Genomic DNA, 55,339 nt, shown 5'->3' with positions numbered 1-55,339 from the left:
CCGCGACAGCAGTTCCTCCCGCCCGCTGACCGACACCGGCGCCCTGCTGGCCAGCCTCCCGTACGCCGCGCCCGAGCAGTTGCTCGACCGCCCGATCACCGGCGCGGTCGACGTCTACGCCCTCGGTTGTGTCGCCTACGAGCTCCTCACCGGGCGGCGGCTGTTCGACCAGCAGTCCTCGCTGGCCGTCATGGGCGCGGTCCTCGCCGGGCCGCGGCCGGAGGCGTGGGACGCCCTCCCGCCCGGCCGGCCGGCGCTGCGGGACGTGCTGCGGCGGGCCCTGGCGCCCGACCCGGACGACCGCCCCGCGTCCTGCGCCGCCCTCGCCGCCGCCGTCCGGGACGTGTTCGCCCCGGCGCCCACGACCGTGTCCCCGGGCCGCGCACCGGTCGCGGCGTACCCGGGACCGCCACCGCCCGGGCTGGGGCCGGTCCCGCCGCGCCCGGGGCAGGCCGGGGTCCCGGCGTGGACGGCGCCCACCGTCGCCGGGGTCCCGGGCCCGCGGAGCGCGCCGGCCGGGCCGTACGACACCGGCCCCCCGAGCGGGCCGTACGGCGCCGGCCCGCCGACCGGCCCGCAGGGCCCCCCGCCGACCGGTCCCCAGGGCCCCCCACCGACCGGCCCGCAGGGCCCGCCTCCCCTCCCGCCGCCCGCCGGCGGGTCCCGCTCCCGGCCGCGCCGCCGATGGCTGTGGCCGGTGGCGGCCGCCGTCGTGCTGCTGCTCGCCGCGGCGGCGGTCGGCGTCGTGCTCTGGCGCCCGTGGGCGCTGGACCGCCCGGCCTCCGTGACGGCCGACGTCCGGGCCGGCGGCGTCGAGCTCCGCTGGCAGCAGGTCGAGGGTGCCGCCGGCTACGAGGTGCACCGCGACGGCGTCCCGCTCGGCCGGTCCGACGGGACGTCGTACCTCGACACCGACGTGGGCAGCGGCGTCCGCGCCGAGTACTCGGTGGCCGCCGTCGCCGACGACGGCGAACGCTCCGACCTGACGACGGCGGCACCGGTGGTCAGCGCGCTGCACCCCGTCGGCGACCTGTCCGCCGAGGTGCTGATCTCGGGCGTGGAGCTGTCGTGGACGCCGGTCGACAACGCCGGTCACTACGAGGTCCGCCGCGACGACGAGGTGCTCGACGCGCAGGCCGCGGGCACGACCTTCCTGGACGAGGACCCGCCGCCGGGGCGGCACGACTACACGGTCGTGGCCGTCGACGACTCCGGCGACGCCCCGTCGTCCAGCGCCACCGTCCCCCTCGAGGTCAGCCCGTGGCTGGCGGCCGCGGACCTGGCGGCCGCGTTCAACGCCCTGGTGCCACCCGCGCCCGGTCCCGGGGGCTGGGGGGACGCCACGTGCGACCTCTCGGAGCCGCGCAGCACGGTGCAAGCGGTCGCGGTGATCGTCTGCACGCTCCCCTCGGGCATCTACGCCACGTTCGTCCAGTACCCCGACCAGGCGGCGCTGGACGCGCGGATCGCCGAGCTCGACGGGCTCGCCGACCCGGCGCTCACCACCACGGCGGAGGGCGGGTGGTACCGGCAGAGCCCCCCCGGCGTCGACCCGGCCTGGGAGGCGTGGGGCCCCGTCGAGCCCGAGCGCCGGCTGATGGAGATCCACATCGAGTGGGCCGGCCACACGGTCGCCGACCTGGACGCCGCCTGGTACTACGCGGCGCCCTGGGGGTGAGCGGCGCCTCGGACACCGGGCGGCACCCACGTCCCCGGGGACGCGCGCCCGTCGCGCCGGCCCTCAGGCCGTACGCGTACCGCTGACCGGGACGGCCGCCGGGGGGACCGGGCGGCCGTCCCGGGCGGAGGTCAGCCGCCGCGCTCCACCTCGGCCTGGACGATGCCGCCGAGCGCGGTGCGCAGCGCCTGGTTGGAGGTGTCGCCCTCGGCGAGCGCCGCGCGGGCGTCCTCGGGCAGCAGGGCCGGGTCGACGTCGTCGAGCCAGCTCACGTCGCCGCCGTTGCGGCGGCCCACCTGCAGCCCCTCGGCGCCCTGCCGCACCACGTACGTCTCACCGTCGATCTCGAGTGTCAGGTCGTCGCTCATGGGCGGCCCCTACCCGGCGCGGGGCGGCGCACGCACCCGGAGGATGGCCGCCGTGGACGTCGTCGAGGTGGTGGTCACCGGACCGGACGCCGACTGGCTGGCCGGCTACACGCGGACCCTGGTGGAGGAGCGGCTGGCCGCCTGCGGGCACCGGCTCGCCGCGATCCGGTCGGTGTACCGGTGGGCGGGGGAGGTGCACGACGACCCGGAGGCCCGCGTCGCGCTGCACACCCGCGCCGCGCTGGTGCCGGCGATCGTCGCCCGCACCGCCGAGCTGCACCCCTACGACGTCCCGTGCGTCATCGCGCTGCCGCTGGTCGGCGGCGGCCCCGACTACCTGCGCTGGGTGGTGGCCGAGACGCGCGAGCCCTAGGCGGGGGCCCGGTCGGGGCCCCGGTCAGGGCACGAGCACGAGCTTGCCGCGGACGTGGCCCTCGCGGCTGCGCCGGTACGCCTCGGCCGCCCGCTCGAACGGGTAGCTGCCGGCGACCGGCAGCCGCAGCCGGCCCTGCCGCGCCAGCCCGGCGACCTCGGCCAGCCGGGGCGCGGCGCCGGCGCTGGACGTCGTCACGTGTACGCCGAGCCCGCCGGCGCCGAAGTCGGCGATGGTGACCACCTTCCCCGGGTCGCCGGTGAGCGCGACCAGGTCGCGCACCGACCCCCGCCCGGCGGTGTCGACCGCGCCGTCCACGCCGTCGGGGGCGAGCTCGCGCACGCGGCCGGCCAGGCCCTCGCCGTAGGCGGTCGGCAGCGCGCCGAGCGAGCGGACGAAGTCGGCGTTGGCCGGCGACGACGTCCCGATCACGCCGAGCCCGCGGCTGACGGCGACCTGCACGGTCGTCGCACCGACCCCGCCGCTCGCGCCGTCGACGACGACCGTGCGGCCGGCGTCCAGCCCGAGCAGGTCGAGCACCCGGACGGCGGTCTCCCCGGCCACGCCCAACCCGGCGGCGACCTCGAACGACACCTCCGGCGGCCGCGGCGCCCACGCGGTGAGGACGGCGTGCTCGGCGGCGGTCCGCCGGCCCAGGCCGAACACCGCGTCGCCGACCTGCACCCCGGTCACGCCCTCGCCGACCTCGTCCACCACCCCGGCGGCGTCCGCGCCGGGCACGGTCGGCCCGGCCGGCCGGTCGCCGCGGGCCACCAGGCCGGTGACCTGCTTCCAGTCGAACGGGTTCACGCTGGCCGCGCGGACGGCGACCCGGACCTGCCCCGGCCCGGCGTGCGGCTCCTCCACCTCGGCGACGTGCAGGACCTCGGGCTCCCCGTACTCCTCGTACACGACGGCGCGCATGCCGCGCTCCTCCCGCTCGGCGGTCGACGTCGCGCTGCAACCGCCGTCACCCCGCGCGCGTTCCCGCCGTCAGCCCGGCTCGCCGCGGAGCTTGCGCCGGGCGACGACCACCAGGTCGACCAGCGCGACCGCGGCGAGGACGAACAGCACCACCGCGGGCCACGTCGGCAGGTCGGTCCGCCACCACAGGACGCCGAACACCGTGCAGACGACCAGCCCGAAGGCGGCCAGCACCAGCCGGAGGGTGAGCGCCGACTGCGCCGGCGCCGCGCCGCCGATGCCCGCCGTCGGGTCGTGGTGGTCGGGGAGGCCCCGCGCGTACTCCTCGCGGGTGCGCCGGCGCCGCGGCTCGCTCATGGGGGAGGGGTACCCGGTGCCGGCCCGGTCACCCGGGCGGCCGCTGCGAGGATGGCGGGCGTGACCCCGCCCGGCCGCGACACCACCGCCGTCCTCCGCGACCTCGGCGCCGCCCTGCTCGCCGCCGTCCCGGCCGACGCGGCCCGCGTCCGCTACCGCGCCACGGTGGTCGGCGGCGTCCGGCGCGACCTGCTCACCGCCGGGCCCGCCGACGGCGAGCCGGTGCCGGTGCCGGCGACCGCCGCCGTCCGGACCGCCGTCGAGGAGCTCAAGCGGGTCATGTGGACGCCGGAGCGCGGCACCTGGCTGCAGACCGACATGACCCTCGACCGGGCGACGAGCCGGCTGCTGCCGATCTTCAACGCCGACGCCGAGCCCGACGGCCCGCCGCTGCCGCGGGAGGCGCTGGTCGCCGAGCTGCGCGACCACCCGCGGCCGCCGGACGCCGTCCCCCGGTGGATGGCCGAGCGGATCGGCTGACCGCGCGCCCGGCGCTCCCGGGCGGGCGGCGCACTACCCTGGATCGACGTGGCCGCAGACTTCTCCGTCGTCCTCGACGAACTCGACACGACCCTCTCGAGCATCGAGTCCGTCCTCGACGTCGACCGGCTCCGCCGCGAGGTGGCCGAGCTCGAGGAGCAGGCCGCCGCGCCGGACCTCTGGAACGACGTCGAGGCCGCCCAGGCGCTGACCTCCCGGCTGTCCTACCTGCAGGGCGACCTGCGCCGGGTCGAGGAGCTGCGCCGCCGGCTCGACGACGTCGGCGTGCTGCACGAGATGGCCGAGGAGGAGTCCGACGAGGCCACCGCGGCCGAGGCCGAGCGCGAGCTGGCCGCGCTGCGCAAGGAGATCGACGAGCTGGAGGTCCGCACGCTGCTCAACGGGGAGTACGACGCCCGCGAGGCGCTGGTGACCATCCGCTCGGAGGCCGGCGGCGTCGACGCCGCGGACTTCGCCGAGATGCTCATGCGGATGTACCTGCGCTGGGCGGAGCGGCACCGCTACCCGGTCGAGGTCTACGACACCTCCTACGCCGAGGAGGCCGGGATCAAGTCGGCCACCTTCGCGGTCAAGCAGCCCTACGCCTACGGCACGCTCTCGGTGGAGCAGGGCACCCACCGGCTGGTGCGGATCTCGCCGTTCGACAACCAGGGCCGCCGCCAGACGTCGTTCGCCGGCGTCGAGGTGCTGCCGGTCGTCGAGCAGACCGACCACGTCGAGATCCCGGAGAACGAGATCCGCATCGACGTCTTCCGGTCCTCGGGCCCCGGCGGGCAGAGCGTGAACACCACCGACTCCGCCGTCCGGATCACCCACCTGCCCACCGGCATCGTGGTGTCCTGCCAGAACGAGAAGTCGCAGATCCAGAACCGGGCCGCGGCGATGCGCGTGCTCCAGGCGCGGCTGCTGGCCAAGCGGCAGGAGGAGCAGCGCGCCGCCATGGACGCGCTCAAGGGCGAGGGCTCCAGCTGGGGCAACCAGATGCGCTCCTACGTGCTGCACCCGTACCAGATGGTCAAGGACCTGCGGACCGAGCAGGAGACCGGCAACACCTCGGCGGTCCTCGACGGCGACATCGACTCGTTCATCGAGGCCGGCATCCGGTGGCGCCGTCAGCAGGAGGCCGTCGCCGCGAACTGAGACGTCGGGTCGGTCACACCGCGGCGGGGTTCGCCGGGCGATCCCGCTGGGTGGGCTCGCGGGCCGGGAAAGTGCTCCCGGTGCGTCTCCGCGCGAACCGACCATGGTGGGTCGCCGGGCAGGTACCGTGGCGCCTCGTGATCGAATTGCAACACGTCACCAAGCTCTACCCGGCCAGCTCCCGGCCGGCCCTCGATGACGTGTCGACGGAGATCGACAAGGGCGAGTTCGTCTTCCTCATCGGCTCGTCCGGCTCCGGCAAGTCGACGTTCCTCCGGCTGCTGCTCAAGGAGGACGACCCCACCCGCGGCACGGTCACCGTCAACGGCAAGACCCTCAACGGCATGAGCAAGTGGCAGGTGCCCAAGCTCCGCCGCACCATGGGCTGCGTCTTCCAGGACTTCCGGCTGCTGCGCAACCGCACCGTGGCCGAGAACGTGGCCTTCGCCCTCGAGGTCATCAACAAGCCGCACCGCACGATCAAGCGGGTCGTGCCCGAGGTGCTGGAGATGGTCGGCCTCGACGGCAAGGCCAACCGGCTGCCGCACGAGCTCTCCGGTGGTGAGCAGCAGCGGGTCGCGATCGCCCGCGCGTTCGTCAACCGGCCGCTGGTGCTGCTCGCCGACGAGCCCACCGGCAACCTCGACCCGGAGACCAGCGAGGGGATCATGCTGCTGCTGGAGCGGATCAACCGCACCGGCACCACCGTGATCATGGCGACGCACGACTACCACATCGTGGACTCCATGCGCCGCCGCGTCATCGAGCTCAACGGGGGCGTGATCACCCGCGACCAGTCGCGCGGCGTCTACGGCGTCGGCCGCTGACGGTCCTCCGCCCCGCTACGACCTGCACCTCACGACAGGGAACCCATGCGCGTCAACTTCGTCCTCTCCGAGGTGGCCACCGGGCTGCGTCGCAACCTGACCATGACGGTCGCGATGATCCTGACCACGGCCATCTCGCTCGGTCTCATGGGCACCGGCCTGCTCATCGCCGGGATGATCTCCGACATGAAGGAGATCTACTACGACAAGGTGCAGGTCTCCATCTTCCTGGCCGACGGCGTCACCGACGAGCAGCGCAGCGCGATCGAGCAGCAGCTGTCGGGCTCGTCGGAGGTGCAGAGCTTCATCTACGAGTCCAAGGAGGAGGCCTACGAGCGCTTCCGGCAGCAGTTCTCCCAGCAGCCCGAGCTGGTCGAGAACACCCCGCCGGACGCGCTGCCGGAGAGCTTCCGGGTGGAGCTGGTCAACCCCGAGCGCTACGAGGTCATCGCCGCGGAGTTCCCGAACGGGCAGAACGGCGTCGACCAGGTGCGCGACGAGGGCGACTTCCTCGACCGCCTCTTCAGCCTGCTCAACGGCGCCCGCAACGCGACGATCGCCGTCGCGGTGGTGCAGGCCCTCGCGGCGTTGCTGCTGATCTCCAACACGATCCAGCTGGCCGCGTTCAACCGCCGCAACGAGACGAACATCATGCGGCTGGTCGGCGCCTCCCGCTGGTACACCCAGCTGCCGTTCATCCTCGAGGCGGCGCTCGCCGGGCTCATCGGTGCGCTGCTCGCCGTCGGCGGCCTGGTGCTGACCAAGGTGCTGTTCGTCGACAAGACGCTGGCCGGCCCCATCAAGGCCGGGATCATCCCGCCGGTCGACTGGGGCGCGATCGCCACGATCAGCCCGGTCATCGCCGCCGCCGGCGTCGGCCTGGCCGCGGTCGCCGCCTACGTGACGCTGCGCCTGTACGTCCGGCTGTGACGCCGTCGGCCCACCGGCCGACGGCGTGACCACGTGCCCTGCCCGGTCGCGCACAGCCCCACCGCCGGACCCGGCGGGAGCCCTCCGGGCCCCGCACCGGGTCCGACATCCGCGCGCGAAAGGCGGATCCCGGGGTAGGGACGGGGCATGACGACGACGAGCGAGGCGCTGGGGCGGGCCGCCGACGTCGACGCGGGGCGGGCCGACGTGCGGCCGGCGCTGCGGCGGCTGGGCGCGATCGGTGCGTTCGAGCGGGACGACGACGACCCGACCGAGGCGCTGCTGGCCTCGGTGCGGATGGTCCGGGAGCTCGCGTCGGTGTCGCTGGCCACCGCGTTCGCCGCCTGGTCGCAGCGGATGGTGCTCGAGTACCTGCGCTGCTGCCCGCCGCCGCAGCCGCAGCCCGACCTGGTCGCGGGGCTGCGGGCGGGCACCGTCCCGGGCGCCACCGCGCTCGCCCCGGCGGTCGCCGACCTCGCCGGCACCGGGACGCTGCCGGTCACCGCCACCCGCGACGGCGCCGGCTGGCGGCTGTCGGGCACCGTCGGCTGGGCGTCGAACCTCTTCGACGACGCCGCCGTCGTGGCCCCCGCGCGCACCCCGGACGAGGGCCGCGTCGTCGTGCTGTTCCGGCTGACCGACCCCGGCGTGACGCCGACCGGGCACTTCGACCTGCTCGGCCTCAACGGCACCGGCACCGGCGGGCTGCACCTCGACGGCGTCGCCGTCGGGCCGGGGCGGGTGCTCAGCGACGACCTCGCCTCCTTCATGGCGGTGTGCCGGCCGGCGATGCTGCTGCTGCAGACCGCGCTCGCCCTCGGCGTCGCCGACGCCGCGCTGGACGCGGCGGCCGAGCACGTCCCCGGCGTCCTGCGGGCCGACGTCGACGCGCTGTCCGAGCGCCGCGACGACGCCGCCCGGCGGCTGGAGGACCTCGCCGGCGACCGGGTGGGCGTGGGCCCCGGCGACCTCGCGCGGCTGCGGCTGGCCGCCCTCGACGTCGCCGCCGAGGCCGTGCGGCTGGAGACGGCGGTCAGCGGCGGGCCGGGCTACCTCGCCGCCAGCGACACCGCCCGGCGGGTGCGCGAGGTGGCGTTCCTGCCGGTGCAGGCGCCGACGTACGCGCAGCTCCGCCGCGAGATCACCGCGGCCGGGCACCGGCAGTAACCTGGGGACATGCCGCGTGAACAGGGGCGCAAGCTCATCGCCCAGAACAAGAAGGCGCGGCACGACTACTCGATCCTCGACACCTACGAGGTCGGCCTGGTGCTCACCGGCACCGAGGTGAAGAGCCTCCGCGCCGGCCGGGCGTCGCTGGTCGACGGGTTCGCCACCGTCGACGACGGCGAGGTGTGGCTCCAGCACGTGCACATCCCCGAGTACACGCAGGGGACCTGGACGAACCACGCCCCGCGCCGCAAGCGCAAGGTGCTCATGCACCGCGAGGAGATCGACAAGCTGATCGGCAAGACCCGCGAGGGCGGCCTGACGCTCGTGCCGCTGGACCTGTACTTCAAGGACGGGAAGGTCAAGGCCACGCTCGCGCTGGCCAAGGGCAAGAAGTCCTACGACAAGCGCCAGGACCTCGCCGAGCGGGACTCCCGCCGCGAGATCCAGAAGGCGTTCGGCCGCTACGTGAAGGGGCGTCGTTGAGGGGCACGCGGTGAGGGGGATCGCCTACGACCGGTTCGGCGGCCCCGACGTCCTGGAGCTGCGCGACGACCTGCCCGAGCCGCCGGTCGGCCCGGACACCGTGCTCGTCCGCACGCACGCCGCGGGGGTCAACCCGGTCGACGTCGGCATCCGCGAGGGCCACCTGGCCGGGGCCTTCCCGCACCACTTCCCGATCGTGCCGGGCTGGGACCTCGCCGGGACCGTCGAGGCGGTCGGGCCCGCGGTGCACGACCTCGCCCCCGGCGACGAGGTGTTCGGCTACCTGCGCCGCGACGACGTCCAGTGGGGGACGGCCGCCGAGCTGGTGCCCGCGCCGCAGCGCTGCGTGGCGCGCAAGCCGGAGTCGCTGTCGTTCGCCGAGGCCGGGGCGCTGCCGCTGGCCGGGCTGACCGCCTACCAGGCGCTCACCGAGGCGCTCGACGTCGGCGAGGGGGACCGCGTCCTGGTGCACCGCGCGGCGGGCGGGGTCGGCTTCTTCGCCGTGCAGATCGCCGTCGCGCTCGGCGCGCACGTCATCGGCACCGCCAGCCCGCGCAACCACGGCTTCCTCCGCGACGCGGGCGCCGCCGAGGTGCTCGACTACTCGGCCGGGCCGATCAGCGCGCAGCTGTCCGAGCCGGTCGACGCCGTCCTCGACCTCAACGGCGGCGACGCGCTCACCGACGCCCCGAAGCAGGTGCGCGACAGCCCGGGGGGTGTCACCCGGGTCACCAGCGTCGTCGACCCCGCGGTCAACGAGATGGGCGGGCGGTACGTGTTCGTGCGGCCCGAGCGGCACGACCTCGAGGAGCTCGGCCGGATGGCCGACGCCGGCCAGCTCCGGGTCTCCATCGCCCGGGCGTTCCCGCTCGAGCGCGCCGCCGAGGCCCACGACCTGGTGGCCGGCGGGCACGTGCGCGGGAAGGTCGTCGTCACGCTCCGCTGAGCGCACCCGGCGTGGCGGCCGGCGCTCCGGGTCGCGGCCTTCCGGGGCGCGCGGGCGCGGAGCAGCCTGCCCGCATGCCCGGGCCACGGCGTGCGCTGTCCCTGCTGGTCCCGCTGGTCACGGCGGTGGCGCTGGCCGGTGTCCCGGTGACGGCGGTCGCCGACACCGCGCCGGCGCGGGACACCGCGGCGCTGCAGGCCGCGCTGACCGACCTCGTCCAGCAGCCCGGCGGCCCGCCCGGGGCGGTGGTGACGCTGGGGCGCGACGGGGACCTCGACGTCCTCCCCGCCGGCGTGGCGGACCTCGCCACGGGGCGCCCGCCCGCGGCCGGGGACGCCGTGCGGGTCGCCAGCGTGGCCAAGGCGTTCAACGCCGCCACGGTGCTGGCCCTGGTGTCCCGCGGGGTCCTCTCCCTGGACGAGCCCGTCGGCACCTGGCGGCCGGACCTGCCGCCGGCCTGGCAGCCGGTCACCCTGCGCCAGCTGCTCGGGCACACCAGCGGCATCCCCGACTTCAGCCGGAGCGAGGCCTTCGCGGACGCGCTGCTGTCGTCGCTGCAGGACCCGCCGCCGCCGCGGGAGCTGCTGTCCTACGCCGAGGACGAGCCCCTGCTGTTCGCGCCGGGCTCGGAGTACCGGTACTCCAACTCCGACAACGTGGTGGCCGGCCTCGTGGTCGAGGCGGTCACCGGCCGTCCCTACGCCGAGGTGCTGGCCGCGCTGGTGCTGCGGCCCGCCGGCCTGACCGCCACGGGCCTCCCGGCCGGGCCGGACCTCCCGACCCCGTACCTGCACGGCTACGACGTCTCCGAGCAGCCGCCCGAGGACGTGAGCACGGCGATCGCCGCCGGCTGGTCGTGGGCCTCGGGCGGGGTCGTGTCCACCCCGGCCGACCTCGCCCGGTTCGTCGGCGTCCACGTCCGCGGCGACCTCACCGACCCGGCGACCCGGGCCGAGCAGTCCACCTTCCGGCCGGGGTCGTCGGAGCCGCCGGGCCCGGGGGAGAACTCCGCCGGCCTCGGGGTGTTCCGGTACGACACCCGCTGCGGCACCGTCTTCGGGCACACCGGCAACACCGCGGGCTACACCCAGTTCGCCGCCGCGACCGCCGACGGCGCGAGGACGGTCACCGTCTCGGTCACCGGGCAGCTCACGCCGGGCAGTGCGCCGGAGCTGTTCCCGCGGCTGCGCGCCGTGTTCGAGCTGGCCACCTGCGCGGCCGTCGCCGGACACCGGTGAGCCCGGTCCCCGGGCCGGCGCTACGTTCGCTCGGGTGAGCTGCGATCCACCGGTCGACGACGACGACGTCCCGCGGTTCTGGCGCGAGCTGGGCCTGCCCGGCCTGGTCGACGTGCACGTGCACTTCCTGCCGCCGCGGGTGCAGGCGAAGGTGTGGTCCTACTTCGAGGCGGCGGAGACGCACTACGGCACCGGGTGGCCGGTGCACTACGCGCTGCCCGAGGACGAGCGGCTCGCCGTCCTCGACCGGCTCGGCGTCCGTGCCTTCCCGACCCTGCCCTACCCGCACAAGCCGGGGATGGCCGGCTGGCTCAACGACTGGTCGTCGGGGTTCGCCGACGCGCACCCGCAGGTGCTGCGGTCGGCCACGTTCTTCCCGGAGCCGGAGGCGCCGCACTACGTCGCCGAGGCGCTCGACCGCGGGGTGCGGGTGTTCAAGGTGCACGTGCAGGTGGGCGCCTTCGACCCGCGCGACCCGCTGCTGGACCCGGTGTGGGCGCGGCTGGAGGAGACCGGCACCCCGGTCGTCGTCCACTGCGGCTCCGGCCCGCTGCGCGGCGCGCACACCGGCCCCGGGCCCGCCGCCGGCCTGCTCGAGCGGCACCCGCGGCTGCAGCTGGTGATCGCGCACCTGGGCATGCCCGAGTACCGGGACTTCCTCGACCTCGCCGAGCGGTACGAGCGGGTGCACCTGGACACCACGATGTTCGCCACCGACTTCACCGAGCGGCTCATGCCCTTCGACCGCGCCGACCTGCCGCGGCTGGCGGCGCTGCGGGACAAGGTGCTGCTCGGCAGCGACTTCCCGTCCATCCCGTACCCCTACGCCGAGCAGCTGGCCGCGCTGTCCCGCCTCGACCTCGGCGACGACTGGCTGCGCGCGGTGCTGCACGACAACGGCGCCCGGCTGTTCGGGATCGGTGCCCGGTGATCCGGTTGACCGCCCCCGTCCTCGGCACGCCGGACCCGCGCGGGCTGGCCCGCTTCTACCGGCGGCTGCTCGGCTGGCCGATCCGCGACGACGGCCCCGAGTGGGCCACGCTGCGCCCCGACGACGGCGGCACCGGCCTGTCCTTCCAGCTCGAGCGCGACCACGTGCCGCCGGTGTGGCCGCCGGAGCCGGGCACCCAGCAGATGCAGGTCCACCTCGACCTGGAGGTCGACGACCTCGACGCGGCCTGCGCGCTCGCCGAGGAGGCCGGCGCCCGGCGGATCGGCGGCTACGACGACCCCGGTGAGCTCGTGCGGATCTACGCCGACCCCGCCGGCCACCCGTTCTGCCTGTTCGTGCGGGTCTGAAACCCGGTCGCCCGCGCCCGCGGAGCCCACCTAACCTGACCGCCCGTGACCGACGTGCTCCCCGCCGACGTGACCGGCCTGCCCGCCGGGCTGACCGCCCGCCCGCTCACCCTCGACGACGCCCCTGCCGCGGCCGACCTGCTCGCGGCCGCCGAGGCCGTCGACGACACCGGCGAGCACGAGGACGCCGGCGACCTGGCCGAGTGGTGGGGCCGCGAGCTCGTCGACCTGCCCTCCGACGGCCGGGCCGTGGTCACCGGGGACGGCCGGCTGGTGGCCTGGGCGACGTCGATCTCCCAGCGCGGCGGCCGCGAGGCGCTGCGCGTCTGGGCCGAGGGCCGGGTGCACCCGGACTGGCGCGGGCGCGGCATCGGCCGGGCGCTGGTCGACTGGCAGGTGCGCCGCGGCACCGCGCAGCACGCGGCGTTCGCCCCGCCCGGGCTGCCCGGCCGGCTCGTCGCCAGCGCCTGGCCCGCGATGACCTCGCTGGAGCGGCTGCTGGAGCGCCGGGGCTTCGCGGTCGAGCGGCTGTTCGCCACCATGGAGCGCCCGCTCGACGAGCTGCCCGCCGTCGACGTGCCTACCGGGATCGAGCCGGCGCCCTTCACCTGGGACCGCGACGACGAGGTGCGCCGCGCGCACAACGCCGCGTTCACCGAGCACCACGGCTCCACCGAGCGCGACGAGACCGCCTGGCGCACCTGGTTCACCGGCGTGCGGGCGTTCCGGCCCGACCTGTCGGTGCTGGCGCTGGACGGCGACGGCGCCGTCGCCGGGTACGTCCTCGCCTACGTCTACGAGGCCGACACCCGCGCCACCGGGATCCCCACCGTCCACTTCGGCCAGATCGGCGTGCTGCCCGGCTCCCGCGGGCGCGGCGTGGCGGGCACGGCCATCGCCGCCGCGCTGGCCCGCGCCGCGGCCGACGGGTGCCGCGCGGCCCGCCTCGACGTCGACACCGAGAACACCACCGGCGCGTTCGCCCTCTACGAGCGCGTCGGCTTCCGGGTCGCCCGCACCCACCACGCCTGGGCGTTCCCGGTCCCGCCGGTCGCCGGCTGATGCGCCCGGCGCGGGAGGCGGACCTGCCGCTGGTCGAGGCGGCCGAGCGGGCCTACGTCCGGGACGTCGAGCCCGCGCAGGAGGCGGCCTGGACCGCGGCGCTGGACCGCAACCGGGCGCTGTGGCGGGACAACCTGGCCCGCACCACCGTGCTCGAGGTGGACGGGGACCCCGCCGGGTTCGTGATGTGGACGCCCGACGACGGGGCCGCGCTGGTGGTGACCGTGCAGGTGCTGCCGCCGTACCGCCGGCGGGGCCACGGGCGGCGGCTGCTCGAGGCGTGCGCCGCCGACGCCGCGGCCGCCGGCCACGCCGAGGTCCGGCTCGGCGTGCACCGGGACAACCCGGCCCGCGCCCTCTACGAGACCGCGGGTTTCGTGCCGGCGGGGGAGGACGGCGAGTACCTGCTGTACCGCCGGGCGGCCCGGGCCGCTCGCTAGGGTCGCCGGCATGGTCACCGCCGATCAGCCCGTCCTCGACCCCGCCCTCGTCGGCCGCGCGCACCGCGCCGTCGAGCCGCTGCACAACCACGTGTACTTCGTGCCGGAGACCGATCAGCACCTGACGGCGGTCGGCCTGCGGCCCGGGCGGATGGTCTACTTCGCCGGCCGCGCGGCCCCGATGGGCGCGGTCGGCCCGGGCGTGGTGACGGCGACCTTCTCCAACTTCTCCCCGGCGCTCGTGGCGCGGCACGTCCCGCGGGCCTGGACGCTGGCCTCGCCCGCGCAGGTCGTGGAGGCGCGCTCCGCCGCCGCCCGCGCCTCGCTGACCCGGCTGCTCGGCGGCGAGGAGGCCGCCGCCGCACCGGAGGTCGCCGAGCTCGGCGACCTGCTCGCCGACGCGTGCTCGGTGCTCCCCGCCGAGGGACGTCCGCTGTACGCCGGCCACGCCGACCTGCCCTGGCCGGAGGACCCGGTCACCCGGCTCTGGCACGCCGCGACGCTGCTGCGCGAGTGGCGCGGCGACGGGCACGTCGCCGTCCTGGTCCACCACGGCCTGTCGGGCCTGGAGGCACTGGTCACCCACACCGCCACCGGCCGCGGGTTCCTGCCCGCGTCGGCGAAGGCCACCCGCGGCTGGAGCGACGAGGACTGGGCCGCCGCCGCCGCGCGCCTGGCCGACCGCGGCCTGCTCGACGGCGACCGGCTCACCGAGGCCGGTCAGCGGCTGCGCGCCGACCTCGAGGCCGAGACCGACGCGCTGGGGACCACGCCGTGGGCGCACCTGGGCCCGGAGCGCACCGCCCGGGTGGTCGAGCTGGGCAAGCGGATGTCGGCCACGCTCGTCGCCAACGGCGCCTACCCCTCCGGCGTCTTCGCCGGCCGGTGACTCCGCGGCTGCCCGAGGCGCCCGGCGAGGGGCCGACGGCGGACCTGCTGCGCGCCCGGCGCGGCGGCGTCCTCTCCGCCCTCGACCGGCTGCTGCTGCACAGCCCGCCGGTGGCCGAGGGCTGGAACGCGCTGCTCGGCGCGCTGCGCGGCGGCACCACGCTCCCCGCCGACCTGCGGGAGCTGGTCGTCCTGCGGGTCGCCGTCCTCGCCGGCGCGGAGTTCGAGTGGGCCGCGCACGAGCCGATCGCCCGCCGCGCCGGGCTCACCGACCTGCACCTGCGCGTCCTGCGCGCCGACGACGCCACCGCCGAGCCGGTGTGGACGCCGGCGCAGGCCGCCGTGCTGGCGTTCACCGACGCCTCGGCCGGCGCCGTCACCGTCCCCGACCCGGTGTTCGCCGCGGTGCGCGAGCACCTCGACGACCGCGGGGTCGTCGAGCTCGCCGTGCTCGTGGGCGGCTACGCGATGGTCGCCCGGTTCCTCGTGGCTCTGGAGGTGCCCCCGCCGGAGGGAGAGGTTCCGGGCTGACCCGGTTCTCCCTATCGTGTGCTGCAGGTCACACCCGGGGAGCTGCCATGACCACGACCGACCGTCCTCCGCAGCGCACCGACGTCGACGCCGCCTTCCGCGGCTCGGCCACCTACCGCAGCCTGGGGGAGCAGCAGCTCAGCCCCGCCGAGGAGCGCTTCGAGAAGGGCCGCCGGACCGTCGGGCTGTTCCTCGCCCCGGTCGTGACGATCGTCTTCGCGCTGCTCCCGCTGGACCTGCCCCGTGACCAGCACCTGCTCGCCGCGGTCCTGCTGGGCGTCATCGTCCTGTGGATCACCGAGCCGGTGCCGATCCCGGTGGGCGGCCTCATCGGCGTGGGCGCGATCGTCGTCCTCGGGGTGGTGCCGGCGGACGACGCGGTGGGGCCGCTCGGCTCGACGACGGTGTTCACCTTCATCGGCGCGTTCATCCTGGCCGCGGCCATGCTCAAGCACGGTGTCGCGCGGCGGTTCGCGATGGCGATCCTGTCGATGCAGTGGGTCGGCGCCTCGACGGCTCGGGTCGTCATCGCGTTCGGGCTGATCACGGCGGTGCTGTCGGCGTTCGTCTCCAACACCGCCACCGTGGCGATGCTGCTGCCCACGGCGATCGGCATCCTCTCGGTGATCGCCAAGCTGATGCAGGACAAGGAGCTGGTCCGGCCGGACTTCGACCCGCTGCGGCTGCGGGTCGGCGTCGCGCTGATGCTGATGCTGGCCTACGGCGCGAGCGTCGGCGGGCTGATCACCCCGGTCGGCACGCCGCCGAACCTGATCGGCCGCGGGCTGATCGAGGAGGCGACGGGGGAGCGGATCGGGTTCCTCGACTGGATGCTCATGGCGCTGCCGATCTGCGCGCTGATGTTCGTGGCGCTGGCCGCGGTCCTGCTGCTGCTCAACCGGCCGGAGATCAAGCGGATCGAGGGCGTGCACGAGTACGTGCGGCAGGAGCGCGCCCAGCTCGGTCCCGTCTCGCGGGCGGAGAAGAACACGCTGATCGCCTTCGGCATCACCGTCGCGTGCTGGATCTTCCCCGGCGTCATCGCGCTCGTCGCGGGCACCGACTCCGACGTCTACACGACGATCAGCGACCGCATGGACGAGGGCATCATCGCCGTTCTCGGGGCGTCGCTGCTGTTCCTGCTGCCCACCGACTGGAAGCGGCGGGAGTTCACCCTCAACTGGTCCGACGCCGCCAAGATCGACTGGGGCACGATCCTGCTGTTCGGCACCGGGATCATCTTCGGCTCGCTGCTCGCCGACACCGGCCTGGCCGAGACGATCGGCAACAGCTCCGCCGACTGGCTCGGCCTGACCAGCACCTTCGCGATCACGGTCTTCGCGGTGATCCTGGCGATCATCATCAGCGAGACGACGTCGAACACCGCCTCCGCCGCGGTCGTCGTGCCGATCATCATCCCGGTGGCCGTGGCCGCGAGCATCAACCCCTTCGTGCCCGCCCTGGCGGCGACCTTCGCGGCGTCCTTCGGGTTCATGCTGCCGGTGTCGACACCGCAGAACGCGATCGTCTACGGCTCCGGCGTCGTGCCGATCACCAAGATGATCCGCTCGGGGATCTCCTTCGACGTCCTGGGCGCACTGCTGATCGTGGTCCTGCTGCCGGTGATGGTGGACCTGGTGCTCTCGGTCTGACGAGTGAACGGAGGGGGAACTCTCCCTCTCCGGGAAGCCCTCCCGCGCGGGGACGTGTCACGATGGACGACGGCCCGCGGGATGCCGGGCGCCGGTCGACGGGGAGGAGGGCGAGCCATGCGCAGCGAGCCCCCCAGTCCCAGTCCCGAGGCCCTCCCCGCCTAGGTCCCGGTCGCGCCACGCGCGCCGGGGCAGCGCTCGCGTGGAGGGCCTCCGCTGAGTCCCGCCACCCAGCGTCCCCCGGGAGCCCGTCATGGCCGACCGTCGCCTCGCGCCCCTCACCGCCCTGTCCACCCTCGGCCGCCGTCCGCGGCCGCAGGTCCTGCGGCCGGTGCCGCCCCCGCAGCCGGCACCGCCGCAGCCCGAGCGCCAGTCGCGCCTGGTCGACAACGCCGTCTACGCGAGCGGCCGGCGCATCGCCACCCCGCCGTCGGCGGAGGAGAGCCACGACTGGCTGACCGAGGGCTTCGACGACCGGCTGGTGTGGCTGGGCCTCTACCGGCCCGAGCCCGCGGAGCTGGGGGAGCTGGCCGAGCAGTACGACCTGCCCGACCTCGCCGTCGAGGACGCGATCCAGGCCCACCAGCGGCCCAAGTTCGAGCGCTACGGCGACACGCTGTTCGTCGTCCTCAAGGCCGCGCGCTACCTGGACGCGGCCGAGGAGGTCGAGTTCGGCGAGCTGCACCTGTTCCTCGGCCGGCAGTTCGCGATCACCGTCCGGCACGCCGAATCGCCGGACCTGGCCCGCGTGCGGCGGCGGCTGGAGAGCGAGCCGGCGCTGCTGGCCAAGGGCAGCGAGGCGGTGCTGTACGCGATCCTCGACGCCGTCGTCGACGGGTACTCGCCGGTGGTCGCGGGCCTGGCCAACGACATCGACGAGATCGAGACCGAGGTCTTCCGCGGGGACCCCGGCGTCTCGCGGCGCATCTACGAGCTGTCGCAGGAGGTCCTGGAGTTCCAGCGGGCCGCCCAGCCGCTGACCGGGATCCTCGCCGCCATCACCGCCGGGTTCGACAAGTACGGCGTCGACGAGGAGCTGCGCAGCTACCTGCGCGACGTCGCCGACCACGTCACCCAGGTCAACGAGCGCATCGAGGCCTTCCGGCTGCAGCTGCGCGACATCCTCACCGTGAACGCGACCCTGGTGGCGCAGCGGCAGAACGACGAGATCCGCGAGCTGACCGAGGCCTCGATCGCGCAGGGCGAGGAGGTCAAGAAGATCTCCGCGTGGGCGGCCATCCTGTTCGCCCCGACGCTGGTGGGCACGGTCTACGGGATGAACTTCGACGACATGCCCGAGCTGTCGTGGCACCTCGGCTACCCGTTCGCGCTGGTGCTGATGCTGGGCGTGAGCCTGACGCTGTACGCCGTCTTCAAGCGCCGCGACTGGATCTAGCGACGTCCCTGTCCCGAGTTGATCATCGGCCGCGTGCACGACGACACGCCGTCGCCCGGCGTGTCGGGCGGCAGTCACCCGATGATCAACGCGCCGGGACGCCGAGGGAACAACCCGGTGGCCGGCCCGGTTACGATGGGTGGACAACTACACAGGGGGTGAATGGTCTCGACTTCGGTCGTTCGACCAGGGGAAGCGAGCCGAGGAAGGCAACGATGACCTCGTTAACCATGCGTTGCGACTCACAAGTGCCGCTGATAAGCGCACTGACTTCGCTCTCGCTGCCTGACAGCAGCTAGGCGGGTCTGTCAGCCCGGGTTCGTCATCGACCCGGATCCTGGCATCAGCTAGATGACTCACCGTGCGTGCCGGTCACGGGCGCGCACGGGACACCCAACAGTGACTGGGCCCGTCACACCGACCCGTCCGTGGGATCGGTGGGGCCGAGCAGAGACGGAGCGGACTGCGCTCGGAGAAGCCCTGGTTCTGCGTCGAAGGACGCGGGTTCGATTCCCGCCACCTCCACCCTGCACGACGAACCGCCCCGGACCGCGAGGTCCGGGGCGGTTCGTCGTCCGGTCGACTGCTCAGCCCGCGGCGGGACGCCGTGCGGCCGGCGGGTCCTCCCCGACCAGGTCGTCCACCGACTCGCGGATGAGGTCGGCGTGGCCCACGCGCCGTGCGTCCTCCTCGATCAGGTCGACGAGGAGACGGCGCAGGCCGGCGACCTCACCGTCGGCCCAGCCCGAGCCAGGTGTTCGAGCAGCCCGCCCAGGGTGATCGACGACGCGCCGACCGTCGCGCGAGGCCAGCCTCGTCCAGCCCCCGGTCTTCCACGAGCTCCGCCCGGCACGGGCCTCGTGGGGTGGAGCAGCTGTCAGTCGGTTTCGTGCGATGCCCGTGCTGTGCGTTGGTGCCTGGTCTCCGCCCGCTTCCGGATCCCGCGCAGCATGCGCCGCATCATCGGGTAGTCGCCGAACTCCATCAGCACGACCGTGCCCAGGACCAGCGGACGCGACCACTCGTAGACGGTGGCCAGTCGGGTGAGCACCCGCGTCCGTCCCCCGGGGAGCGGCACCAGGCGCCAGGCGAAGGTCCGGTTGGGCGTGCGCCACAGCAGCCACTCCGGTGCGACGAAGCCGTCGACGACGAACGCCGTCCGCGCCGACGGCCGCGGGACCATCGCCAGCCGCTGACCGACGTGGACGTCCTGCAGGTCGGGGACGACCTCCCGGGCGCTGGGCAGCGCGAAGTCGTCGAGCAGGTCGTTGGCGTACCAGCCGCCGCGTCGGTAGCCGACCTGCACGAGCCAGGGCCAGACCTCCTCCGGTGGGGCGTCCACGGTGATCGCCCGGGTGGCGACGTACTGGGCCCGGGGGAGCAGGTCGTCACCGGGCATCGCTGCCGCGACCTCCTCGGGGCGGGCCCCCCACGTCCGGTGCCGGCGCCGGACCAGCGGGGCGAGCAGGCAGAGCGGCAGGTCGACGACGACGTTCGCGATCTGGCGGGGCAGGTCTGCCGCGGTGTCGCGATAGGACGGCGGACGCACCCGGGACGAGGGCGGCGTCCTCGGGGCGACGGCGGTCGTCACGTCGCCGGCTCCGCGGCCCGCACGGCCGGCTCGTGTCGGTTCCGGCCGGTGGCGTGGGTGAGGGACATCTGCACTCCTCGTGGGAGGTCCGTGCCGTGCCGTGGCTCGGCGCGGCGGGGTCACGTCGGGAGCGGGTGGCGGTCGCGCCGGCCGGACCCCCGCGCGGCGAGGAGCCTGCGCGACTCGGTGACGAGCGTGACGATCCCGGCCACGAGCAGCACGGCGGCGAGGACGCCGAGGACCAGCTCGATGCCGCCGGTCGTGGCCCGGCCGTCACCGGTGGCCTCCACGACGGCCGTGGCCGCCACCACGCCGACGCCGCCGACGCTGATGAGGACCGTGAGCAGCACGCTCGTGCCCTCCGCGGAGCGCGCGGGCGGCAGGACGTTCTGGACGGCGACCTGGCCGAGGGAGTACCCCATGCCGGTGGTGACCCCGCAGAGCGCGAGCGCGAGGACGTAGAGGGGCAGGGGGCCGGCCACGGCCAGCAACACCAGCGCCGGCGCGGCCAGCAGGAGCGCCGCCGCCATGACGATCCCGGCCGGGAAGTGCACGGAGAGCGGTCCGGACAGGGGCCCGCACGCGGCCAGCCCGACCGAGGAGGCGAGGAAGACCAGGCCTGCGGCGGCCGCGGACAGCCCCCGGACGTCCTGCAGCTCGAGGGTCGCGAGGACGATGAACACACAGGCCCCGATGTTGGCGATCGTGCCCGCGACGGTGAGCACCACGAAGACCCGGTCGCGCACCAGCGACGGGCGGACCAGGGGCGCCGGGACCCGCGTCTCCACCACCGCGAAGACCGCGAGCAGCGCGAACCCGGCCACCAGCGGCACGATCGTGATCGGGCTCGCCCAGCCCTCGGCGCCGACGTCGTCGATCGCCACGCTCACGAGGGCGAGCCCCGCGACCACCGAGACCACGCCCCACCAGTCCAGCTGCCGGAGCGTGCGGGGCCCGGTCTCGTCGCGAGACCCGGGCAGTCGCAGGACGCCCCAGAACGCCAGCGCGGCGATGGGGACGTTGAGCAGGAACACCCACCGCCAGCTGACCTCCGAGGCCAGCACGCCGCCGACGACCGGACCCAGCGCCGTCCCGACACCCGCGATGCCCAGCAACGTGCCGGTGACCCGCGGCCGCTCGTCCCCGGTCGTCGCGTTGGTGACCAGCGCCAGCGCCGTCGGCATGATCATCGCGGCGCCGAGCCCCTGTGCCACACGGGCGGCGATGAGCACCGGGACCGCCGAGGTGAGCCCGCACACCAGCGACGTCAGCGCGAACACCGTGATGCCCAGCAGCAGCACGCGGCGCCGTCCCAGCACGTCGCCCGATCGCCCGGCCGGGATCAGCAGCGACCCCAGGGCGATCATGTAGCCGCTCAGCAGCCACTGCAGGTCCGTCGTGGTCGACCCGAGGTCGGCCGCGATGGTCGGGAGCGCGAGGGCGAGTGAGAAGAAGTCCAGCTGGATGCAGAACAGCGCCCCCGCCACGGGCAGGAACGGCAGCGTCCGCCGCAGGGTCCCGGGTGTCGTCATGAACGACCGCCCCCTCGTCGCGCCCCGCCAGTCTGGCAGCGCCGGGGCGTGGGGGACAACGACCGCGGCCGCGCCCGGTCAGGACGGCCGGGGCGGCCTCAGGTGCGCAGTCCCTCCGCGGGTGCGGAGAACAGGGCGGCCGCGTTGTCGTCGAGGAGGGCGAAACCGTCGACCATCTGGGCGCTCACCCGCCAGCGTCCGGGGGCCGCGTCCCGGCGGAACCGCCACGTGTGGAAGGCCTGTCCGGTGAACTCCTCGCTCACCGCGGCCTCGGGGAGCCTGCGGCGCAGGGAGAAGCGCAGCCGGGTCCGTGCCGTCAGCTCGTCCTCGGAGGTCCGCCGGGCGTCCATCACCTGCAGGACCTCGTGGGACTCGTCGAAGAACACCGACCGGGAGGCGAGGAAGTCGGCCAGCCCGTCCGGACCGCGCCACGTGCGGCCGCCGACGAACCCCGTCTCGAAGTCCTCCGTCAGGATCTTCTCCAGCATCTCCTCCGCGGGCACGTGCGCCTGGAGGAGGCGGAAGTAGTCCTCGATCGCGGTCAGGACCAGGGGCTCGAGGACCTCGGGATCTGCCATGGGATCTCCCTGCGCAGCAACCGGCACAGCCGGCGCCATGCTCGCACCGCGGGCGGCGCCGGTGGAGGGAGCGACTCCTCACCGCTGGTGGACGGTCGCCACGGGCACCCCCGTGCCGGGCGACGTCGCGGTGGACAGCGGCGGCGACCACGCTGCGGGCAACGGCGACCCGGCCCGGTTCACCCATGTCTCCTGCAACCAGTCACCTCTCCGTGGCCCGGCTGCCGCCGGGACGGCTCCCGAGGGTCCGGGGAGGCAGAGATGGCACAGACGGTCGCGCGGAGCAGGACGGCGCCCGCGACGGGACCCGGGCGCTGCTCACACCCGTCCCGTCCACGGGAGCCGCAGCTACCCACACCGGCGGCGTGGGGGACGGGATCGCGCCGATCCCCCCGGTCGCTCCGGGTGCAGTCCACGCTGCCGGCGCGGGGAGCGGTGGGGGAGTTCGCGGTGACGGACGAGCAGACCGGTGTCCACCCGTGGGCGGACCGGCCGACGGACCCGGCGATGGTCCAGGTCACCCTGCCCTCCCGGATCTCGACCGGCTGGCACACGCACGGCGGGCCGTCCACGACGTCGCCGAGGAGAGCGCGGAGCCCGCCTGGTCCCCCTCACCCCCCACCTGCCGCTGGGCGGGTCCGGCACTGGTCCCCGCTGACTCGCCGCACGGCCACGCACCCGCCGGGGCGGGACGCTCGGCTCTGTCGTGTGCGGCGGGAGGCGGGGACAGTCGGCCGCGCGGCGATGCCGCAGGGGCGTCGTCGCCTGCTCGAGAGAGGAGTGGTGGCATGTACGCCCGAACCACCACCATCCGTGGCAACCCGCAGCACGTCGACGCCGGCATCACCTACATGCGCAACGAGGTGCTGCCCGTCATGCGGCACATGGACGGCTTCGTCGGCCTCTCGATGCTCGTCGACCGGGACGCCGGCCGCTGCATCGTCACCTCCGCCTGGGAGGACGCGAGGGCGATGCGCTCCAGTGCCGAGCACGTGCACCCGATGCGCATGCAACTGGTCGGGATCTTCGGCGGCGAGCCGGAGGTCCAGGCGTGGGAGATCGCGGTCCTGCACCGGGCGCACGAGACCCACGACGGCGCGTGGGCCCGGCTCACCTGGACCCGCGGGGACCCTGCGGACACCGACCGGGCGCTCGACACCTACCGGTCGCTCACGATGCCGCGCATCGAGCAGATGCCGGGCTTCTGCAGCCTCAGCCTCCTGGTCGACCGCGACGGTGGCCTGGCCGTCGGCACCGTCACCTTCGACGACCGCAGCACGCTCGAGGCCTCACGCGAGCGGGCCCGTTCCCTCCGCGAGGAGTCCGTCCGGGCGATGGGCCGGGAGGTGGTCGACATCGCCGAGATGGAACTCGTCCTCGCCCACCTGCGGGTGCCCGAGACCGTGTGACCCGTCGGGAGGAAGGGGCGCCGTGCGCCCCTTCCTCCCGACGACTACACACGGAACAGCGGGGTACGGATGTCGGACGGTCGGCCCGGCCGAGGACCTGCCGCCGGCGTCCTACCTGCGTGGCAGGGGTGGGAGCGGAGTCATGAGAACCGGTGCGGCACGCGACCACGTCGGGAACTTCCACGAGGCCGGGTTCTACTCCTCGGACGCTGAGTTCCTGGCGATGATCGTCCCCTTCGTGACGCAGGGGACCACCGTCGGCGAGCCGGTCGTCATCGGCTACGACACCCGCAAGTGCGACCTGCTCCGGGCGGTGCTGCCCCGGCCCGAGGCGGTCACCTTCCTCGCGGACGCGGGGCTCTACGCCTCGCCCGCGCGCGCCATCGAGGCCTACCGGCAGCAGTTCGAGCGGCACGTGGCCGCCGGCGCGGGGCAGGTCCGGATCGCCGGCGACGTCCCGCACGAGGGCAACGGCGGGCGGTTCGAGGGCTGGGACCGGTACGAGTCGGCGGTCAACGTCGTCTGGCAGGACCACCCGGTGTGGAGCCGCTGCCTCTACGACGCCACGACCGTCCCGGACGCCGTGCGGGACGTCGTCGAGCGCACCCACCCCCGCCTGGTCACCCCGGACGGCGGCGCCGGCGCCAGCCCCCGCTACCAGGACGTCGCCGAGTTCGAGGGGCTGCCGCCGACGGCCGACCCGCTCGAGCGGACGACCCCGGTCGTCGACCTGGCCGACGCCTCGCTGAAGCAGACCCGGCGCCGCGTCCGCGACGCCGCGCGCGAGCTGGTCGGTGCCACGGCGCTCGACGAGCTGCTGTTCGCGCTGTCCGAGGCCGTCGTCAACGCGCAGCTGTACGGCCGCCCACCCACCACCGTCCGGGTCTGGACCGGGGACGGCCGGGTCGTCGTCCACGTGCACGACACCGGCCCAGGGCCCGCCGACCCCCTGACCGGTCTCGTCCCCGCCCCCGAGAGCGCGGCGGGGGCCGGGCTCGGTCTGTGGCTGAGCTCCCGGCTCACCGAGGTCGACGTCGCGCTCGTCACCACCGACGGCTGCACCGTCCGGTTGCGCACCGGCCCGCCGCCGGGCCCCGCGCAGGAGGCCGGGGACGGGCCCGTCCTGCGTCCCGGCACCGCGCGCGGGAGTCCCCGTGGCCCGGGCGCGGTCCACGCCGTCGACGGCGACGGGTCGTCGTTCTGCGGGGACGTCCCCGCGGCCCGGCTCGACCCGGCCCGCGAGCGCTCCTGGTCCGACGTCCCGCCCGGCGAGCGGTGCCGGCGGTGCGAGCTGCTGCTGGACCACCACGGCCTCGGCTAGCGGCGCCCGGAGGACAAGGGCCCTGGTGGGTGACGGGGAGCCGCCCTACGTTCGGGGCGGCCGAGGAGGCGGCCACCGAGCGCGACCACCGGAGGCGTCCCGTGGACAGCCCCTACCGAGGTCAGGACGACGTCCACGTCCTGCCCACCAACCTCTCCCTGCCGGGGGTCGGCGTCCTCCCGATCAACGCCTACCTGATCACGTCCGAGGAGCCGGTCCTCATCGACAGCGGCCTCGCCGTCGACGCGGACCAGTTCCTCGACGCGGTCGGCTCGATGATCGACCTGCGGACCCTGAAGTGGGTGTGGCTCACCCACGACGACGCCGACCACACCGGCAACATCCAGCGGATCATGGAGGCGGCGCCGAACGCCCGGCTGGTCACGCACGGGTTCGCGGCGCTGCGCATGTCGACGTGGTGGCCGGTCCCCATGGAGCGGGTGCACGCCATCCGGGCCGGTGACGAGATCCACGTGGGGGACCGCACGCTCACCGCGGTCGCCCCGCCGCTGTTCGACAACCCGATCTCCCTCGGCGTCCTGGACCGCTCCACCGGGGCGCTGTTCACCGTCGACGCCTTCGGGGCGCTGCTCCCGGAGCCCACGCAGGACACGTCGGACGTGTCCCCGGAGGCCCTCGCCGGCGGCATGATCGGCTGGGCCACCGCGGACTCGCCGTGGGCGCACCTCACGGACGAGGCCGAGTTCGGCCGGGTCCTCGACCGAGTCCGGCAGATCCAGCCCCGGCGGATCTTCTCCTCGCACCTCCCCGTCGCGAGCGGGACGGAGCTGGAGGAGTTCCTCCGGGTGCTGGCGCAGGTCCCCACCGCCGAGCGGTTCGTGCCACCGGACTCCGAGCAGTTCGCCGACATGATCAAGGCCATGGCGGCGATGCAGCGCGCCGGCGAGCAGGTCCCCGCGACCCCGACGGCGGCCGGCCCGCAGGAGCCCGGCGTGTCCCCGCCGACGCCGCGACGGCCGAGCTCGCCGGTGGGCGAGACCGTCCGGAGCCCGTAGCCGTACACGGGGGTCCCGTGGCCGCGGGACCCCCGGTGACACCTCAGGCGGGGACCAGGTCACGCCGCCCGGGCGCCGGCGCCGGGGCCGTGCGGAAGCCGCGGGCGATGAGGTACACCGCCAGGCTCATCTCCCACACGGTGACCGGGACGGCGCAGAGGAAGCCCCACACCGAGACCTGCTCGTAGACGCCGAACAGCACGGCGGTGGACGAGAGGAACACCAGCGGCCCGCCGACCAGGCCGGTCACCGCGATCCACCGGGGCGCCAGGTGGCCCCGGTGCACCAGCGCGGCCAGCAGCAGGGTGTTGACGCCGATGACCAGGCCGGGGCCGACGAGGAACGTCGCGTCGTGCAGGGCCACCAGCCCGCGGGCGACGGCGACGGACGACGCGTCGTCCCCGGCCGACCGGAGCCCGACCACCGCGAGCACGCTGACGATCCCCACGACGATCACCGCCGCCTCGAGCAGCCGCCCGCACGTGTAGCCGAGGGCCAGTGCCCGGCCGTGCCGCTCGACGACCGGGTACGCCGCGACCGCGGTGCCGATGCAGGCCGCGGCCAGCACGACCTCCAGCAGCGCGCCCCAGCGCGCCTGCGTGTCCGCGCCCGCCCCCAGCACGTACCCGGGGTCGCCGAGCAGCGGCTGGTACAGCGCCAGCGCCGCGACCGCGCTGACCGCGGCGACCAGGAAGAACACGCCCGTGACGACGGCGGCTCCGCGGGACTCCCTCATGACCATGCCTCCTCCGAGATGGTGGTGTACGGCGTACACCGGCGGCGCGGACGCTAGGGTGTACGATGTACACCCGTCAAGCAGGGGAGGGTCGGATGGCACGGGAGCCCCTGAACCGGGCGCGGGTCCTCGCGGCCGCGGTGGCGCTCGCCGACGAGGCGGGCCTGGGTGCGGTGAGCATGCGGCGGCTGGCCCAGGAGCTCGGCGTCGTCCCCATGGCGCTGTATAAGCACGTCGCCGACAAGGACGAGCTGCTCGACGGGATGGTCGACGTCGTCATCGGGGAGTTCGAGGAGCCCACCCCGGGGGCGGACTGGCGCACCGCGGTCCGGCAGCGGCTGCTCTCCGCCCGCCGGGCGGTGCTGCGGCACGCCTGGGCGCGGAAGGCGATCGAGTCGCGCACCCACCGGACGCCCGCCGTCCTCGGCCACATGGACGCCGTCGCCGGCACCCTCCGGGCCGGGGGGTTCTCCGTCGACCTCACCCACCACCTCATGCACGCCCTCGGCAACCGCGTCTGGGGCTTCAGTCCCGAGCTGTTCGAGGAGCCGCGCGACGACGGCGCACCCGAGCCCACGCCGGAGGAGCGGCAGGCGGTGGCCGCGGAGTTCGCGCGGCGGTTCCCGCACGTGCTGGAGATCGCCGCGGCCGCCACCGGTGGCGACCTGTCCGCGGTCGGGCAGGGCTGCGACGAGGACTTCGAGTTCGCCTTCGCCCTCGACCTGCTGCTCGACGGCGCCGAGCGGCTGCGCGCGCGGGGCTGGCGCAGCTCGCCGTCCTGACGGGTGCGCGGCGGCTCAGACGGCGAGGAGCTGGTGGACCAGCCGGATCGCGATCGAGCCCTCGCCGACGGCGGAGGCCACGCGCTTGACCGACCCGTGCCGGGCGTCGCCGGCCGCGAGGACGCCCGGGAGGCTGGTCTCCAGCGGCAGCGGGGGACGGCCGAGGGTGCGGACGGCGCCGGCGCTCACGTCCGGCCCGGTCATGACGAAGCCCGCGGGGTCGCGCTCGACGGCCGGGGGCAGCCAGTCGGTGTGCGGCCGGGCGCCGATCATGAGGAACAGCGCCTGGGCGTCCACCGTCTCCTCCGCGCCGCTCGCGCGGTCCCGAAGCACGAGGTGGTCGAGCCGGCCGTCGCCGCCCCCGCCGACGACCTCGGTGCCGGTCCGCACCTCGACGCCGGGCGTCCCCTCGACCTGGCGCGCGAGGTAGTGCGACATCCCGGCGTCGAGCGACGCGGCCCGCACCACGAGGGTGACCCGCTCCGCGAAGCGGGCCAGGTGCAGCGCCGCCTGCCCGGCGGAGTTGGCGCCCCCGACGACGTAGACCTCCTCGCCCGCCACCAGCGGGGCCTCCGACGCCGCTGCGCCGTAGGAGACGCCGGCCCCGCGCAGCGCCTCCAGCGACTCGACCCCGAGCCGCCGGTAGCTGGCGCCGGGCGCGAGGACCACCGCGCGGGCCACCACGACCCCGCCGGTGTCGAGCGAGACGACGATGCCGTCGGGCTCGCGCGCGAGGTCGGTGACCTCCTGCATGAAGGCGAACCGGGCGCCGAACAGCCACGCCTGCTCGTAGGCGCGGCGCGCCAGCTCCCCGCCGGTCACGCCGCGGGGGAAGCCCAGGTAGTTGCGGATCGCCGAGCTGGAGGTGGCCTGGCCGCCGATGCTGCCGGAGTCGACGACGATCGTGCGCAGCCCCTCGGAGGCGCCGTAGACGCCGGCGGACAGCCCGGCCGGTCCGCACCCGACGATGACGAGGTCGTACCGGTCGCCGGACGGGTCGATCGCCGTCCCCGCCGCCCGCGCGATGTCGAGGTCGGTGGGGTCCTCGAGGACCGTCCCGTCGGGCATGACCAGCAGCGGCAGCCTCCGCCGCTCCCGGTCGGCCAGCAGGACGCGGCCCTCCGCGGAGTCGGCCAGGCAGAAGCGGTGCGGCATCGCGCAGCGGCCGAGCACCTCCCGCAGCTCGTACGCCCGGCCGGTCCAGGTCTCGCCGACGACGTCGATCGTGTGCGGCGCGCGGCGCCGCGTCTGCGCCCAGGCGAGCAGGAAGCCCGACACCGCCTGGTGGAACTGCTCGTCCGGCGGCGGCGCGGGGCGCACCAGGTAGTGGTCGATGCGGCCCCGGGCGATCGCCTCGAGGACCGCGTCCCCGGTGCCCGGGTCGCCGACGTGCGCCCAGGGGACGAGCAGGGCGCGCTCGGCGTGCGGGAACCGGCCGCGCACCTCGGCCAGCAGCTCCGTCCCGGGGGCACCGGACACCGTCTCGCCCGCGAGCACCAGGGCGACCTCCTCGCCGGCCCCCGCGAGCTCGTCCAGCAGGGCGAGCGCCTCGTCCGCCGACCCCCGGCACAGCACGCGGTAGTCCCGCTCGTACCGGCTGCGCAGTTCCCGCCCGACGGCGTCCAGCAGGGCCGGGTCGTCGTCGACGGCGATCAGCACCGGACCGCTCATGCGGGCGCAGCGTAGGGAGCCGGTGCCACGCGGCCCAGGGTCGAGGGACCCGGGACCGGCCCGGGTCACCCGTGCGGCGGGGTGAGCCGGCGCGGCAGGCAGGCGTTGGTCAGCTCCGCGCCGTGCAGCTGGGGGTAGGTGGCCGCACACCAGGCCTCGACGTCGGCCCGGCCGGCGAACGCGGCGTCGACCACGGTGATCCAGTACGGGTCGCCGTCGGGTGCGGTGGAGCGCCGGCCGAAGTCGGTGCCCTGCAGCACGTACAGCGCCGCCGGGTCGGTCACCGTCGCGAGCCCCGCCCGGCTCTCGGCGAGGACGTCCACGGCGGAGAAGGTGTGCGAGCCGTCCTGCGCGGTCTGCAGCGGGTCGGTGATGCCGACGTCCTTGGACGCGAGCTGGGCGACCCACCGGCCGTCCAGCGGGACCCGGGCCAGCGACTCCTCGCGCAGCGCCGCGAGCTCGGCCAGCGCGCGGGCCTCGGCGGCGGGCTCCCCGGCGTCCTCCCGCGGCTCGGCGGCCGCGGCGGTGCTCGGCGCGGGCTGCTCCGCGCCGGCCGCGCACGGCGGCAGGTCGCCGGGCGCCGGGTCGGGCGTGCACGGGCCGGTGTCGACGCGGGCGGCGACGCCGGTCCACCACGAGGTGGTGCCCATCGCGCCGGCCCACGACAGCGAGACGTGCACGTGGTCGGTGTGCGGGCTGGGCCCGTCGTACGGCCGCCACCCCCGGGCCGGCGACCAGATCTCGCGGTCCCAGATGACGTACATGACGCCGAGCCGCCGCGCCGCCCAGGCGGGTTCCCCGTCGGGTCCGGGCGCGGTCAGCCACGCCAGGAACTCCTCGGCGACCGCCCGCTGCGCCGGCAGGCCCGCGTCGAGCATCCAGTCGAGCGCGCGGCCCTCCTTGTGCTCGCTGGGCCCACCGACGGCGCACTCGCGGGAGATGCCGACGCTGCCGGTGCCGTAGTGGGCCAGCAGCGCGTCGGCCAGGTCGCGCGCGCCCGGCTTGGGCGCGGGGTCGCAGACCGCCTGGGCGACGTAGGGGGCCGGCGCCTCGACCGCCGGTGGCGCGGCCGCCGGGGGCGTCGGTCCCGTCGCGGCGGCGGAGGCGGGGAACGCGGGCAGCAGCGCCGCCAGGCCGGAGGCGAGGACGGTGCCGACCAGCGTGCGGCGGCGGGGCAGCGGGGTCGGGCGCACGGCGTCCTCCGCGGTCTCGGGAGTCCGGCGCGGCTCATCCCAGGGGGACGACGCGGCGGCGGTCCAGCCCCCGAGCCGCCCCGGTTCCGGCTCCGCGGCGTGGCGGCACGCGCCGCGAGCGCCACGCCCGGCGGGCTCAGGCGTCGACGGTGGGCGACCGGCCGCGCAGCGTGTCCAGCGACCGGTACATGCCGACGGCGACCGCGCCGAGCGCGACGAACCCCTCGTCGTCGGCCGCCGCCGACTCGCGGAGCAGCGCGGTGAGCCGCCGCAGCGCGGCACCGGCCTCGCGGACCGCGTCGTCCCCGCCGTCGGCGGACCCGGCGGCGCGCAGCACCCGGGCGAGGCCGTCGAGCGCGTCGGCGAGCAGCCAGCCGGTGCCGCCGTCGACGCGGTCGATGCCGCGGCGGTCCGGGGGGAGGTGGGCCACGAGCGTGGTCAGGTCGTCGACGAGGACGGCGACCCGGTCGAGCGCCCGCGACTCCTGCCGGACACGCGCGGCGGTGCCGCCCCAGCGCCGCGCCCGCGGGTTGGCCAGCCGGGCACGCTCGACCACGGCCTCGGCCGCGCGCATCCGGTCCAGCGCGGCGTCCAGGTCCCGCCGGGGCCGCACCCACTCGCCCGGCGCCGGGAGCGCGCCGCCCCGCAGCCCGCCGGCGATGCCGTGCAGGTGCCGGGCCAGCAGCGCCCGCGTGGTCGCGATCGCCCGGACGGCCGCGGTGAGCTGCATCGGCGGGAACAGCACGGTAGTGACCATGACGCCGATCGCCGCCCCGAGCAGGGTCAGCCCGGCGTAGGCGGCGGCGTAGCGCGCGGGGTCGGCCGCCGTCCCGACGGTGAGCATGAGGACGGCGGCGAAGCTCACCCAGCTCGCGTGCTCCTGCAGCACCCGCCACTGCTCGACGCCGATCGCCAGCGCGACGATCAGCGCGATGGTGAGCGCACCGGGCAGCGCCTGCTCGGTGAGCCGGTGGACCGTGACGCCGAGGCCGAAGCCCAAGAGGATGGCCAGCACCGTCCGCCAGGCCGCGGCGGCGGAGTCGGCCACCGTCGGGTGCACGGCGATGACCGCGCCGAGCGGCGCGTAGTACGCGTACTGGGTGAACGGCGGCGGCAGCAGGACCGCCACCTGCCAGGCGAGCGCGGCGGCCAGCGCCGCGCGCACCGCACGCTGCACCCAGGGCCGGCGCAGCAGCTCGCGCGTCCGGGCCCCCGTCCCCGGCGTCCGCACCGCGGTGCGGCTACCCGCCCGGCCGCGCCCGGGCGGCGGGCTCGGCGCCGTCGCCCGCGGGCGCGTGCCCGGCCGTGTCGCCCACGGGCGCGTGGGCGGCCGTGTCCTCCACCGTGTTCCCGGTGACCCGCACCGACGGGACCCCCGGCGCCCCCTCCCCGCCGGCCTCCACGACCAGCGCGAAGTCCTCGCCGTGCCGGCTGATGCCGTCGACGACGGCCTGCTCGACCGCCTCCACGGCGTAGGTGCGGCGCAGCACCATGGGGTCGGTGCGCACGTCCTTGGCGAGCGCGACGGCCAACCCGACCATGACCAGCGCGAAGGGCAGCGCCGCGATGATCGTCAGGTTCTGCAGGCCGGTGAGCGCCTCGCCGCCGCCCACCAGCAGCATCACCGCCGCGACGGCGCCCATGACCACGCCCCAGAACACCACCGTCCCGCGGCGGGGCCGGAGCGTGCCGCGCTCGGACAGCGAGCCCATGACGATCGAGGCGGCGTCGGCCCCGGAGACGAAGAAGATCGCCACCAGCACCATGACCAGCACCGTCGTGGCGGTGGCCAGCGGGTACTGCTCCAGCACCCCGAACAACTGCCCCTCCGAGGTGGCCTGCCCGGCGACGTCCGCGCCGGACCGCTGCGCGGCGATGCCGGCCCCGCCGAAGACGGCGAACCACACCAGGCTCACGCCGCTGGGCACCAGCAGGACGCCGGTGACGAACTGGCGGATGGTGCGGCCGCGGCTGATCCGGGCGAGGAACAGCCCGACGAACGGCGTCCACGAGATCCACCACGCCCAGTAGAAGACCGTCCAGCCGCGCAGCCACTCCGCCGTCGCCGGGCCGCCGCTGGCCTCGGTGCGGGCGGCCATCTGCGCGAGGTCGGCGACGTAGCTGCCGACCGCTCCGGGGACCAGGTTGAGGATCAGCACGGTCGGTCCGGCCACGAAGACGAACAGGGCCAGGACGACGGCGAGGACCATGTTGACGTTGGACAGCCACTGGATGCCCCGGGCGACGCCGGAGACCGCGGACGCGACGAACGCCGCGGTCAGCACCGCGATGATCCCGACCAGGACGCCGTTGCCCACGTCGCCGGCCCAGCCCAGGATCTCCACGCCGCTGCCGATCTGCAGCGCGCCCAGGCCGAGGGAGGCCGCCGAGCCGAACAGCGTGGCGAAGATGGCCAGGACGTCGACGACCCGGCCCGCCCAGCCCTCGGTGCGGCGCCGGCCGAACAGCGGCTCGAACGCCGCGCTGACCAGCGTCCGGCGGCCGCGGCGGAACGTGCCGTAGGCGATGGCCAGCCCCACCACGGCGTAGATCGCCCAGGGGTGCAGGGTCCAGTGGAACAGGGTCGTGGCCATGGCGGTCTGCACGGCCTCGGGGGTCTCGGCGGCCACCGTGCGCGGTGGCGGGGTGACGTAGTGCGCGAGCGGCTCGGCGACGCCGTAGAACATCAGCCCGATGCCCATCCCCGCGCTGAACATCATCGCGACCCACGAGACGGTGCGGAACTCCGGCGCCTCGTCGTCGCGGCCGAGCGGGATGCGGCCGTACCGGCTGGCCGCCAGCCACAGCACGAAGACGACGAACGCCGAGGCCAGCGTCACGAACAGCCAGCCGAGGTTGGACTCGATCCAGACCAGCGCGCTGCTGCTGGCCGAGCCCAGGCCGCTCGGGCTCACGAACCCCCAGGCGACGAACGCCAGGGCCAGCACCGCGGCGACGGTGAAGACGACGCGGTCGAGCCGGGCGCGCGCGTCGGCCGCCGGGAGAGGCGGCTCGGCGATGGCGGGGTGCGGGTCGGTGGGGAGCGGGGCGACGGCCGGTGCGGCCGCCTCGCCGTCGGGGTGTCCGGGCGGTGCGGTGGGGCTCACTGGTCTGCGTCCGCGCACGCGCGGACGAACCTCCGTTCGGGCGACTGCTGGGGGACCGCGTCCCCGGCGGGCAGGAGTGCGCGCACGGTCAGCACGCAGGCCCGCGCTCCCAGCCTCGGTGCACCCCGCCGGAGCCGCAATCCGGGACCGGCGCCGCCGGGCGGGATGACACGACCGGGGTGCCGGGTTGTTGAACCCGCAAGCACATCGGCCCCTGCACGAGGAGAGCGCCCGCATGACCACCTACGCCGTCACCGGAGCCACCGGCCACCTCGGCCGCCGCGCCGTCGAGGAGCTGCTCGACCGCGGCGTCCCGGCGTCCGACGTCGTCGCCGTCGTCCGCCGTCCCGAGGCCGCCGCCGAGCTGGCCGGCCGCGGCGTGCGGGTCCGCCACGGCGACTACTCGCGGCCGGACACCCTGCCCGCGGCCCTGGCCGGCGTCGACCGGCTGCTGCTGGTCTCCGGCAGCGAGCCGGGGCAGCGGGTCGCCCAGCACGAGGCCGTCGTCGAGGCGGCGGTGGCCGCCGGGGTGCAGCGGATCGTCTACACGTCGATCGCGCACGCCGACACCTCGGCCAACCCGCTCGCCCCCGAGCACCGCGGGACCGAGGAGGTGCTGCTCAAGGCGGACGTCCCGGCGACCGTCCTGCGCAACAGCTGGTACCTCGAGAACTACACCGCGCAGCTCGACCGGTACCTCGCCACCGGCGAGATCGTCGGCGCCGCGGGGGAGGGCCGGGTGTCGATCGCCTCGCGCGCGGACTACGCCGTCGCCGCCGCGGCCGCGCTGCTGGCCGACGAGGAGGGCACCGTCGTCCTCGAGGTCGGCGGGCCCGGCGTGACCCTCGCCGAGCTCGCCGCCGCCGTCACCGAGGCCACCGGGACGACGGTCCGCTACCGCGACCTCCCGGCCGACGAGCTCGTCGCGACCCTGCAGGGCGCCGGCCTCGACGCCGGCACCGCCGGGTTCGTCGCCGCCATCGACACCTCCATCGCGAACGGGGATCTCGACACCGGCGACGCCGACCTCGCCGCCCTGCTCGGCCGGCCGGTGACCCCGCTCGCCGACGCCGTCCGCGCCGCCCGCGCCTGAGCCGCGCGGCCGCCCGGGTCACTCCCGGGCGGCCGCGGGCGTGTCCGCGTGTCCCGGTCATTCCGCGGGCACCGAGTGGTGCTCGTGGGTGACCAGCCAGCGCCCGTCCACCCGGCGCAGGCCCACGGTCAGCCGCACGTCGAACCCCTCGGTGCCCGCCGCGCCGACCCGGAGCAGGCCGTGCGCGAAGGCGACGCCGTCCCCGGCCACCACGGTCAGCCCGGAGACGTCGAACAGGCCCTCGCCCTGGGCCTCCCAGAACAGCCGCCACTGCCGCAGGTAGCTGTCGATCCCGGTCACCACCATCGGCGGCGGGACGTCGAACAGCACGACATCGCCGGTGTGCACGGCCACGACCGCGTCGACGTCGGCGCGCCGCACGGCCCGCGCCCACGCCTCCAGCACCTGGCGGACCTGCAGCTCGTCGGAGTCCATGCGGGGCAGACCGGCCCGGGTCCCCGATCTCATCCCCCGGGGTGAGGTCCGCCGCCCGGCTGCACACGGCCTGCGCCGGTGCCGTAGACCGGGACGTGAACCCGATCGCGTGCCGCGCCGTGGCGCAGGCCGGCCTGGTCGCGGCCACCGCCTCGGCCGACGACGAGCGCCCCTGGCCGCTGCTGCTGGTGGCGGGCTGGCACACCACCGCCACCGACCTCGTGCTGTCCGACGCCCGGCTGGCCGAGGAACTCGCCGCCCTGCCGGTCTGACCGTGTCCCGGCCCCGCCGGGGTCGTTGAGCATCCCGTGATCCCGGACAGCGCCCGCACGGCCGCCCGCCGCGCCGAGGACGTGCTGGCCTGGGCCCCGAGCGGCCGGATCGCCGTCCCGCTCATCGTCGCGCTGGTCGTCGTCGCCGACCTGGTCGGCGTGGGCACCGTCACCCTGCTGCTGCTCGGCGTCTCCGACGACGGGGACGACGCCGGCCGCGGTCCCACCCTGCTCGCCGCGCTGGCCTACCTGCTCGTCGCGCTGCCCGTGGCCACCCTCGCCGGGCTGCGCCGGCAGCGGGCCACCACCGCCTGGCTGCTCGCCGGCCGCGACCCCACCCCGGCCGAGGCCGCCCGCGCGCTGCGGCTGCCGGTGGACGCCGCGCTCATCGCCGCCGTCGTGTGGCTGGCGGGGGCGGTCCTCGCCGGCGCCGTCGCGGCGGTCACCTTCCCCGACCCGCTGGTCGGCCTGCGGGTCGGCGTCGTCGCGCTGCTCGGCGGTGCCGTCACCGCCGGTGTGGTGTCCCTGCTCGTCGCCCGCGCCGCCCGCGCGCTGACCACCCGCGCGCTGGCCGCGCACCCGCCGGCCGGCCGGCTCGCCCTCGGCGTCCGCCCGCGCCTGCTGCTCACCTGGGGGCTGACCAGCGCGGTCCCGCTGCTCGGCGTGGTGCTGCTGTTCGCCGACCCGAGCAACCCCGGCGGGCCCGGCCGCACCGCCGTCGTCTTCCTCGCCGTCGTCGCCGTGCTGGTCGGCGGGCTGGCCACCCTGCTCACCGCCCGCGCGGTCGGGCAGCCGCTGCGCGACCTGCGGCAGGTGGTGCAGCGGGTCGGCGCCGGGGACTACACCGCGAGCGTCACCGTCGACGACGCCGGCGAGATCGGCCTGCTGCAGGAGGGCGTCAACACGATGGCCGCCGGCCTCGCCGAGCGGGAGCGGCTGCGCGACCTGTTCGGCCGGCACGTCGGGACGACGGTCGCCGCGCGGGCGCTGGCCGAGGGCGCCTCGCTGGGCGGGGAGCTGCGGCCGGTGGCGGCGCTGTTCGTCGACGTCGTCGGGTCGACCGCGCTGGTGCGGCGCACCGGCCCGGAGGGGATGGTCGGCCTGCTCAACCGGTTCTTCGCCGTCGTCGTCGACGCGGTCGAGGCCGAGGGCGGGCTGGTGGACAAGTTCGAGGGCGACGCCGCGCTGTGCGTGTTCGGCGCGCCCACCGGGCACCCCGACGCCTCCGGCGCCGCGCTGCGCGCCGCCCGCCGGATCTGCGACGACGTCGCGCGCGCCGGGGAGGTCGACGTCGGCGTCGGCGTGGCTTGCGGGCCGGCGTGGGCCGGGCAGGTGGGCACCGCCAGCCGGCTGGAGTACACCGTCATCGGCGACCCGGTGAACGAGGCCGCCCGGCTCACCGAGCTGGCCAAGGACCGGCCGGGGCGGGCGGTGGCCAGCGAGGCCGCGGTCCGGGCCGCCGGCGGCGGAGAGGCCGCCCACTGGGTGCCCGACGCGGAGGTGGAGCTGCGCGGCCGCGGCGAGCCGACCCGCACCTACGTCCGCGCGAACACCTGACCGTCGGGGCCGTGCGAGCGGACGACGACGAGCACGTCCTCGCTCTGCAGCGTGCCGATCAGCGGGTCGTCGAAGCGCAGCGTGCGCCCGCCGCGGGTCACCGACAGCACGATGTCGCGCAGGTCGCGCGGGCCCAGGCCGACCTCGCCGGAGGTCACCGTGCGCTGGGAGAGGTCCAGTCCCTGCCCGCCGGTGAGCAGGTCCTCGACGACGGACACGACCCGCGGGCTGTCGGTGGACAGGCCCAGCAGCCGGCCCGACGTCGCCGAGGTGGTGATGACGGTGTCGGCGCCGGACTGGCGCAGCAGCTGCGCGTTCTCCTCCTCGCGCACGGAGGTGGTGATCGGCACGCTCGGGTTGAGCTGCCGGACGGTGAGGGTGATCAGCACCGAGGCGTCGTCCCGGTTGGCCGCCACGATCACCGCACGGGCCCGCTCGACGTGCGCGCGGCGCAGCACGTCGGTGCGCCCGGCGTCGCCGACGATGCCGGTCAGGCCGATCGAGTTGGCCTCGTCGATGGCCCGCTGGTCGCCGTCGACGATGACGATGTTCTCCAGCGGCGTGCCGGTGGCCCGCAGCGAGCGGACGGCGCTGCGGCCCTTGGTGCCGTAGCCGCACACGATGACGTGCTGACGCACGCGGGACCTCCAGCGTCGGATCCGGAACTCCTCGCGCGAGCGCGCGGTGAGCGCCTCGAGCGTGGTGCCGATGAGGACGATCAGGAACATGACGCGCAGCGGCGTGATGAACAGGATGTTCACCAGCCGCGCGCCCTCGGTGATCGGCGTGATGTCGCCGTAGCCCGTGGTCGAGAGCGTGACCGTGGAGTAGTAGACGGCGTCGAGCAGCGAGATGCCGACCTCGTCGCCGTCGCGGTAGGAGTCGCGGTCCAGCCAGACGATGAACACGGTCAGCGCGAGGAAGAACGCCGCCAGGACGACCCGCTGCCACACCTGGCGCACGGGGGACTGCTCGACGTGCGCGATCTGCACCCCGGTGTGCGGGTCGTCGCCCGGCCCGTGTCCGCCCATCACGTCCGGCGACGATAGCGAGCGGGGGCGGTGCGCACCGGGATGCCGGCGCGCACCGCCCCGATCGGGTCAGCCGCCGGCCACCGCCTCGCGCTCGCGGGCGGCCAGCTCCCGCTTGAGCACCTTGCCCGCCGCCGACACGGGGATGGCGTCGATGAAGACGACGTCGCGCAGCCGCTTGTAGTGGGTGACCCGGTCGTTGACCGCGGCCATCACCGACTCGGCGGTCAGCGCCGCCCCGGCGTCGTCGGCCCTGCGGACCACGTAGGCCACCGGCAGCTCCCCGGCCGCCTCGTCGGGCCGGCCGACGACGGCGGCGCCGGCCACGCCCGGCACGCCGAAGAGGATCTCCTCCAGCTCGCGCGGGAACACGTTGTAGCCCTTGTAGAGCAGCATGTCCTTGGTGCGGTCGACGATCGACAGGTAGCCGTCCTCGTCGAGGATCCCGACGTCGCCGGTGTGGAACCAGCCGTCGGCGTCGATCGCCTCCGCGGTGGCCTCGGGGCGGTGCGCGTAGCCGCGCATGACCTGCGGGCCGCGGATGCACACCTCGCCGCGCTCGCCGGTGGGCAGCGGGTCGCCGCCGCCGAGCGGCCGGACGGTGATCTCGGTGTCAAAGATCGGCACGCCGACCGTGCCGGCCTTGCGGGTGCCGGAGCGGAACGTCGGGTTGCCGGTGGCCATCATGGTGACCTCGGTCAGCCCGTAGCCCTCGCCGATGACGGCGTTGGGCAGCAGCGCCTGCAGCCGCTCGATGAGCGACACCGGCAGCGGCGCGGCGCCGCTGGAGACGCCGCGGACGTGCGACCAGTCCTGCTCGGCGAACCCGGGCACCTGCAGCAGCGCCACGAACACCGGTGGGGCGCCGCCGATGCTGGTGACCCGGTGGCGCTTCGCGCCCTCGACGTACCTCACCGGGTCGAAGCGCATGTGGATCACGGTGGTGGTGCCGCCCATGACCATGCCGTTGAGGTAGCCGATCGCGCCCATGGCGTGGAACCACGGCGTGAGGTTGACCAGCGTGGCCTCGCCCAGCCGGGTCGGGCACTCGTCCTCGCCGAGCACCTGGCGGATCGTGACGTCCCCGGCCTCGTCGAGCTCCGGCAGCGAGCCCGAGGTCCAGCACGAGGACTGCAGCACGTTGGTGACCACGTTGCGGTGCGGCAGCTCGACGCCCTTGCTCACCCCCGTGGTGCCGCCGGTGTAGGCCAGGTGCGCCAGGTCGGCGGCGGGGTCGAGCCCGGCGTCGAGGTGCCGGTCGGTGGGGTCGGCGGCCAGCAGGTCGGCCAGGTCGACGTCGGTCGCCTCCAGGCCCTCGAGCCGCGCGGCGAAGTCGAGGGTGTGCGCCTCCCCGGTGACGACGACGGTGTGCACGGGCGTGGCCTCGAGCGCGCTGCGGACGAAGGGCAGCACCTGGTCCCAGGTGACCAGGACCTTGGCGCCGGCGTCGGTGAGCTGGGCGGCGAGGTCGGCGGCGGGCAGCAGCGGGTTGGTGGGGGAGAAGACGGCGCCGGCCATCACCACGCCGTAGTAGACGGCCGGGTACTGGCGGCAGTTCGGGATGTGCACCGCGACGACGTCACCGCGGCCCACGCCGTGGTCGGCCAGCCAGTTGGCGACCGCGGCGGCCCGCGCGCCGAGCTCCTCGAAGGTCAGCTCGACGTCGTGGTCGACGAACGCCGTCCGCGTGCCCCAGCGGCGCACCGCGGCGCGCAGGATCGACCCGACCGGCACCAGCGGGTACTCCAGCGAGCGCGGCAGGCCCGGCGGCCAGCTGGCGGCGGGCTCCTCCGCGGCGTCGGCGGGCGCAGGGTGCGTGGCGGTCATGCGTGTCCTTCCGTCCGGAACAGGGCTTCGTCAGCGTGGTACAGCTCACATCCGCTGTCACGCAGCGCTGTGCACACCTGCGGCTGTGCACGGCGCACAGCTCCAGCGCTAGACAGCGGGGTCGGAGACCAGCGAGCCGGCGCGGTGCTCCTCGCGCAGCGCGGTCTTGAGCACCTTGCCGCTGGGGTTGCGCGGCAGCGCGGACACCACCGAGTACTCGCGCGGGTGCTTGTAGCGGGCCAGTCGCTCGCCGCACCACGCCGACAGCTCGGCGGGTGTGGGCGGGTTCTCCGGGTCCCGCGGCGCGATCACCGCCAGCGGCGCCTCGCCCCAGCGCGGGTCGGGCACCCCGATGAGCGCCACCTCGGCGACGCCGGGGTGCGCGGCGAGCGCGTCCTCCACCTCGGCGCAGTACACGTTCTCGCCGCCGGTGATGATCATGTCCTTCTTGCGGTCGACGACGTAGAAGTAGCCGTCCTCGTCCTCGCGCACCAGGTCGCCGGAGTGGAACCAGCCGCCGGCGAACGCCTCCGCCGTCGCCTCCGGCTTGCCCCAGTACTCCTTCATGACCATCGGGCTGCGGTAGACGATCTCGCCCACCTCGCCGCGCGGCACGTCCTGCATGGCGTCGTCGACGACGCGGACCTCGACGTTGAGCATCGGCGTCCCGACCGAGCCGATCTTGCGGATCGAGTCCTCGCCGCGGAGCAGGCAGGTGACCGGGCTGCACTCGGTCTGGCCGAACGCGGTGACCACCTCGGCCTGCGGGAACGTGTCGATCATCGCCCGCAGCAGGGTGGTCGACGCCGGCGCCGCGCCCCAGGAGATCCGCTTGAGGCAGGACAGGTCGCGCTCGGCGATCCCCGGCACCGCGACCACCGCCGCCCACATCGCGGGCACGAGGAAGAGGTTGGAGATCCGCTCGCGCTCGACGAGGTCGAGCACGGCCACCGGGTCGAAGCCGCCCGAGGCGAGGATGACGTGGGTGCCGCCGAGCAGCAGCGGCGGCAGCCCGCCGGCCAGCCCGGCGATGTGGAACAGCGGCGCTCCCGGCGCGCCGACCCGGTCGTCCGGGCCCACCCCGAGGGTGGCCACCTGGCTGAACACGTGCATCAGCAGGTTGTGGTGGGTGAGGACGGCGCCCTTGGGCCGGCCGGTGGTGCCCGACGTGTACATGATGAACGCCGGCGCCGACTCGTCGACCTCGACGTCGGGCGGCTCGGCCGACGCCGCCGCGAGCGCGTCCTCGTAGTCCTGGCCGACGGTCAGGACGGTGTGCACGCCCGGCGCCTGCTCCCGCGCCTCGGCCGCGACGCCGGCCAGCGCGGCGTCGACCACCAGGGCGGCCGCCCCGCTGTCGGTGAGCACGTAGGCCACCTCGTCGGCGACCAGCCGGAAGTTGACCGGGACGACGATCGCGCCCAGCCGCACGCCGGCGAGGTAGGACTCCCAGACCTCGATCCCGTTGAGCCCCAGCACCGCCACCCGGTCGCCCGCGGTCACGCCCCGGTCGGCCAGCGCGCGCGCCAGGCGGGTGACCCGCTCGTCGAGGTCGGCGTAGGTGCGGCCGGTGCCCGAGAAGCGCACGGCGACCGCGTCGGGGGTGCGCCGGGCCCAGCGGGCGAGCTGGTCGGCCGTCGTCATGCCGCGCCCCTGCAGCCGGGGGGTCGGGTCGTCCACGGGTTCCTCCTGCGCCGCCGCCGGGTGTGACCCGCGTCATGCTGGCGGGGCGGCAGGAGGCGGTCAACCCTGACCGTCAGGGCACCCGGGCGGCCGCGCCGACCAGCATCGGGTCGACCAGGACGGCGTCCGCGGCGGCGGCCTCGGCGCGCAGCCGCCGCTCGAAGTCCTCCGGTCCGACCTCCGCGGCGGTGGCCGTGCCGGTGCGCTCGAAGGCCGGCAGCAGGCTGGTGACGTCGCCTGCGACGACCGCGCACCAGGCCGCGTCGCCGCCCCGCTCCAGCGGCCGGGCGGACGCGAGCACGGGGTCGGGCAGCCCCGCGGCGCGGAAGGCGCCGGTCAGCCGGAGGCCCGCGTCGAGGGGGATGCCGAGCCGGCCGAGCGCGGTGCGCAGCCACCGGTCGTAGGCGGTCAGCAGCGGCAGCGGCGGGTGCGCGGCCCGGCTGGTGAGGACGACGTCCTGGAAGGCGACCACCCCGCCGGGGCGCACCGGCCGGGCCACCGCCAGGTGACGGTCCGAGGCGTCGACGCCGACCACTCGGCCCGTGGGTCCGACCCGCTCCGCGGCGGCCAGCGCGGCCACGCCGGGGCCGCAGCCGAGGTCGACCGCCGACGCGCCCGGCGCCAGGCCCGCGCTGTCCAGCCAGGCGGCGGTCGCCGGGCCGTAGAGGCGGGCGAGCACGTCCAGCCGGGCCGGCCCGGGGTCGGTGTCGCCGAGGACGCACCCGGTGCCGGGACCGTCGCGGGTGCCGCTCGTCGTGCACCCGCAGGGTGGCCCGGCGGCGGCCGTGCCGTCAGCCCTCCGCGGACGGCGTCAGCATCCGTGCGGCGAGCCCCTTCCAGAGCGGGAGGTGCGGGTCGGTGGCGGCGGGCCGCTCCTCGAAGGCGTACACGCAGGCCACCCCGCGCATGCTGGTGAACAGCAGCTCGCACACCTCGGCGTAGCGGGGGGCCGAGGCGATCCGCGGGCCCCATATCCCGTCGGCGACCCGGCGGATCGCCGCGCGCAGCCGGCGCTCCTCGACCCGCAGCGCCGCCCGCAGCTGCGGGTCGGTGCGGGCGGCCACCCACAGCTCCATCGCCGCCCAGAACGGCGGCTCCTGGAACGTCGCCCACATGAGGTCGATCGCCCGGTCGATCCGCTCCGGCCCGGCCGGCTCGTCGGCCATGACCGCCGCCGCGCGCTCCTCCACCCCGGCCAGCAGGGTGCTCGACAGGTGCCCGGCGGCGGCGACCAGCAGCTCGGCGCGGGACGGGAAGTGGTGCAGCAGCCGGCCGCGGGACACCCCGGCCCGGGCCTGCACGGCCAGGGTGGACGCGCCGGCGTACCCGGACTCGACCAGGCAGGCGACGGCGGCGTCGAGGATCAGCGCCCGGCTGTCGGCCGTGCGGGTCGACCGGCTGCGCGGGCCGTCGTCCGGGAGGGGGTCGGCGCTCACCCGCCGCAGGCTAGGGCCCCGGCGGGCCGCTGAACAGTCACCGTTGACCGTCGAGGGTGACCGCTGTCACGCTGCGGCGCGTACTGCTCGACGACGAGGAGGTACCGGGTGGACTTCGACGACACCCCCGAGGAGGCGTCCTACCGGGCGCACGTCCGCACCGTGCTCGACGAGCACGCGTCCGAGCTGCTGCACGTCTCACCGGGGGAGCCGGTCGACGCGCGCTCCCGCGAGGCGGAGCTGCGGGCCACCCAGCGGGTGCTGGCCGAGGCGGGGCTGGTGGGCGTCACGTGGCCGCGGGAGTACGGCGGGCAGGGCGGCACGCTGGTGCAGCAGGCGATCGTGGCCCAGGAGCTCGCCCGCGCCCGGGTGCCCACGCTGATCAACCACATCGGCATCGGCATGTGCGGGCCCACGGTCATCGCGCACGGCAGCGACGACCAGCGCGCCCGCTACCTGGCCCGGCTGCTGCGCGCCGACGACGTCTGGTGCCAGCTGTTCAGCGAGCCCGGCTCCGGCTCGGACCTCGCCGCACTGCGCACCTCGGCCGTCCGCGACGGCGAGGACTGGGTCGTCAACGGCCAGAAGGTCTGGACGACGCTCGCGCACGTCGCCGACCACGGCATCCTGCTCACCCGCACCGACCCGGCCCGGCCCAAGCACGCCGGGCTGACGATGTTCGTCGTCGACATGCACGCGCCGGGCGTGACCGTCCGGCCGCTGCGCCAGATGAGCGGCGGCGCGGACTTCAACGAGGTCTTCTTCGACGACGTCCGCATCCCCGACGCCGAGCGGCTCGGCGAGCCCGGCGAGGGCTGGCGGGTCGCGCTCACCACGCTGATGAACGAGCGGGTCGCGATCGGCGGCGCCGGCAGCGACATCGGCCCGGCGCCGGAGTCGCTGGCCGCGCACGCCCGCGACCGGCTGCCCGCGCTCGACCCGGAGCGGCAGGCGCTGGCCCGGCAGGCGGTCGGGCGGGCGCTGGTCGCCTCGCTGGCCGCCCGCTACACCGGTTACCGGCGGTTCACCACGCTGTCCCAGGGCGGCGTGCCCGGCCCGGAGGCCAGCGCCGGCAAGCTCGGCGGCACCGCCGCGGCCCGGCTGGTCGCCGACGCCGGCGTCCGGCTGCTCGGCGACGACGCCGTGTACGGCGCCACCGCCGACGGCGACGACACCTGGCAGCGCGCGCAGGCCTACGTGCCCGGCATCGCGATCGCCGGCGGCACCGACCAGGTGCTGCGCAACATCCTCGGCGAGCGGGTGCTCGGCCTGCCGCCGGAACCCCGCACCGACAAGACCGCGCCGTTCTCCGGAGGTGCCCGGTGAACTTCGACCTGTCCGACGACCAGCGCGCGGCCGCCGCCGGCGCGCGCGAGTTCTTCACCGGCTCGGTCACCCCGGCCGCCGCCCGCGCGACGCTCGAGGGCGCCGGCGTCCCGGGCCCGGGGCGCAAGGCACTGGCCGACATCGGCTTCCTCGGCATCTCGGTGCCGGAGTCCGCGGGCGGCGCCGGCGGCAGCGTGCTCGACCTCGCCGTCGTCGCCGAGCAGGCCGGCGCCGTGCTGGCCGGGCCCTCCCTGGTCACCGCCGCGCGCGCCGCGGTGCTGCTGGAGTCCGCGCCCGACCTCGCCGCGCAGCTGGCCGACGGGTCGGCCGCGCTCGCCGTCCTCGACGGGCCGGTCACCGGCTCCGCGCCGTCGCTGGACGCCGCCGACGCCACGCTGTTCCTCGGCCTCGACGACGGCGCGCTCGTCGTCGGCGAGGGCGAGGTGACCCCCGGCCGGCCGATGGACGCCACCCGCGGGCTCGCCTCGGTGCGGATGACCTCCCGCCGGGTGCTCGCCGAGGACGCCGGGCAGCTGTGGGCGCGGGCCCGCCAGGTGGGCGCGGCGGTCCTGGCCGCCGAGGACCTCGGCGCCGCCGACCGCGCGGTGCTGATGGCCGTGGAGTACGCCCGTCAGCGCGAGGCGTTCGGCCGGGTCATCGGCTCCTACCAGGCGGTCAAGCACATGCTGGTCGACGCCTGGGTGGGCGTGGACCAGCTGCGCTCGCTGGTGTGGTGGGCGGCGTGGGCGGCCGACTCCTCGCCGGCCGAGCTCCCGCTGGCCGCGGCTGCCGCCAAGGCCTACGCCGCCGAGGTCGCCGAGCGGGCCACCGAGACGGCGATCCAGGTCCACGGCGGCATCGGGTTCACCTGGGAGCACGACGCGCACCTGTACTGGCGCCGCGCCAAGGTGGACCGGCTGCTGCTCGGGGACGCCGCCGAGCACCTGGACACCGTCGCCCGGCTCGCCGAGGCCGGCGCCCTGGGATGACGTTCCAGCAGCTCCGGTACGAGGTCGCCGACCGCGTCGCGACGATCACCCTGTCCCGGCCCGACCGGCTCAACGCCTTCACGCCGGTGATGGCCGCCGAGCTGGCCCGGGCCGCGGCCGTCGCGGACGCCGACGAGGGGGTGCGGGTCGTCGTCGTCACCGGGGAGGGGCGGGCCTTCTGCGCCGGCGCCGACCTGGGCGCGGGCTCGGGGACCTTCGCCGACCGCGACCGGGGCGGGGACCCGCCGGTGCAGGGGACCGTCGACGGCGTCGCGCGGGACTGGGGCGGTGTCGCGTCGCTGCCGTTCGCCGCGCTGCGCAAGCCGGTGATCGCCGCGGTCAACGGCCCGGCGGTCGGCATCGGCGCGACGATGGTGCTGCCGATGGACGTGCGGATCGCGGCGGGGTCGGCCCGCTTCGGCTTCGTCTTCGCCCGCCGCGGCATCACGCCGGAGGCGGCGTCGACGTGGTTCCTGCCGCGGGTGGTCGGCATCAGCCGGGCGGTGGAGTGGGTGGCCACCGGCCGGGTGTTCGGCGCCGAGGAGGCGCTGCGCGGCGGGCTCGTCAGCCGGGTGGTCCCCGACGCCGACCTGGTGCCCGCCGCGCTCGACCTGGCCCGGGAGATCGCCGACAACACCTCCGGGGTGGCGGTCGCCGCGGCCCGGCAGATGCTGTGGTCGATGCTCGGGGCGCCCTCGCCCTGGGACGCCCACCGGATCGAGTCGCGGGCCCTGGCCGAGCTCGGCCGCGGTCCCGACGCCGCCGAGGGCGTGGCCGCCTTCCTCGCCAAGCGCGCGCCGGCGTTCGCCACGCCGCTGGGGGCGGGGCCGGTGGCCGGCGTCCCGCCCTGGCCGCAGCCCCCGGACGACGTCGCCCCCTGAGCTCCACCGTGATCGCGGGCTAGACGGCGGCGATGGCGGCGACGGGGGCGGTGCGGGCCGCGCGGCGGGCCGGCAGCACCGAGGACAGCAGCCCGGCGACGGTCGCGACGACGACGATCGCGCCCACCTGCAGCCAGGGGACGTCGACCACGACCTCGCCGGCCGTGCCGAGCACCGAGGCGGTCCCGGTCACCCCGTAGACCCCGCCGAGGACGACGCCGAGCACCGCGGCCACCCCCGACACCAGCACCGCCTCCCAGGCGAGCAGCCCGCGCAGCTGGCCGCGGGTCAGCCCCATCGCCCGCAGCAGGCCGTTCTCCTGCCGGCGCTCCACCACCGACAGCGCCAGGGTGTTGCCCACGCCGATCAGCGCGATGACCACCGCGACGCCCAGCAGGCCGGTGACCACGAGCAGCAGCACGTCGAGCACCTCGTCCATCTGCTGGCGCAGGCTCACCACCCCCGTCACCTGGGCGTCGGTCGCGGCCGCGCCGACGGTGTCGGTCACCGTGTCGACGACGGCGGACTGCACGTCGGCGTCGGCGTCGTCCAGCCGCAGCCACAGCTGGCCGACCGCGGCGTCCGGGGCGAGGGCGGCGAGGTCGGCGCCGGCGAGCAGCAGCGGGGCGTCCCCGTCCACGACCTCCGCGCGCAGCGTCACCGTCCGCCCGTCGAGGGAGAGCTCCACCGGGTCGCCCGTGCCGACCGACCAGGAGTCGGCCTGCCACTGCGGGACGAGCGCCTCGCCCGGCCGGGGCAGCCGCAGGTCGGCCGTCGACCGCAGCGCCGGGACGGCGGTCGCGGTGTCCACGCCGTAGGCCTCCCACGGCTCGCCGTCGGGACCGGCCGGCCGGGCGAGGGTGAGCGCCGTGCCGGTGGTGACGCCGTCGAGGGCCTCGAGCCGGTCCAGCAGGGACGGCGGCAGGTCCCCGCCGAGCCCCTCGACGACGACGTCGGCGGGATAGGCGGCGGCCAGCCCGGCGGTCGCCGTCGCCCGGGTGGACGCGGTGCCCACCACCATCGCGGTGGTCAGCGTGACGCCGATGAGCAGCGCGGTGGCCGTCGCCGCGGTGCGCCGGGGGTTGCGGGTGGCGTTGCCCGCGGCCAGCCGGGCCGGCACCCCGCCCACGCGGGACACCAGGCGGCCCGCCGCGCGGACCACCGGCGGCACCCCGCGCTGGGCGAGCAGGACGACGCCGAGGAAGCTCGCCACGCCGCCGGGCAGCGCGACGAACACCGTGGACACCACCACGCCCAGCGCGAGCAGCGCCGCCCCGGGCACGAGCAGCGACAGCCCGAGCACCAGGCGCAGCACGCCGGGGCGGGAGCGCAGGGGCGCGGGGTCCAGCGGGCGCAGCGCGGCCAGCGGCGCCACCCGGGTCGCCGCGCGGGCCGGGGCGAGCGCGGCCAGCAGGGTGGTGAGCGTGCCGACGGCGGGCCCCGCGAGGACCGCCGTGAGCGGGACCGCGAGCCCGGACAGCGGCACGGGGGAGTCCACGCCGCCGGCGAGCGCCGAGACGACGGCGGCGAGCCCGACACCGGCCGCGACGCCGACCGCCGAGGCGGCGAGCCCGGTGACCGCGGCCTCGGCCAGCACGCCGCGGCGCACCTGCCGGGCGGTGGCGCCGACGCAGCGCAGCAGGGCCAGCTCGCGGGTCCGCTGGGCGAGCAGGACGGCGAAGGTGTTGGCGATGACCAGCCCCGCCACGACGACCGCCACGGTGCCGAACACCAGGAGCACGGCGGCCAGCGCGGTGGCGTTGCCGAGCATCGACGCGGCGCGGTGCTCGGCCTGCTCGGTGCCGGTGCGCACGGTCAGCGGCTGCCCGGCGAGCGCCTCGCGCACCGCGGCGACCAGGACCTCCTCGTCGGCGCCCGGGACGCCGGCGACCCGCAGCTCGGCCGGGTCGACCGCGCCCCAGGCCCGCACCTGTGCGGGGGTGGCCCAGGCCCGCCCGTACAGGCCGGCCTCCGGGTCGCCGCCGAGGTCGACCACCCCGGTGACCGTCACGGGGGTGGAGGTCTGCGTGCCGTCCGGCGCGGTCCCGGCCACCTGCAGCACGTCGCCGACGTCCGCGCCGGCGCGCTCGCTGACCGCGACCTCGCCCGGCCGGTCGGGGAGCGCGCCGTCGGCCAGCCGCTGCCAGCGCAGCGCGGGGTCGTCGGCGACCGTCCCGACCAGCAGGTACTGCGCCCCGGTGCGGCCGGGGGTGACCGCCTGCACCGAGGTCTCCCACTCCGGCGCCACGGCGAGGACGCCGTCCAGGCCGGTGACGGTGGGCACGTCGTCGAGCAGGGAGCTGCCGTCGTCGGAGGTGACGACGGCGTCGGCGCCGAGGTAGCGGGCGCCGGCGGCGGTGAGCACGGTGCTGCGCGTGGTCTCGTTGAGCACGAGCGTGGCGACGACGAACGCCACCGCGAGCACGACGGCCAGGCAGGAGGCGACCAGCCGCGGCAGGTGGGCGCGCAGGCCGGCGAGCGTGGTGGAGAGCACCGGTCAGCCCCCGAGCCCGCGCAGCGCCTCGAGCACCGACGCGGCGGTGGGCCGCTCGACCTCCCCGGCGAGCCGCCCGTCGGCCAGCAGCACGACCCGGTCGGCGTAGGAGGCCGCGGTCGGGTCGTGGGTGACCATGACGACGGTCTGGCCGGTCTCGCGGACGCTGCTGCGCAGCAGGTCGAGCACCTCCGCGCCGGCGCGGGAGTCGAGGTTGCCGGTCGGCTCGTCGGCGAACACGACGTCGGGGCGGGGGAGCAGCGCCCGGGCGATGGCCACCCGCTGCTGCTGGCCGCCGGACAGCTCCGAGGGCCGGTGCCGCAGCCGCTCGCGCAGGCCGAGGCGGGCGATCACGGCGTCGAACCAGGCCGGGTCGGGACGGCGGCCGGCCAGCTGCATCGGCAGCACGACGTTCTCGCGTGCGTCGAGCACCGGCAGCAGGTTGAACGCCTGGAAGACGAAGCCGATCCGCTCGCGGCGCAGCCGGGTCAGCTCGTCGTCGCGCAGCCGGGTCAGCTCGGTGTCGCCGAGGAAGACCCGTCCCGACGTGGCGGTGTCCAGGCCGGCCAGGCAGTGCATGAGCGTGGACTTGCCCGACCCGGACGGTCCCATGATCGCGGTGAACTCCCCGCGGCCGAAGGCGACGTCGACGCCGGCCAGTGCGCGCACGGCCGTCTCACCGGTGCCGTGCACCTTGGTCAGGCCGGTGGCGCGCACGGCGGCGGACGACACCGACGCCGGCGGCTCGCCGGGGACGGTCATGACGGGGACGGACACGGGAGACCTCCGCGGATCGCTTCTGGGACGACGACGACCCTCACGGCCGCGGCCGTCCTCCCGCGTCGGAGCGGAGGGCGGTTCCCGCCGTCGCGCCGCTGCGTCCCCGGGCGGAGGCCCGTCCTCCCCCGGGAGGACGCGGCGGCGCCGCGTCGTCCACCGCGGCGCGCACACCCCTTCACCCGTCCGGGCACCCCTGCCACCATCGGCGCCACGGCCGCCGGGCCAGGCGCTGGAGGAGGCCGGTCGGTGCGCGCGCCGGGCGGCGGAGCGTCCCCGCGCGTGGTGGACCCGCCGGGTCGGCGGGCGGTCGCGACACGGAACGGGAGGCGATCTCCGTGCACGTCGGCGTCATCCACCGCATCTCCGACCCCGCCGCGTTCGAGCAGGCCGAGCAGGAGGCACTGGCAGCGGGCCTCCCGGACGGTTTCCGCCTGCCGGTCCACGCCGAGACCCCGGACCACTCGACCGCCCTCTGCGTCTGGGAGGGCCCCTCGGTGGACGCGGTCCGCGACCTCGTCGAGTCCGTGGTCGGCGACTACAGCCGCAACGAGTACTTCGAGATGGAGCTGGACCTGACTCCGACGTCGGTCTGAGCGCGCGGGGGAGGGGTCCCGAGCCGGTGGGGAGGCGGTCAGGCGTCGCGGAGCAGGTCGGCGGGGGAGACCAGCCCGGTCCGGTAGGCGAGGACGACGGCCTGCACGCGGTCGCGCGAGCCGGTCTTCGCCAGCACCCGCCCGACGTGCGTCTTCACCGTCGCCTCGCTGACGAACAGCCGCTGCGCGATCTCGGTGTTGGTGGCGCCGAGCGCCATCTGCACGAGCACCTCGCGTTCGCGCGGGGTCAGCTCGGCCAGCTCGGTCGCCGGCGCGGGCGCCGACCCGGCCCCGCGCAGCATCGGCGCCACGTGCCGCAGCAGCCGGCGGGTGGAGCTGGCCGCGATCACCGAGTCGCCGGCGTGCACGGTGCGGACGGCGGCGAGCATCTCCTCCGGCGGCGCGTCCTTGAGCAGGAAGCCGCTGGCCCCGGCGCCGATCGCGGACACCACGTACTCGTCGAGGTCGAAGGTGGTCAGCACGACCACGCGCGGCGCCTCGGGCAGCGCGGTCACCTGCCGGGTGGCCTCGATGCCGTCGGTGCCGGGCATGCGGACGTCCATCAGCACGACGTCGGCCCGGGTGGACCGCAGCAGGTCGACGGCCGCGGCGCCGTCGCCGGCCTCCCCGACGACGGTCAGGTCGGGCTGGGAGTCGATGACCATCCGGAACCCGGCGCGGACCATCTGCTGGTCGTCGACCAGCACCACCCGGATGGTCACCGCGCGCCGCCCAGCGGCAGGACCGCGTGCACCCGCCAGCCGCCACCCGCGCGGGGGCCGGCCTCCAGCCGCCCGCGGTGCAGCTGGGCCCGCTCGTGCATGCCGCGCAGCCCCTGGCCGTGCCCGTCCCCCTCGGCCAGGGCCGCCGCCGCGCCGCGGCCGTCGTCGAGCACCGACAGCTCGAGGGAGTCCGGGCGCCAGTGCAGCCGCACCCACGCCCGGCCGCTGGGCCCGGCGTGCTTGAGCACATTGGTCAGCGACTCCTGCACGATCCGGTAGGCGGCCAGCTGCGGGCCGGCCGCCATGGGCCGCGGCTCGCCCTCCACCAGCAGGTCGACGTCGAGCCCGCTGGCCCGGACGTCGTCGACGAGGGCCGGGACGGCGGTGACGTCGGGCTGCGGGGCGTACTGCTCGGCAGCGCCGTCGCGCAGGACCCCGAGCAGGGCGCGCATGTCGGTGAGCGCCTGCCGGCCGGTGGCGGCGATCGCCTCCAGCGCGCCGGTGGCCACCTCCGGATCGGTCCTCCCGGCGTAGCGGCCGCCGTCGGCCTGCGCGATGACCACCGACAGGGAGTGCGCGACGACGTCGTGCATCTCGCGGGCGATCCGGGCCCGCTCGGCGGTGGCGGCCAGCCGCATCTCCTGATCGCGCTCGATCTCCAGCAGCCGGGCGCGCTCGGCCAGGCCGGCGAGCTCACCGAGCCGGGAGCGGCGCACCCGGCCCAGGGCCCAGGCCGCGACGACGGACACGCTGACCGAGCCGGCGCTGACCAGCAGGGAGTCGGGCAGGTCCGAGGAGTACCAGCGCAGCGCCACGAGGACGGCGCCGGTGAACCCGAGGACCAGCCCCGCCCGGGAGGCCCACGGCGGCGCGTACGCGGCCAGCGCGTAGACCATGAGCAGCGCGGAGACGTTGGCGGCGAGGAAGTCGGTGCCCGCGACCAGCTCGAGCAGCCCCACGGCGGTGACGGCGGCGGCCGCGGGGACCGGGGAGCGACGGCGCCAGGCCAGCGGGGCGACCAGCAGCACGCCGAGGACGAACGCGACGCCCTCGGACGGCCAGTACGCCCGCGCGGGCGCGACGACGGTGACCAGCCCGACGAGCGCGGCGAGCGCGGCGTCGACCTCGAAGGGGTGCGCGCGCAGCCGCGCCACCAGGCGCTCGAGGAGGGGCCGCTCGTCCATCGCGCCGAATCTAGGCAGCACGGCGCGCGCCGTCGTCCACCCGGGGGAGGACCCGCCCGTCGGACCGGGGGCGGAGGTGCTCAGTCCTCGTTCAGGTGGCGCAGCAGCGTCTCGCCGATGTCCCGCATCGCCGCGACCTGCTCGGGGGTGAGCTGGTCGAACAGGTGGGTCCGCACGCCCTCGACGTGGATCGGCGCGGCGCCCTCCAGGGCGGCGAAGCCCTCGTCGGTGAGGACGGCGAGCAGCCCGCGCCCGTCCTCGGCGCAGACCTGACGGCGCACCCAGCCCCGCTCCTCGAGCCGGGACACCGCGTGCGACAGCCGGCTGCGGGAGGACAGGCAGCGGTCGGCCAGCTCGCTCATCCGCATCTGCCGGCCGGGCGTCTCCGACAGCTGCACGAGGATCTCGTAGTAGGCGTGCGGGATGCCGGTGGCCCGCATCAGCTCGCGGTCGAGCCGGTCGTTGAGCAGCTGGGTGCTGTAGAGCCAGGCCCGCCAGGCCTTCTGCTCCTCGGCGTCGAGCCAGCGTGGCTCCCCGGCGGGCGGGCCGGCGGCAGCCCCCGCTCCGGGTGACACCTGCGTCGTCATGTCCGTCAGGGTACTGGCGGAATAGTCAAGCGCTCAACTACGCTGTGGACCGCGGAAGCTCAAACGCTCAACCACCGAGAGGTCCCTCCCATGACCAGCACCACCGCCGTCCAGATCCCCGGCTACGTCGCCGGCACCTGGGACATCGACGCCACCCACTCCACCGTCGGCTTCTCCGTCCGCCACATGATGGTGAGCAAGGTCCGCGGCTACTTCACGGAGTTCTCCGGCGAGATCGTCACCGCCGAGGACCCGGCCGCCTCCTCGGTGACCGCCACCATCGACATGGACTCGATCGACACCCGCCAGGAGCAGCGCGACGCGCACATCCGCTCCGCCGACTTCTTCGACGTGGGCAACCACACCGTCATGACCTTCCGCTCGACCGGCGTCGTCGCCGACGGCGAGGACTGGACCGTCCAGGGCGACCTGACCATCAAGGGCATCACCAAGCCGGTCACGCTGGCCCTCGAGCTCAACGGCTTCGGTCCCGACGCCTACGGCGGCTACCGCGCCGGCTTCAGCGCCAAGACCTCCATCTCCCGCAAGGCCTTCGGCGTCGACATCGACATGCCGATGGACGGCGGCGGCGTCGTCGTCGGCGACAAGATCGACGTCGAGCTCGAGATCGAGGCCGTGCTCCGCACCGCCTGATCCGCTCCCGAGGGCCCCGGACGCACAGCGCGCGTCCGGGGCCCTCGCGCGTCCGGACCCACCTCCGTGCGTCCGGGCTCGCCTCCGCGCGTCCGGGCTCACCTCCCACGGTCGGCCAGGACGCCGCACGATCAGCCCACCTGATCGTGCGGTGCCCCTCCGGGGACACTGGGGGCATGACGACGTCCGTGCTGACCCGCGCCCGCACCCGGCTGTCCTCCGCCGTCCTCGTCGCCGTCGGGCTGGCGGCCGGCTTCGGCGTCGCGCAGGGCACCGGCGTCCGGGCGCTGGGCGGGGCGGTGTTCCTCGCCGGGGGGCTGGGCGCGGCCTGGCTGTGGGTGCAGCGCCGCGGCGTGGCGGCCGCCCTCGGGCTCGGCGCGCTCTACGTCGGCGCGTTCGTCCTGGCGCACGTGCTGGCCCTCGGCGCCGGGTTGCCGGCCTGGCTGGCGGTGAGTCTGGTCACGATCGCCGCCGCAGGGGTGACGTACGCGGTGGCGGACCGGCCGCAGGCGGGGGTCCCCGGGCGCTGAGCCCCTAAGCTGGGTGGGAAGGTCGCGACCCCGGCGGCCGTTGTACGGAGCACCGCGAGCGCTGCCGCCGCGGGATCCCCCTGACTCTCCCCGAGGTGCCCTTCCGCATGCCCACCCGCGACGACCTGCGCAACGTGGCGATCATCGCCCACGTCGACCACGGCAAGACCACCCTGGTCGACGCCCTCCTCCGCCAGGCCGGTGCGCTCGGCCGCGCCAAGGGCGAGGGGACCGACGCCGACACGACGCAGGACCGCGTCATGGACTCGATGGACCTCGAGCGCGAGCGCGGGATCACCATCCTGGCCAAGAACACCGCCATCCGCCTGGCCGACGAGAACGGCAACCCGGTGACGGTGAACATCGTCGACACCCCCGGCCACGCCGACTTCGGCGGCGAGGTCGAGCGCGGCCTGTCGATGGTCGACGGCGTCGTGCTGCTCGTGGACTCCTCCGAGGGCCCGCTGCCGCAGACCCGCTTCGTGCTCCGCAAGGCGCTCGGCAAGGGGATGCCGGTGATCCTGGTGGTCAACAAGACCGACCGGTCCGACGCGCGCATCGCCGAGGTCGTCGACGAGACCTACGAGCTGTTCATGGAGCTGCTCGAGGACAACGGCCTGGACACCGACGCCCTCGAGTTCCCGATCGTCTACTGCAACGGCAAGGAGGGACGGGCGTCGCTCACCCGGCCCGCCGACGGCACCAGCCCCGACAGCCCCGACCTCGCGCCGCTGGTCACCACGCTGCTGGAGACCATCCCGGCGCCGACCTACGACGCCGAGGAGCCGCTGCGCGCGCAGGTCACCAACCTCGACGCCTCGCCCTACCTCGGCCGGCTGGCGCTGCTGCGCATCCACTCCGGCACGATGAAGAACGGCCAGACCGTCGCCTGGTGCCGCACCGACGGCAGCGTCAAGAACGTCAAGATCACCGAGCTGCTGGTCACCGAGGGCCTCACCCGCACCCCGGCCGACAGCGCCGGCCCCGGCGACCTCGTCGCCATCGCCGGCATCGAGGACGTCATGATCGGCGACACCCTCGCCGACCCGAACGACCCGCGGCCCCTGCCGCCCCTCACCGTCGACGAGCCGTCGATCTCGATCACCATCGGCATCAACACCTCGCCGATCTCGGGCAGGAGCGGCAAGAAGCTCACCGCCCGGCTGATCAAGAACCGCCTCGACCAGGAGCTGGTCGGCAACGTCTCGGTGCGCATGCTGCCCACCGAGCGCCCCGACACCTGGGAGATGCAGGGCCGCGGCGAGCTGGCGCTGGCCATCCTCGTCGAGCAGCTGCGCCGCGAGGAGTTCGAGCTCACCGTCGGCCGCCCGCAGGTGGTCACCAAGGAGATCGACGGCAAGCTCCACGAGCCGGTCGAGCGGGTCACCATCGACACCCCGGGCGAGTACGTCGGGACGCTGACCCAGGCGCTGGCCTCCCGTCGCGGGCGCATGGAGAACCTGGTGCACCACGACACCGGCTGGGCGCGGATGGAGTACGTCGTGCCCTCGCGCGGCCTCATCGGGTTCCGCACCGAGTTCCTCACCGAGACCCGCGGCACCGGCGTCCTCAACCACAACCTCGAGGGCTACGAGCCGTGGATGGGCGACATGCGCGCCCGCCCGACCGGCTCGCTGGTGGCCGACCGGCAGGGCGTGGCGACGTCGTACGCGATGTTCTCGCTGCAGGAGCGCGGCCAGATGATGGTCACCCCGGGCACCGAGGTGTACGAGGGCATGATCGTCGGGGAGAACTCCCGGCCCGACGACATGGACGTCAACATCACCAAGGAGAAGAAGCTCACCAACATGCGGTCCTCGACCGCGGAGGAGCTCGAGCGCCTGGTGCCGCCGAAGGTCCTCAACCTCGAGCAGGCGCTGGAGTTCTGTGCCGAGGACGAGTGCGTCGAGGTGACGCCGGCCGCCGTCCGCGTGCGGAAGGTCATCCTCGACCAGAACGAGCGCGGCAAGGCGAAGAACCGCAAGCCCAAGGCGTGAGCCACCCGTGCACCCCCGCGGGGGTGCACGCCTCGCCGAGCCCCCCTCCCGTCCGCCGGACGGGGGGCCCTCCGGGGGTGCGCGGCACAGCCCCGGCGCTGGCGTCAAACGCTCGTGACCCGGCGGGTT

The 55,339-nt window shown here is 75.7% G+C and carries 55 protein-coding genes and 1 other RNA gene (1 of these 56 cut by a window edge); 33 read left to right on the top strand and 23 right to left on the bottom strand.

The window, feature by feature from the left end; all coding sequences use genetic code 11:
* Positions 1 to 1,678 carry the 3' portion of a protein kinase domain-containing protein gene (locus ACI8AB_RS16405; RefSeq protein ID WP_456950974.1) on the top strand. 482 nt of this gene lie to the left of the window's left edge, so only the last 1,678 of its 2,160 coding nucleotides appear in the window; the start codon falls outside the window, past its left edge; its stop codon occupies positions 1,676 to 1,678.
* 131 nt (positions 1,679 to 1,809) lie between these two features.
* Here the strand turns inward: ACI8AB_RS16405 and ACI8AB_RS16400 are convergent, their stop codons facing one another.
* A complete protein-coding gene (locus ACI8AB_RS16400; protein WP_456950973.1) occupies positions 1,810 to 2,046 on the bottom strand; it encodes a hypothetical protein in 237 nt (78 codons plus the stop codon).
* Between the two features lie 43 nt (positions 2,047 to 2,089).
* Here ACI8AB_RS16400 and cutA point away from each other — a divergent pair, with 43 nt between their 5' ends.
* Entirely contained in the window at positions 2,090 to 2,419 is a 330-nt protein-coding gene (gene cutA / locus ACI8AB_RS16395) for a divalent-cation tolerance protein CutA (protein WP_456950972.1), read from the top strand.
* 24 nt (positions 2,420 to 2,443) lie between these two features.
* Here cutA and ACI8AB_RS16390 read toward each other — a convergent pair whose 3' ends face one another.
* Entirely contained in the window at positions 2,444 to 3,343 is a 900-nt protein-coding gene (locus tag ACI8AB_RS16390; RefSeq protein ID WP_456950971.1) for an NADP-dependent oxidoreductase, read from the bottom strand.
* A 69-nt stretch (positions 3,344 to 3,412) separates the two neighbouring features.
* Complete coding sequence (locus ACI8AB_RS16385; RefSeq protein ID WP_387986109.1) at positions 3,413 to 3,700, bottom strand: DUF6343 family protein; 288 nt, start codon at positions 3,698 to 3,700, stop codon at positions 3,413 to 3,415.
* 60 nt (positions 3,701 to 3,760) lie between these two features.
* Here ACI8AB_RS16385 and ACI8AB_RS16380 point away from each other — a divergent pair, with 60 nt between their 5' ends.
* The 17 genes from ACI8AB_RS16380 (at position 3,761) to ssrA (ending at position 18,731) form a co-directional block, all read left to right on the top strand.
* Positions 3,761 to 4,180 carry a hypothetical protein gene (locus tag ACI8AB_RS16380; RefSeq protein WP_456950970.1) on the top strand — a complete coding sequence of 140 codons (420 nt, stop codon included), beginning with the start codon at positions 3,761 to 3,763 and terminating at the stop codon, positions 4,178 to 4,180.
* A 48-nt stretch (positions 4,181 to 4,228) separates the two neighbouring features.
* Positions 4,229 to 5,341 (top strand): peptide chain release factor 2, encoded by a 1,113-nt coding sequence (prfB, locus tag ACI8AB_RS16375; protein ID WP_387986106.1) that lies wholly within the window; start codon positions 4,229 to 4,231, stop codon positions 5,339 to 5,341.
* A gap of 137 nt (positions 5,342 to 5,478) precedes the next feature.
* Positions 5,479 to 6,168 carry a cell division ATP-binding protein FtsE gene (ftsE, locus tag ACI8AB_RS16370; RefSeq protein WP_387986103.1) on the top strand — a complete coding sequence of 230 codons (690 nt, stop codon included), beginning with the start codon at positions 5,479 to 5,481 and terminating at the stop codon, positions 6,166 to 6,168.
* Positions 6,169 to 6,213: 45 nt separating this feature from the next.
* Positions 6,214 to 7,098: a permease-like cell division protein FtsX gene (gene ftsX, locus ACI8AB_RS16365; RefSeq protein WP_456950969.1), complete on the top strand. Its 885-nt coding sequence runs from the start codon at positions 6,214 to 6,216 to the stop codon at positions 7,096 to 7,098.
* A gap of 147 nt (positions 7,099 to 7,245) precedes the next feature.
* Entirely contained in the window at positions 7,246 to 8,265 is a 1,020-nt protein-coding gene (locus ACI8AB_RS16360) for a hypothetical protein (protein WP_456950968.1), read from the top strand.
* Positions 8,266 to 8,274: 9 nt separating this feature from the next.
* A complete protein-coding gene (smpB, locus tag ACI8AB_RS16355; RefSeq protein WP_387986096.1) occupies positions 8,275 to 8,751 on the top strand; it encodes an SsrA-binding protein SmpB in 477 nt (158 codons plus the stop codon).
* A 10-nt stretch (positions 8,752 to 8,761) separates the two neighbouring features.
* A complete protein-coding gene (locus tag ACI8AB_RS16350; RefSeq protein WP_456950967.1) occupies positions 8,762 to 9,697 on the top strand; it encodes an NADP-dependent oxidoreductase in 936 nt (311 codons plus the stop codon).
* Between the two features lie 74 nt (positions 9,698 to 9,771).
* Positions 9,772 to 10,935 carry a serine hydrolase domain-containing protein gene (locus ACI8AB_RS16345; RefSeq protein WP_456950966.1) on the top strand — a complete coding sequence of 388 codons (1,164 nt, stop codon included), beginning with the start codon at positions 9,772 to 9,774 and terminating at the stop codon, positions 10,933 to 10,935.
* 34 nt (positions 10,936 to 10,969) lie between these two features.
* Positions 10,970 to 11,866, top strand: coding sequence for an amidohydrolase family protein (locus ACI8AB_RS16340; protein ID WP_456950965.1), 897 nt, complete (start codon positions 10,970 to 10,972; stop codon positions 11,864 to 11,866).
* On the top strand, positions 11,863 to 12,234 hold the full coding sequence (locus ACI8AB_RS16335; protein WP_456950964.1) for a VOC family protein: 372 nt from the start codon (positions 11,863 to 11,865) through the stop codon (positions 12,232 to 12,234). Before ACI8AB_RS16340 ends, ACI8AB_RS16335 begins: the two co-directional genes overlap by 4 nt.
* A 45-nt stretch (positions 12,235 to 12,279) precedes the next feature.
* Positions 12,280 to 13,296 carry a GNAT family N-acetyltransferase gene (locus tag ACI8AB_RS16330; RefSeq protein ID WP_456950963.1) on the top strand — a complete coding sequence of 339 codons (1,017 nt, stop codon included), beginning with the start codon at positions 12,280 to 12,282 and terminating at the stop codon, positions 13,294 to 13,296.
* On the top strand, positions 13,296 to 13,736 hold the full coding sequence (locus ACI8AB_RS16325) for a GNAT family N-acetyltransferase (protein WP_456950962.1): 441 nt from the start codon (positions 13,296 to 13,298) through the stop codon (positions 13,734 to 13,736). Before ACI8AB_RS16330 ends, ACI8AB_RS16325 begins: the two co-directional genes overlap by 1 nt.
* A 10-nt stretch (positions 13,737 to 13,746) precedes the next feature.
* Positions 13,747 to 14,625, top strand: coding sequence for an SCO6745 family protein (locus ACI8AB_RS16320; protein ID WP_456950961.1), 879 nt, complete (start codon positions 13,747 to 13,749; stop codon positions 14,623 to 14,625).
* Positions 14,622 to 15,155: a carboxymuconolactone decarboxylase family protein gene (locus ACI8AB_RS16315; protein WP_456950960.1), complete on the top strand. Its 534-nt coding sequence runs from the start codon at positions 14,622 to 14,624 to the stop codon at positions 15,153 to 15,155. Before ACI8AB_RS16320 ends, ACI8AB_RS16315 begins: the two co-directional genes overlap by 4 nt.
* A 47-nt stretch (positions 15,156 to 15,202) precedes the next feature.
* The gene (locus ACI8AB_RS16310) at positions 15,203 to 16,807 is read left to right on the top strand and encodes an SLC13 family permease (RefSeq protein ID WP_387986076.1); all 1,605 of its coding nucleotides are present in this window, start codon (positions 15,203 to 15,205) and stop codon (positions 16,805 to 16,807) included.
* A 253-nt stretch (positions 16,808 to 17,060) separates the two neighbouring features.
* Positions 17,061 to 18,203: a magnesium and cobalt transport protein CorA gene (locus ACI8AB_RS16305; protein WP_387986074.1), complete on the top strand. Its 1,143-nt coding sequence runs from the start codon at positions 17,061 to 17,063 to the stop codon at positions 18,201 to 18,203.
* Between the two features lie 154 nt (positions 18,204 to 18,357).
* Positions 18,358 to 18,731, top strand: a transfer-messenger RNA (tmRNA) gene (ssrA, locus tag ACI8AB_RS16300).
* A gap of 59 nt (positions 18,732 to 18,790) precedes the next feature.
* On the opposite strand, the gene ACI8AB_RS16295 is transcribed toward ssrA, so the two are convergent.
* The 4 genes from ACI8AB_RS16295 to ACI8AB_RS16280 form a co-directional block, all read right to left on the bottom strand.
* The gene (locus ACI8AB_RS16295; RefSeq protein ID WP_456951025.1) at positions 18,791 to 19,015 is read right to left on the bottom strand and encodes a mycothiol transferase; all 225 of its coding nucleotides are present in this window, start codon (positions 19,013 to 19,015) and stop codon (positions 18,791 to 18,793) included.
* Between the two features lie 65 nt (positions 19,016 to 19,080).
* A complete protein-coding gene (locus tag ACI8AB_RS16290) occupies positions 19,081 to 19,794 on the bottom strand; it encodes a hypothetical protein (protein WP_456950959.1) in 714 nt (237 codons plus the stop codon).
* A gap of 119 nt (positions 19,795 to 19,913) precedes the next feature.
* Positions 19,914 to 21,326 (bottom strand): MFS transporter, encoded by a 1,413-nt coding sequence (locus tag ACI8AB_RS16285; protein WP_456950958.1) that lies wholly within the window; start codon positions 21,324 to 21,326, stop codon positions 19,914 to 19,916.
* A 98-nt stretch (positions 21,327 to 21,424) separates the two neighbouring features.
* Positions 21,425 to 21,904: a hypothetical protein gene (locus ACI8AB_RS16280; RefSeq protein ID WP_456950957.1), complete on the bottom strand. Its 480-nt coding sequence runs from the start codon at positions 21,902 to 21,904 to the stop codon at positions 21,425 to 21,427.
* Positions 21,905 to 22,692: 788 nt separating this feature from the next.
* On the opposite strand from ACI8AB_RS16280, the gene ACI8AB_RS16275 reads away from it, so the two are divergent.
* The 3 genes from ACI8AB_RS16275 (at position 22,693) to ACI8AB_RS16265 (ending at position 25,650) form a co-directional block, all read left to right on the top strand.
* Positions 22,693 to 23,313 carry a hypothetical protein gene (locus ACI8AB_RS16275; protein ID WP_456950956.1) on the top strand — a complete coding sequence of 207 codons (621 nt, stop codon included), beginning with the start codon at positions 22,693 to 22,695 and terminating at the stop codon, positions 23,311 to 23,313.
* Between the two features lie 142 nt (positions 23,314 to 23,455).
* On the top strand, positions 23,456 to 24,634 hold the full coding sequence (locus ACI8AB_RS16270; RefSeq protein WP_456950955.1) for an anti-sigma factor RsbA family regulatory protein: 1,179 nt from the start codon (positions 23,456 to 23,458) through the stop codon (positions 24,632 to 24,634).
* Positions 24,635 to 24,735: 101 nt separating this feature from the next.
* Positions 24,736 to 25,650 (top strand): oxygen-binding di-iron domain-containing protein, encoded by a 915-nt coding sequence (locus ACI8AB_RS16265; protein ID WP_456950954.1) that lies wholly within the window; start codon positions 24,736 to 24,738, stop codon positions 25,648 to 25,650.
* A 43-nt stretch (positions 25,651 to 25,693) separates the two neighbouring features.
* Here the strand turns inward: ACI8AB_RS16265 and ACI8AB_RS16260 are convergent, their stop codons facing one another.
* A complete protein-coding gene (locus ACI8AB_RS16260; protein ID WP_456950953.1) occupies positions 25,694 to 26,386 on the bottom strand; it encodes a DUF4386 domain-containing protein in 693 nt (230 codons plus the stop codon).
* 95 nt (positions 26,387 to 26,481) lie between these two features.
* On the opposite strand from ACI8AB_RS16260, the gene ACI8AB_RS16255 reads away from it, so the two are divergent.
* A complete protein-coding gene (locus tag ACI8AB_RS16255; RefSeq protein ID WP_456950952.1) occupies positions 26,482 to 27,168 on the top strand; it encodes a TetR/AcrR family transcriptional regulator C-terminal domain-containing protein in 687 nt (228 codons plus the stop codon).
* A gap of 15 nt (positions 27,169 to 27,183) precedes the next feature.
* Here ACI8AB_RS16255 and ACI8AB_RS16250 read toward each other — a convergent pair whose 3' ends face one another.
* The 4 genes from ACI8AB_RS16250 to ACI8AB_RS16235 all read right to left on the bottom strand — a co-directional run bounded on the left by ACI8AB_RS16250 (position 27,184) and on the right by ACI8AB_RS16235 (position 33,139).
* The gene (locus ACI8AB_RS16250) at positions 27,184 to 28,839 is read right to left on the bottom strand and encodes an FAD-dependent oxidoreductase (protein ID WP_456950951.1); all 1,656 of its coding nucleotides are present in this window, start codon (positions 28,837 to 28,839) and stop codon (positions 27,184 to 27,186) included.
* Between the two features lie 65 nt (positions 28,840 to 28,904).
* Positions 28,905 to 30,032 (bottom strand): hypothetical protein, encoded by a 1,128-nt coding sequence (locus tag ACI8AB_RS16245; protein ID WP_456950950.1) that lies wholly within the window; start codon positions 30,030 to 30,032, stop codon positions 28,905 to 28,907.
* Between the two features lie 136 nt (positions 30,033 to 30,168).
* Complete coding sequence (locus ACI8AB_RS16240; RefSeq protein WP_456950949.1) at positions 30,169 to 31,263, bottom strand: FUSC family protein; 1,095 nt, start codon at positions 31,261 to 31,263, stop codon at positions 30,169 to 30,171.
* Between the two features lie 10 nt (positions 31,264 to 31,273).
* Positions 31,274 to 33,139: a BCCT family transporter gene (locus ACI8AB_RS16235; RefSeq protein ID WP_456950948.1), complete on the bottom strand. Its 1,866-nt coding sequence runs from the start codon at positions 33,137 to 33,139 to the stop codon at positions 31,274 to 31,276.
* Positions 33,140 to 33,374: 235 nt separating this feature from the next.
* On the opposite strand from ACI8AB_RS16235, the gene ACI8AB_RS16230 reads away from it, so the two are divergent.
* The gene (locus ACI8AB_RS16230) at positions 33,375 to 34,232 is read left to right on the top strand and encodes an NAD(P)H-binding protein (RefSeq protein ID WP_456950947.1); all 858 of its coding nucleotides are present in this window, start codon (positions 33,375 to 33,377) and stop codon (positions 34,230 to 34,232) included.
* 57 nt (positions 34,233 to 34,289) lie between these two features.
* Here ACI8AB_RS16230 and ACI8AB_RS16225 read toward each other — a convergent pair whose 3' ends face one another.
* Positions 34,290 to 34,667: a YybH family protein gene (locus ACI8AB_RS16225; protein ID WP_456950946.1), complete on the bottom strand. Its 378-nt coding sequence runs from the start codon at positions 34,665 to 34,667 to the stop codon at positions 34,290 to 34,292.
* A gap of 95 nt (positions 34,668 to 34,762) precedes the next feature.
* On the opposite strand from ACI8AB_RS16225, the gene ACI8AB_RS16220 reads away from it, so the two are divergent.
* Together ACI8AB_RS16220 and ACI8AB_RS16215 are read left to right on the top strand one after the other, a co-directional pair.
* On the top strand, positions 34,763 to 34,939 hold the full coding sequence (locus ACI8AB_RS16220; protein WP_456950945.1) for a hypothetical protein: 177 nt from the start codon (positions 34,763 to 34,765) through the stop codon (positions 34,937 to 34,939).
* 36 nt (positions 34,940 to 34,975) lie between these two features.
* Entirely contained in the window at positions 34,976 to 36,496 is a 1,521-nt protein-coding gene (locus ACI8AB_RS16215; protein ID WP_456950944.1) for an adenylate/guanylate cyclase domain-containing protein, read from the top strand.
* On the opposite strand, the gene ACI8AB_RS16210 is transcribed toward ACI8AB_RS16215, so the two are convergent.
* The 5 genes from ACI8AB_RS16210 to ACI8AB_RS16190 form a co-directional block, all read right to left on the bottom strand.
* Entirely contained in the window at positions 36,475 to 37,527 is a 1,053-nt protein-coding gene (locus ACI8AB_RS16210) for a potassium channel family protein (RefSeq protein WP_387986558.1), read from the bottom strand. The genes ACI8AB_RS16215 and ACI8AB_RS16210 overlap by 22 nt on opposite strands.
* Positions 37,528 to 37,596: 69 nt before the next feature.
* Positions 37,597 to 39,354 (bottom strand): class I adenylate-forming enzyme family protein, encoded by a 1,758-nt coding sequence (locus ACI8AB_RS16205; RefSeq protein WP_456950943.1) that lies wholly within the window; start codon positions 39,352 to 39,354, stop codon positions 37,597 to 37,599.
* A gap of 108 nt (positions 39,355 to 39,462) precedes the next feature.
* Positions 39,463 to 41,034 carry a long-chain-fatty-acid--CoA ligase gene (locus ACI8AB_RS16200; RefSeq protein ID WP_456950942.1) on the bottom strand — a complete coding sequence of 524 codons (1,572 nt, stop codon included), beginning with the start codon at positions 41,032 to 41,034 and terminating at the stop codon, positions 39,463 to 39,465.
* A gap of 76 nt (positions 41,035 to 41,110) precedes the next feature.
* Positions 41,111 to 41,716, bottom strand: coding sequence for a methyltransferase domain-containing protein (locus ACI8AB_RS16195; RefSeq protein WP_456950941.1), 606 nt, complete (start codon positions 41,714 to 41,716; stop codon positions 41,111 to 41,113).
* Positions 41,717 to 41,828: 112 nt separating this feature from the next.
* Positions 41,829 to 42,473: a TetR/AcrR family transcriptional regulator gene (locus ACI8AB_RS16190; RefSeq protein WP_387986036.1), complete on the bottom strand. Its 645-nt coding sequence runs from the start codon at positions 42,471 to 42,473 to the stop codon at positions 41,829 to 41,831.
* 108 nt (positions 42,474 to 42,581) lie between these two features.
* On the opposite strand from ACI8AB_RS16190, the gene ACI8AB_RS16185 reads away from it, so the two are divergent.
* The 3 genes from ACI8AB_RS16185 to ACI8AB_RS16175 are packed head-to-tail and all read left to right on the top strand — an operon-like array spanning position 42,582 to position 45,669.
* Positions 42,582 to 43,799 (top strand): acyl-CoA dehydrogenase family protein, encoded by a 1,218-nt coding sequence (locus ACI8AB_RS16185; protein WP_456950940.1) that lies wholly within the window; start codon positions 42,582 to 42,584, stop codon positions 43,797 to 43,799.
* Entirely contained in the window at positions 43,796 to 44,788 is a 993-nt protein-coding gene (locus tag ACI8AB_RS16180; protein ID WP_456950939.1) for an acyl-CoA dehydrogenase family protein, read from the top strand. Before ACI8AB_RS16185 ends, ACI8AB_RS16180 begins: the two co-directional genes overlap by 4 nt.
* Positions 44,785 to 45,669 carry an enoyl-CoA hydratase-related protein gene (locus tag ACI8AB_RS16175; RefSeq protein ID WP_456950938.1) on the top strand — a complete coding sequence of 295 codons (885 nt, stop codon included), beginning with the start codon at positions 44,785 to 44,787 and terminating at the stop codon, positions 45,667 to 45,669. Before ACI8AB_RS16180 ends, ACI8AB_RS16175 begins: the two co-directional genes overlap by 4 nt.
* Positions 45,670 to 45,688: 19 nt before the next feature.
* Here the strand turns inward: ACI8AB_RS16175 and ACI8AB_RS16170 are convergent, their stop codons facing one another.
* Both ACI8AB_RS16170 and ACI8AB_RS16165 read right to left on the bottom strand, forming a co-directional pair.
* Positions 45,689 to 48,163, bottom strand: a complete 2,475-nt coding sequence (locus ACI8AB_RS16170) for an FtsX-like permease family protein (protein WP_456950937.1) — start codon at positions 48,161 to 48,163, stop codon at positions 45,689 to 45,691.
* Positions 48,164 to 48,166: 3 nt separating this feature from the next.
* Positions 48,167 to 48,940: an ABC transporter ATP-binding protein gene (locus tag ACI8AB_RS16165; protein ID WP_456904009.1), complete on the bottom strand. Its 774-nt coding sequence runs from the start codon at positions 48,938 to 48,940 to the stop codon at positions 48,167 to 48,169.
* A gap of 338 nt (positions 48,941 to 49,278) precedes the next feature.
* On the opposite strand from ACI8AB_RS16165, the gene ACI8AB_RS16160 reads away from it, so the two are divergent.
* Positions 49,279 to 49,536 (top strand): hypothetical protein, encoded by a 258-nt coding sequence (locus ACI8AB_RS16160; RefSeq protein WP_456950936.1) that lies wholly within the window; start codon positions 49,279 to 49,281, stop codon positions 49,534 to 49,536.
* A 38-nt stretch (positions 49,537 to 49,574) separates the two neighbouring features.
* Here the strand turns inward: ACI8AB_RS16160 and ACI8AB_RS16155 are convergent, their stop codons facing one another.
* The 3 genes from ACI8AB_RS16155 to ACI8AB_RS16145 all read right to left on the bottom strand — a co-directional run bounded on the left by ACI8AB_RS16155 (position 49,575) and on the right by ACI8AB_RS16145 (position 52,029).
* Positions 49,575 to 50,258, bottom strand: a complete 684-nt coding sequence (locus ACI8AB_RS16155) for a response regulator (protein ID WP_456950935.1) — start codon at positions 50,256 to 50,258, stop codon at positions 49,575 to 49,577.
* Positions 50,255 to 51,442, bottom strand: coding sequence for a sensor histidine kinase (locus ACI8AB_RS16150; RefSeq protein ID WP_456950934.1), 1,188 nt, complete (start codon positions 51,440 to 51,442; stop codon positions 50,255 to 50,257). The genes ACI8AB_RS16155 and ACI8AB_RS16150 overlap by 4 nt, the downstream gene beginning before the upstream one ends.
* Positions 51,443 to 51,522: 80 nt before the next feature.
* Positions 51,523 to 52,029 carry a MarR family winged helix-turn-helix transcriptional regulator gene (locus tag ACI8AB_RS16145; RefSeq protein ID WP_456950933.1) on the bottom strand — a complete coding sequence of 169 codons (507 nt, stop codon included), beginning with the start codon at positions 52,027 to 52,029 and terminating at the stop codon, positions 51,523 to 51,525.
* A 90-nt stretch (positions 52,030 to 52,119) separates the two neighbouring features.
* Here ACI8AB_RS16145 and ACI8AB_RS16140 point away from each other — a divergent pair, with 90 nt between their 5' ends.
* The 3 genes from ACI8AB_RS16140 to typA all read left to right on the top strand — a co-directional run bounded on the left by ACI8AB_RS16140 (position 52,120) and on the right by typA (position 55,210).
* A complete protein-coding gene (locus ACI8AB_RS16140; protein WP_387986016.1) occupies positions 52,120 to 52,683 on the top strand; it encodes a YceI family protein in 564 nt (187 codons plus the stop codon).
* Between the two features lie 176 nt (positions 52,684 to 52,859).
* Positions 52,860 to 53,213, top strand: coding sequence for a hypothetical protein (locus ACI8AB_RS16135; RefSeq protein ID WP_456950932.1), 354 nt, complete (start codon positions 52,860 to 52,862; stop codon positions 53,211 to 53,213).
* A gap of 107 nt (positions 53,214 to 53,320) precedes the next feature.
* Positions 53,321 to 55,210 carry a translational GTPase TypA gene (gene typA / locus ACI8AB_RS16130; protein ID WP_387986011.1) on the top strand — a complete coding sequence of 630 codons (1,890 nt, stop codon included), beginning with the start codon at positions 53,321 to 53,323 and terminating at the stop codon, positions 55,208 to 55,210.
* Positions 55,211 to 55,339: the final 129 nt, after the last annotated feature.

Source organism: Geodermatophilus sp. SYSU D00698 (assembly GCF_054050335.1).
The sequence above is the reverse complement of the archived record's forward strand: the minus strand, read 5'-3'. Positions and strand labels throughout refer to the sequence as shown.

Bases quoted from the DNA above. Each gene is read 5' to 3' on its own strand.
- ACI8AB_RS16285 (WP_456950958.1), bottom strand. From the start codon at position 21,326: ATGACGACACCCGGGACCCTGCGGCGGACGCTGCCGTTCCTGCCCGTG.
- ACI8AB_RS16140 (WP_387986016.1), top strand. From the start codon at position 52,120: ATGACCAGCACCACCGCCGTCCAGATCCCCGGCTACGTCGCCGGCACC.
- ACI8AB_RS16255 (WP_456950952.1), top strand. From the start codon at position 26,482: ATGGCACGGGAGCCCCTGAACCGGGCGCGGGTCCTCGCGGCCGCGGTG.
- ACI8AB_RS16400 (WP_456950973.1), bottom strand. From the start codon at position 2,046: ATGAGCGACGACCTGACACTCGAGATCGACGGTGAGACGTACGTGGTG.
- ACI8AB_RS16390 (WP_456950971.1), bottom strand. From the start codon at position 3,343: ATGCGCGCCGTCGTGTACGAGGAGTACGGGGAGCCCGAGGTCCTGCAC.
- ACI8AB_RS16305 (WP_387986074.1), top strand. From the start codon at position 17,061: ATGGCCGACCGTCGCCTCGCGCCCCTCACCGCCCTGTCCACCCTCGGC.
- ftsX (WP_456950969.1), top strand. From the start codon at position 6,214: ATGCGCGTCAACTTCGTCCTCTCCGAGGTGGCCACCGGGCTGCGTCGC.
- ACI8AB_RS16345 (WP_456950966.1), top strand. From the start codon at position 9,772: ATGCCCGGGCCACGGCGTGCGCTGTCCCTGCTGGTCCCGCTGGTCACG.
- ACI8AB_RS16150 (WP_456950934.1), bottom strand. From the start codon at position 51,442: ATGGACGAGCGGCCCCTCCTCGAGCGCCTGGTGGCGCGGCTGCGCGCG.
- ACI8AB_RS16280 (WP_456950957.1), bottom strand. From the start codon at position 21,904: ATGGCAGATCCCGAGGTCCTCGAGCCCCTGGTCCTGACCGCGATCGAG.
- smpB (WP_387986096.1), top strand. From the start codon at position 8,275: ATGCCGCGTGAACAGGGGCGCAAGCTCATCGCCCAGAACAAGAAGGCG.
- typA (WP_387986011.1), top strand. From the start codon at position 53,321: ATGCCCACCCGCGACGACCTGCGCAACGTGGCGATCATCGCCCACGTC.
- ACI8AB_RS16230 (WP_456950947.1), top strand. From the start codon at position 33,375: ATGACCACCTACGCCGTCACCGGAGCCACCGGCCACCTCGGCCGCCGC.
- ACI8AB_RS16360 (WP_456950968.1), top strand. From the start codon at position 7,246: ATGACGACGACGAGCGAGGCGCTGGGGCGGGCCGCCGACGTCGACGCG.
- ACI8AB_RS16250 (WP_456950951.1), bottom strand. From the start codon at position 28,839: ATGAGCGGTCCGGTGCTGATCGCCGTCGACGACGACCCGGCCCTGCTG.
- ACI8AB_RS16385 (WP_387986109.1), bottom strand. From the start codon at position 3,700: ATGAGCGAGCCGCGGCGCCGGCGCACCCGCGAGGAGTACGCGCGGGGC.
- ACI8AB_RS16275 (WP_456950956.1), top strand. From the start codon at position 22,693: ATGTACGCCCGAACCACCACCATCCGTGGCAACCCGCAGCACGTCGAC.
- ACI8AB_RS16320 (WP_456950961.1), top strand. From the start codon at position 13,747: ATGGTCACCGCCGATCAGCCCGTCCTCGACCCCGCCCTCGTCGGCCGC.
- ACI8AB_RS16135 (WP_456950932.1), top strand. From the start codon at position 52,860: ATGACGACGTCCGTGCTGACCCGCGCCCGCACCCGGCTGTCCTCCGCC.
- ACI8AB_RS16325 (WP_456950962.1), top strand. From the start codon at position 13,296: ATGCGCCCGGCGCGGGAGGCGGACCTGCCGCTGGTCGAGGCGGCCGAG.
- ACI8AB_RS16225 (WP_456950946.1), bottom strand. From the start codon at position 34,667: ATGGACTCCGACGAGCTGCAGGTCCGCCAGGTGCTGGAGGCGTGGGCG.
- ACI8AB_RS16145 (WP_456950933.1), bottom strand. From the start codon at position 52,029: ATGACGACGCAGGTGTCACCCGGAGCGGGGGCTGCCGCCGGCCCGCCC.
- ACI8AB_RS16175 (WP_456950938.1), top strand. From the start codon at position 44,785: ATGACGTTCCAGCAGCTCCGGTACGAGGTCGCCGACCGCGTCGCGACG.
- ACI8AB_RS16310 (WP_387986076.1), top strand. From the start codon at position 15,203: ATGACCACGACCGACCGTCCTCCGCAGCGCACCGACGTCGACGCCGCC.
- ACI8AB_RS16205 (WP_456950943.1), bottom strand. From the start codon at position 39,354: ATGACCGCCACGCACCCTGCGCCCGCCGACGCCGCGGAGGAGCCCGCC.
- ACI8AB_RS16260 (WP_456950953.1), bottom strand. From the start codon at position 26,386: ATGAGGGAGTCCCGCGGAGCCGCCGTCGTCACGGGCGTGTTCTTCCTG.
- cutA (WP_456950972.1), top strand. From the start codon at position 2,090: ATGGCCGCCGTGGACGTCGTCGAGGTGGTGGTCACCGGACCGGACGCC.
- ACI8AB_RS16210 (WP_387986558.1), bottom strand. From the start codon at position 37,527: ATGGGCGGACACGGGCCGGGCGACGACCCGCACACCGGGGTGCAGATC.
- ACI8AB_RS16270 (WP_456950955.1), top strand. From the start codon at position 23,456: ATGAGAACCGGTGCGGCACGCGACCACGTCGGGAACTTCCACGAGGCC.